This window comes from Kribbella sp. NPDC004138, assembly GCF_053603655.1.
On sequence record NZ_JBSGFZ010000007.1, the window covers coordinates 169,989 to 226,078 of the forward strand.

A 56,090-nucleotide genomic window follows, 5' to 3' on the forward strand; every position below is an offset into this window, starting at 1 on the left:
GCGAGGCGCGCAAGGGCGAGCTGTCGCTCGTCGGTCCGCTGACGGTCGCCTCACTCCGCGCGCTCCGGTTCGACGCCGCCGTCCTGAGCCCGTGCGCCTTCAGCCTCGACGCGGGGATGACGGCCTTCGACCTGGGTGACGCCGAGGTCAAACAGGAAGCTCTGAAGGTCGCCAACCGATCCATCGTGCTCGCCGACGGCGCCAAGTGGGACCGGGCCGCGCTCGCCTACGTCTGCGCCGCCGACCGCCCCGACCTGATCATCACCGACGACTCCGCACCCGAGGACCAACGAACCTTGCTGACCCAACGCGGCACCCTCGTAGAGGTGGCCTCTTGAGCGCCACTGACATTCAGCTCCAAACTGCACCGCCCCGAGCCGCCCGTGTCGCCACCTGGCTGTACTTCGGCCTGAACGGCTTCGCGGTCGGGATGTGGGTGGTGCACATCCCGAGCATCGAGCAGGCGACCGGGATCACCCACAGCACGCTCGGGCTGCTCCTGCTCGTCCTCGGCGGCGCCGCGTTCATCGGCATGCAGGTCGCCGGCCCACTCGTCGACAAGCTCGGCCAGCGCCGGCTCGTCCCGGCCGCGGGCATCCTGCTCGGCATCGCGCTCGCCGGGCCCGGCCTGGCCACCAACTGGTGGACGCTGGGGCTCACGCTGATCCTCGTCGGCTTCGGCAACGGCTCGATCGACGTCGGCATGAACGCGCAGGCCGTCGTCGTCGAACGCGGCTACCCGCGACCGATCATGGCCGCCTTCCATGCGATGTGGTCGATCGGCGGCGCGATCGCGGCCGTCATCGGCGCGGCCACGCTGCGCGCCGGCGTACCGACCGAGGTCACGCTCGGCCTGGCCGGCCTGGTCTGCATCGTGCTCTCGCTGGCCGCCAGCCGTTTCTTGCTGGAGGCAACCGTCTCCGACGATGAGGCGGACGACGCGGCACCGCGGGAGAAGCCGCCGGCGAAGCTGGTCTGGGCGCTCGGCGGGCTCGCGTTCGGCCTGATGCTGTCCGAGGGCGTGGCAAACGACTGGGCCGCACTGCACTTCCGCGACATCCTCGACACCTCGGTCAGCACGGCGGCCTACGCGTACGGCGCGTTCGCGGTCGCGATGACCGTCGGGCGGTTCCTCACCGACCGGGTGGCCGCCGTCGTCGGCCCGGCCGCGATCGTGCGCTGGGGAGCCGCGATGGCCGCGGCCGGTCTGACCCTGGTGATCGTCGTGCCGTGGGTGCCCGTCGCGCTCGTCGGCTGGGCGGTCTTCGGCCTCGGCCTCGCGGGCGGCGTACCGCAGCTCTTCACCGCCGCCGGCAACCTCGACCCGCGCTCGTCCGGCGCCCTGATGGCCCGTGTCGTCGGTCTCGGGTACGTCGGCTTGCTCGCCGGGCCGGCGCTGATCGGCGGCCTCGCGCACTGGATGCCGCTGAACATCGCGTTCATCCTGCCCGTGGTGCTGTGCGTGCTGACCTTCTTCGGCGGGCCGGTGCTCAACTCGAAGCGCTGAGGGCCTGCTCCAGGTCGGCCCACAGGTCGTCGGGGTGCTCGATACCCACGGACAGCCGAATCAGGTCCTCGGGGATGGTCGGCACCTCGATCGGCCAGCGGCGGCGGCGTTCGAGCATCGACTCGACGCCGCCGAGGCTGGTCGCGTGCACCCACAGCTGCGTGCACTCGCAGAGCTTCTGGGCGGCGGCCGCGTCGCCGCCGAGCTCGAAGGCGAGGATCGCGCCGAAGCCGGACATCTGCGCGGCGGCGCGGTCGTGTCCCGGGTCGTCCGGCAGGCCCGGGTAGCGGACCCGGCTGACCCGCGGATGCGCGCGCAGCCGCTCGGCCAGGAACAGGGCGTTCGACTCGGCCCGCTCCAGGCGGAGGGCGAGCGTGCGCAGGCCGCGGAGCGCCAGCCAGGCCTCCATCGGTCCCGGGATCGCGCCGAGACTGCGGCGGCGGAGCTCGATCGCCGACCACAGATCCTCGTCCGCGGTGACGACGGCGCCCAGGACGACGTCGGAATGCCCGGCGATGAACTTGGTGGCCGAGTGCATAACGACGTCCGCGCCGAGCCGCAGCGGCTGCTGGAGCAGGGGAGTGGCGAACGTGTTGTCGACGACCACGGTCGCGCCCGCGGCACGACCGGCCGCCGCGAGCGCCGGGATGTCGGCGACCTCCATCGCGGGGTTGGTCGGCGACTCGATCCACAGCAGGTCGGCGCCGTCGACCGCCCGGACGGCCGCGTCCGTGTCGGCGATGCCGGCCCGGTCGACCGTCAGCCGGCCGGTGGCCGCCTGCTGATCGAGCAGCGCGAGGACACCGGAGTACGCGTGCTGCGGCGCGACCACCCGGCCGCCGACCGGGACCAGGTCGATGACGGCCGCGGCGGCCGCCATCCCGGACGCGAACGTCAGCCCGCGACCGCCCTCGAGTTGCCCGAGGGTCTCCTCGAGCGCGGTCCACGCGTCGTTCCCGAACCGCCCGTAGCCGCGATCCCCACCGGCCACGTACGTCGAGCTGAACACCGGGGACTCGCCGAGCGGCGCGTTCGGCACCCGCTCGGGCCGGCCCGCGTGGACGACGACGGTGGACGGATCGAGGTCAGGAGTCATGCCCGAATTGTCCCTGGCCGCTTGGCGGGGTCAGAGCGCGGGGGAGTCCGGTACGCCGGGCAGCGGGACGCCGCCGGCGCGCAACAGCCGCATCGCCCGCCGGGCGAGTGTCTTCGCGTCGACCGTGCCGGGGCTGTCGACCCAGACGCGGACCACGTTCTCGATGATGTTCATCGTGATGCCGGCGGACAACGCGGCCACGAACTCGATGCTGCGCAGGTCGTCGCCGGGCAACCGGCGTACCAGCACGTCGGCGAGGTCGTTGCGGAAGCGCCAGATCAGCTCGTTGAGGTGCGCGCTCACGGACGCGGTCTGTTCGGCCAGGTCGAACACCGCGCGGATCCGGTCCGGGTTGCGCTCCAACTGCTCGAGAACCCGCTCGATCACCGCGCACAGGCCGTCCGGCAGGTTCATCGCGGGCTGGTCGTGGAACCAGCTGACGGCGTCCGCGAGGCACTCGTCGACGAACTCCAGGACCAGCCCTTCCTTGGTCGGGAAGTACCGGTACAGGGTGCTCGGCCCGACCTCGGCGGCCGCGGCGATCTGCTCGACCGTGGTGCGGCCGAACCCGTTGTCGCTGAACAGCTCGAACGCCTTGTCCGCGATCAGCCGGCGGGTCCGCTCCCGCTTCACCTCGCGCAGTCCCATGGCGGGCAGGGTACCGCCTGCGACGCGCCGCAGGGTGTTCCTTATCGGGAGCGTCAGCCATATGGTAGTCACTACCAAATTCCCGTTGGGGGTGGCGATGACCGAGAGCTTTCCCGTCGGCAGACCGTCCGGCTGCCCGTTCGACCCGGCCCGCGAGTACGCCGCGTACCGCCGGACCGAGGAACTCGCGAAGGTGGCGACGCCGGCCGGTGTCGACGCCTACGTGATCAGCCGGTACGACGACGTCCGCACGTTGCTCCGGGACAGCCGGCTGAGCTCGCGACCGGCGCCGTCCGATCACGTTGTCCCGGACGCGGATCTGGAGCGGGAGGTGGAGTCGGGCTCGATCCTGCAGGTCGACGGCGCGGCGCACAAACGCCTCCGCAGGCTGCTGGCGACCGAGTTCGCGGCGCGGCGGATGGAGGCGATGCGGCCGCGGATCGCCGCGATGATCGACGAGCGGATCGACGCGATGCTCGCCGCCGGAGGACCCGTCGACCTGGTGAAGGAGTTCGCGCTGCCGATCCCGTCGCTGGTGATCTGCGAACTCCTCGGCGTCCCGTACGCGGACCGCGACGAGTTCCAGGAGCGGAGTGCGTTGCTCGTCCGCGTCGACGGCTGGACCGACGAGATCGGCCGGGCCAGTGACGAGCTGAACCAGTACATCGTCGGGCTGGTGCTGGCCAAGCAGGCCAGGCGCGAGGACGACCTGCTGTCCCGGCTGATCACCCGCGGCGAGGAGTCCGGTACGCCGCTGAGCCTGGAGGAGCTCGTCACGGTCGGGGTCACACTGCTGATCGCCGGACACGAGACGACCGCGAACATGATCGCGCTGAGCACGCTGGCGCTGCTGCGCAACCCTGACGAGCTCGCCAAGCTGCAGTCCGATCCGACGCTGGCGCCGGCGGCGGTCGAGGAGCTGCTGCGCTACCTGTCGGTGGTGCACTTCGGGCTGTTCCGGCAGGTGACCGATGAGCTACCGGTCGGATCCTCGACGATCGAGGCCGGCGGGTTCCTGATCGCGGCGCTCTCCTCGGCGAACCGCGACGAGACGGTGTTCCCGGACCCCGACCGGCTCGACGTGGAGCGCGACGCCGCGGCGCATGTCGCCTTCGGGTTCGGACCGCACCAGTGCCTCGGTCAGCAGCTGGCGCGGGTCGAGTTGCAGGAGGTCTTCACCAGGCTCTTCACGCGCATCCCGACGCTGCGGCTCGCCGTACCGTTCGAGGAGATCGACTACAGAAACAACACGCTCGTGTACGGAGTGGCAGCGTTGCCAGTCGCCTGGGACGCCCCGATCTGAACATGTCTTAACCGAACCCCGGTCGGAACCAGATCTCCGGGCCGCTACAGTCGAGCCGGTGAGTGAGTACTCAGAAGGTCAGCGCAAGCCCCGGGTCGCCGTCGTCTTCGGCGGCCGGTCGAGCGAGCACGCCATCTCGTGCGTGACCGCCGCGAACGTCCTGCAGGTCATCGACCGGGACAAGTACGACGTGGTCCCGGTCGGCATCAGTACCAGCGGGCACTGGGTGCTGGAGAGCGGCGACCCGGAGCGGCTGTCGATCACCGACGGCAAGCTCCCCGAGGTCGACGTGACCGCGATGCCGGTGCTGTTCGGCGCGAACCGCGAACTCGTGGTCAGCGAGCCGGGCCAGGTGCCGAGCACGCTCGGCGCGGTCGACGTGGTCTTCCCGCTGCTGCACGGCCCGTGGGGCGAGGACGGCACCATCCAGGGCCTGCTCGAGATGTCGGACATCCGGTACGTCGGTTCCGGCGTCCTGGCCAGCGCCGTCGGCATGGACAAGCACTACATGAAGGTCGTCTTCGAGGGCGCCGGGCTCGAGGTCACGCCGTACGTCGTGATCCGCGACCGGGACTGGATCCGGGACCCGGAGGCGTGCCGCGCGTCGGTCGACGCGCTCGGCTACCCGGTGTTCGTCAAGCCGTGCCGGGGCGGGTCGAGCCTCGGGATCAGCAAGGTGACCAGCCGCGACGAGCTCGACGAGGCGGTCGCGGTGGCGCGGGCGCACGATCCGAAGGTGATCGTCGAGGCGTCGGCGAAGAGCCCGCGGGAGATCGAGGTCGGGGTGCTCGGCGGGCCGGTCGGCTGCGCCCCGGAGGCCAGCGTCTGCGGCGAGATCGCGGTGTCCGGCGGCGGGCACGACTTCTACGACTTCGAGACCAAGTACCTGCCGGAGGGCGAGGAGTACACGGCGCTCTCGGTGCCTGCCGACCTGCCGTCGGAGATCGCGGACGAGATCCGCGCGAAGGCGCTGATCGCCTTCGACGCGATCGAGGCCGAGGGGCTGGCGCGCGTCGACTTCTTCCTGGACGCCGACAACCGGGTCGTGATCAACGAGATCAACACGATGCCCGGCTTCACGCCGACCAGCATGTTCCCGCGGCTGTGGGCGGCGTCCGGCAAGGACTACGCGACGCTTGTAGAACACCTCCTCACCCTGGCGATGACCCGCCCGACCGGCCTGCGCTGAGAGTCGCGCGGTGGTCCTGGTCGACACGCAGCACGGGCCTGTTGCCGGGACCGACGCGCTCGCGTTCAAAGGCATCCCGTACGCCGCGCCGCCGGTCGGGCCGAACCGCTTCCGGCCGCCGGTCGCGCCGAAGCCGTGGACCGCGCCACGGGACTGCCGCGGCTACGGGCCGACCGCGCCGCAGACCAGGCCCGAGGGCGTGATCGGCGCGCTCGTTCCGCGGGTGATCGTCCCTGGCGACGACTACCTCAACCTCAACGTGTGGACGCCGGCGCTCGACGGGCAGGCACCGGTGATGGTGTTCGTCCACGGCGGCTCGTTCACGAGCGGGTCCGGAGCGTTGTCGGTGTACGACGGCTCGCGGTTCGCGCGTGACGGCGTCGTCCTGGTGACGATCAACTACCGGCTGGGCGCCGACGGTTTCCTGTGGTTCGGCGACGGGACGCCGAACCTCGGGCTGCTCGACCAGATCGCCGCGCTGACCTGGGTCCGCGACAACATCGCCGCGTTCGGCGGCGACCCGGGCAACGTGACGGTCTTCGGCGAATCCGCCGGGGCGATGAGCGTGTGCACACTGCTCGCGATGCCGGCCGCCGACGGGCTGTTCCGGCGGGCGATCGCGCAGTCGGGCGCCGGGCACAACACGATCAGCGCGGCGAGCGCTCGGACGGTCGGCAACCGGCTGGCGGCGATGCTCGGTACGGTGCCGACGCGCGAGGCGATCGCGGCCGTGCCGGTGCCGAAGCTGCTCGCCGCACAGGACAGCCTCAGTCGGCAGGTGATGGCCAGGCCGCGTGCCAAGGTGTGGGGCGATGTTGCCCGGACACTGCTGCCGTTCAGCCCGGTGGTCGACGGTGAGCTCCTGCCTGCCGCCCCCAGCGGCGGAATCCGGCCGGACGTCGACCTGATGATCGGCACGAACAGCGAGGAAGCCCGGCTCTTCCTGGTCCCCACCGGCCTCGCCTCGCGTCTCAGCACGCCCGCGCTGTACGCCGCGGCCGCGCTTCGCTTCGGGCTGCCGGCCCGCGGTGTCCGTCGCTACCGGGCGAATCGTCCCGGCTCCACGCCAGGCGACGTCCTGGCCGCGATCATGACGGACTCGTACTACCGCATCCCCACGATCCGGCTGGCCGAGGCCCGGCCCGGCGCTTATGTGTACGAGTTCGGCTGGAGGTCGCCGGCCTGCAACGGGACGCTCGGCGCCTGCCATGGCCTCGAGCTCGGGTTCGTCTTCGACAACCTGGACGACCCTGCGGCGACGCCGATGCTCGGCGCCGCACCGCCGCAGCACCTCGCGGACCTCATGCACCGGACCTGGATCGACTTCGCCCGCACCGGCGACCCCGGCTGGCCGCCGTACACCCGCGAGCAGCGCGTCAGCCGTCACTTCAACACCGCTTCCGGCACCACCACGAACGACCGCGTCGACGAACGCCTCGCCTGGCCTCGCCGCTGAGCAGTCACAGCCTGTCGGCCCGGGCACGCAGGTAGCGCTGTTGCGGGACACTCGTCGTCCGCGCAGCCGCCTCCTCGTACGCCGCTCGCGCGCCGGGCACGTCACCGGACATCTCCAGCAGATGCGCCCGGACCGCCGGCAGCCGGTGGTCGGCGGCGATCCGCTGGTCGTGCTCGATCGAACCGAGCAGCGCCAGCCCGTCGTCAGGTCCGCGCGCCATCGCGACCGCGACCACGTGGTTGAGCGCGACCATCGGATTGTCGGTGAGCTGCAGCAGCACCTCGTACAACGCGACGATCTGCGGCCAGTCCGTCTCCTCGGCCGTCGGCGACTCGTCGTGCACGGCCGCGATCGCCGCCTGCAGCTGGTACGGCCCGACCGGTCCCCGGGGCAGCGTTGCCGTGATCAGCTCGACGCCCTCGCGAATCAGCTCCGGGATCCACAACGACCGGTCCTGCTCCGCCATCGGCACCAGCTCGCCGAGCGGCCCCGTCCGCGCCGGCCGACGGGCGTCGGTGAGCAACAGCAACGCCAGCAACCCGGCGACCTCGGCGTCGTCCGGCAGCAGCCGGTGCAGCATCCGCGCCAGCCGGATCCCTTCGGCGGCCAGCTCGACCCGCTGCAGGCTCGGCCCCGTCGTGCTCGTGTAGCCCTCGTTGAAGATCAGGTACACGACCTTCAGCACCGCGCCCAGCCGCTCATCGCGGTCGGCCGGCAGCGTGAACCGCGCGCCGCTGTCCTGCACCGTCGTCTTCGCCCGGGTGATCCGCCGCGTCATGGTTGCCTCCGGCACCAGGAACGCCCGCGCGATCTCCGCGGTCGTCAGACCACCGACCGCCCGCAACGTCAACGCGATCTGCGACGCCGGCGACAGCGACGGATGACAGCACAGGAACAACAGCACCAGCGTGTCGTCCGTGTCCCCGACGGACTCGCCCTGCGGCGCCCAGGCAGCGACCCGGTCCTCCCGCCGCTGACGAGCCTGCTCCCGCCGGAGCAGATCCGTCAGGCGGCGCGAGGCGACCGTGATCAACCAGCCCCGCGGACTGTCCGGCACGCCGTCCACCGGCCACTGCTGCGCCGCCGCGAGCAGCGCCTCCTGCACCGCGTCCTCAGCCGTGTCGAAATGCCCGAACCGCCGGACGAGCGCCCCGAGAACCTGCGGCGCCAGCTCCCGCAGCAGTTCGTCGAGAGCGCCACTCATGTCCGGTCACTCCACCAGCTCGTCGCGCCCCTCGACGATCGGCCGGATGTCCGCATACGCGGTCGCGCGGGCGAACTCGGGCGCCGGCGTGTCCCCGAGCCGCGCCGCGATCTCGGTGGCCCGGTCGAACGACTCGCACTCGACGATCCAGTACCCCGCGAGCACCTCCTGCGTCTCGGCGTACGGCCCGTCGGTCACCACGGACTGGCCGTCCTTCGACCCCAGCCGCCGGGTGAGCACCGGCGCCGCCAGCGCACGCGTCTCGACCAGCTCCCCGGACTCGACCAGGTCGTTGTTGAACTTCTCCATGAACGCCCCCATCGCCGCGAAGTCCTCCGGCTTCCAGGCCGGCTTCCCGGTGTCCTTGCCCGCCATGCCGTCGTAGTCCTGCTGCGACGCATACGTCAGGATCATGTACTTCATCAGCTTCTCCCGTCGTCCGAGCACCCACCACCGGGCACTTCCACCCGAGACGTCGCCCCCGCGCACCGCAACCGGACACGAACCAGCAGACGATTTTCGATCTCGCCAGGGAGTATGCCGTTGTCAGGTGCAGGGCGTGACGAGTTTGTCGAACTTGTGGACAGCGTCCGAGACGTCGGTGAGGGCGTTGGCTTCGGGGGAGTACTTGGAGGGGACGGCGACCTCGAAGTAGAGGGTGCGGCCGATCGTGGTGAAGATGAAGCCGTTCTGGACCTGTTTGGCGAACCAGCCGACGCCGTTGACCTCGAAGCACTGGGACTGGGCCTCGGCCATGCCGGCGGGGGCGGCGACGCCGCAGGTCATCTCGATGGGCGGGTCGCCGTACGCCGTGGTGAGCGTGCTCTTCGGCGAGGTTTCCCGGCGCTCGGCGTCGAGGACCTTGTCGGGGAGGGCCTTGATCAGGTCCGCGCACGCGGCGGCGACCTCAGGGCCGGGGGACGGGACGGGGACGGGCGTCGGGCCGGGGCTGCACCCGGCGACCAGCAGCAGCGCGAACGCCGCGGCCACGCCCCGGAACACGCCGGACGGCGACAACGGGACCGGTCCAGCCGCAGCGGCGCGGGCGCGTGCCGATCCGGCGAGCGTTTGCTTGGCCATCTGAGAACGTGGCGGGTCCGGCGTGGCGGGGTTCAGATGTGGACGACGGGGCAGGTCAGCGTGCGGGTGATGCCGGGAACGTTCTGGACCCGGGCAACCACCAGTTTGCCCAGCTCGTCGACGTTGCGGGCTTCCGCGCGGACGATCACGTCGTACGGACCGGTGACGTCCTCGGCCAGGGTGACTCCCTGGACCTCGGCGATCTGTGCGGCGACGTCGGCCGCCCGGCCGACCTCGGTCTGGATCAGGATGTAGGCCTGGACCACCACGTCGTTCTCCACTCAGTCGTCCTCAGCTGGGCTCCAGCCACAGTACTGCCAGGTGGCTGGGCGTACTCGTTGCCCGGTCACGGTACCGCCTAGACTCCGGTCAGCGATATGGGAGGTCTGCTGACGTGACAGAGACGTTGGGGAGCACGGGTGAGTTCGGCCTGATCGCGGCCGTCACCAAGGGGCTGTCCAAGAGTGAGGACGTCCTGGTCGGTCCTGGCGACGACGCTGCCGTGATGGCGGTGCCGGACGGCCGCATGGTGATCACGACGGATCTGCTGGTCGAGGGCCGGCATTTCCGCCAGGACTGGTCGTCGGCGTACGACGTGGGCCGCAAGGCCGCCGCGCAGAACCTGGCCGACGTGGCGGCGATGGGCGCCCGCCCGACCGCGCTGGTGGTCGGTTTCGGCGGCCCCGCCGACCTGCCGACCGCCTGGGCTCTGGAGCTGAACCAGGGCCTGGTCGACGAGTGCGATCTGGTCCGGGCCAGCATCATCGGCGGCGACACGGTCCAGTCCGACAAGATCGTCGTCTCGGTGACCGCGTTCGGCTCGCTGGACGGCCGTGCGCCGCTCCTGCGGTCCGGTGCCCGCCCGGGCGACGAGGTCGCGTACGTCGGGCGGCTGGGCTGGGCGGAGGCGGGCTGGACGGTGCTGGCGCGCGGGTTCCGCTCACCGCGGGCCGTGGTCGAGGCGCACCGGCGCCCGCAACCGCCGTACGCCGAGGGTCCGCGGGCCGCGCTCGCCGGAGCCTCTTCGCTGTGTGACGTGAGCGACGGGCTGCTGGCCGACCTCGGCCACATCGCGACGGCGAGCGAGGTGATCATCGACGTCCACACGAAGGCGCTCACGGTGCCCGAGCCGCTGCAGGCGGTGGCCGCCGCGACCGGTGTGGACGCGCTGCGGTTCGTGCTGACCGGCGGCGAGGACCACGCCCTGGTCGGTACCTTCGAGCCGGCCGACGTGCCCGAGGGCTGGACCGTGATCGGATCGGTTGCTGAGGGCAACGAGGAACGCCCGCCCGGGACCGTGACCGTCGACGGCTCGCCGTATGCTGCGGAGACCGGCCACGCCCACTTCAGGAGTTGAGATGCCGCCCCCCAGAGTGCTGACGATCGCCGGCTCCGACTCAGGTGGCGGAGCCGGCATCCAGGCGGACCTGAAGGCGATGCTCGCCAACGGTGTGCACGGCATGAGTGTGCTGACCGCGATCACCGCGCAGAACAGCCTCGGCGTCCAGGGCGCCTGGGAGCTGCCGGCGGAGCAGGTGCGTGCGCAGTTCCGCAGTGTGGTGGACGACATCGGCGTCGACGCCGTGAAGACCGGCATGCTGGCGTCCGAGTCGATGGTCCGCGTGGTCGCCTCACTGCTGCGGACGCTGCCGCCGGAGGTGCCGGTCGTCGTCGATCCGGTGTCGGTGTCCAAGCACGGCGACGCGCTGCTCGCGGCCGACGCGATGGAGGCCGTGCGCACGGAGATCGTCCCGCTCGCCACGGTCCTCACACCGAACCTGACCGAGCTCGGACCGGTCTCCGGTATCGACCTGGAGACGGTCGAGGACCGGGAGCTCGCCGCGAAGGCGCTGCTGGACGCAGGAGCGGACTGGGTGCTGGTGAAGGGCGGTCACGACGTCGGCACGGCGTCGGTCGACGTGCTGCACGGTCCCGGCGTACGGCGTGCGTACAGCGCGGTCCGGGCCGACAACAGGCACACGCACGGCACGGGCTGCACACTGGCGAGCACCATCGCGTCGTACCTTGCTCGTGGGTACGACGTACCGAGTGCTGTGGGCGCGGCGAAGGAGTACGTGACCGGTGCGATCGGGGCCGGGTTCGCGCTCGGCGACGGTATCGGTCCGGTCGATCACGCGTGGAGATTCCGAGGGAGTGCCACTTGAGCAAGCAGCAGCCCCCTGTCGACGGGTACTGCGAGCAGTGCGGTTTCAACTACGACACCGGTGACCTGCAGGGCACGGTGACCGTGCTCATCCGGCAGTCGGCGGACTGCAGCATGGCGCTGACGAAGGCAGCGGCCGGTCCGGACCCGAATGTGGTGCGGCTGCGGCCTGAGCCGGAGGTGTGGTCCGCGATCGAGTATGCGTGCCATGTCCGCGACGTCCTCGAGGTGCAGCGGCACCGGATCGCGCAGTGCCTGGCCGAGGACCGGCCGGTGTACGCGCCGATGGACCGCACCGGCCGGGTGAAGCAGCAGAAGTACGAGGACCAGGACCCGATGGAGGTCGCCGCCGAGCTGGTCCGCTTCGCCAAGGAGTTCGGCGCCGCCGCGCGGGTCCTCCGGCCGCAGGAGCTGGGCAAGCTCGGCCTCTACAACTACCCGGTTCGCGCACCCCGCACCCTCGGCTGGATCATCCGCCACACCGCCCACGAGATCCAGCACCATCGCCACGACATCATCGAGATCCTGGCCCAGGTGGAGCCTCCGATCGTCCCCAAGCCGACCGTGGACGAGGACGCCGAGGAGATCCGGACGCCGGATCTCGAGCCGTCTCAGGAGGCGTGAGCCGCGAGCTCCCGCACGATCGGGTCGCGGGCGGCCTCGAGCCGGCGCATCACCTGCGGAACGGGCGTCCGGTTGAGCTGTCCGGTCACGCCGAGGATGAGCTGGTCGTGCGGCGGCCCGAGCCGGATGGCGCCGCACCACCAGCCGAGCCGCGCCTCCTCGTACTCCGTCGCCCGGCCGGTCTCCGCCGCCTGGCGGACGCGCGCCTCGTACCTGCCCGGGAGCGTGATGGTGCGGGCAGTGTGCCGCGGTAGCCCGCGGCGCAGGACCCGTTCCATCGCCTCGGGATGGTCGACGGCGACGAGTTGGGCGCCGGCCATCCCCGGAAAGGTGTCGTACTCGAACCGCGTTGGCCACTCGCGGGCCATGAACCGGCCCTGCGGACGATCGTGGGCGGAGTCGGCGATCGCGAGGTAGCCGGTCGCGTCGGTGTGCGCGACCCAGGCGATGGCGCCGGTGCGTTGATGCAGCTCGTGCAGGAACGGCCGGATCAGGTCGGACTTGCAGGCGAGCCGCTCCGCGGTCCTGGCGAAGGCGCGCATCCGCGATCCGAGTTGGTAGCCGGCCAGGTCACGCTCCAGCAACCGCCGGCGGACGAGGTCGTCGGCGATCCGCCGGACGCTCGGCTTCGGGATGCCGGTCAGCTCGGTCAGCTTGGCCAGTCCCGTCGGCGCTCCGGTCTCGGCGAGCACGTCCAGGATCGCGAGCACCCGCCCCGTCACGGTGTGGTCGTCCATCTCCGCCCCCTGTCCCCTGTGCTCCTTCCAGGGTGGCAGCTCAGCGTGTCGGTGTGCAGCCGATTTTGTGATCCTGCCGTGTCACTGAGTGATCCGCGACGCGTGCCCGGCGCCGATCGCGGTGGCGATAGTTGTCGCAACCAACGGGAGGGGACGGCGATGGCCGAGCAGAACGAATGGCGTTTCTGCACCAAATGCAACAGCTTGTTCTACAACGGGTACGACGCGAAGGGCGCCTGTGCTGCGGGCGGATCGCACACCGCGATGGGCTACGACTTCATGCTGCCGTACGACGTGGCGCCGACGGCGTCCGCGCAGGACGGCTGGCGCTTCTGCACGGGGTGCCAGGCGATGTTCTACGACGGGTCGCCGGACCAGGCGCCCTGCCCCGCGGGCGGGAACCACGCCGCCGCGGGCTTCAACTTCGTGCTGCCGCACGACGTGCCGGGAACGCCGACGGCGCAGACGGAGTGGCGCTTCTGCGGCGGCTGCCACGCCATGTTCTACGACGGGTACGACGACAAGGGGCGGTGCCCGCGCGGCGGCGCGCATGCCGCGCTCGGGTACGGGTTCGTCCTACCGCACAGGCCGGACGGTGAGGTGCCCGCACCGGTCGTGGCGCTGCGCTACACCGGGATGATCTGCTTCGGCGAGGTGGACGTCGAACTCGACGGCGAGGACGAGATCTACATCCTGACCACCGCGATCACTTCGGAGAACGGCAACCCGGTCGTGCGGACCGAGCGGCACCCGATCGGTGTCGGGACCTACGAGCACGTCAACCAGGGCGGATCGTGGGACGGCCCGGTCGCGGCCTGCTACCAGGGCCCGGCGCAGGACGTGTCGATCGTGGTCACGGTGATGGAGCACGACGAGGGCGATCCGGACAAGTACCGCGAGACGGTCGAGTCGGTGGCGCGGGCCGGCTCCATCGCGCTGCTCGGCGCCGGGATCCCGGTTCCCGACTGGGCGGAGAAGCTCGCCGTGGACCTGGTGAACGGCCTGCTGGATCTCGGCGACGACAACCTCGGCGTGGTCTCGAAGTCCTTCCGGCGCAGCGAGTTGCTGGCGGAGGCGGACAAGCCGCGGCTGGAGGAGCAGGGCGTGAAATACACCTGGTTCACGATGCACAACGGCGAAGGTTCGACGTACAAGGCGTACTTCGACGTCGTGCCGGCCTGAGCCCCGCTGTCAGAACCGGTGGGCGACCCAGGACGCGATCGCCGGCTCGCTGGTGAGGTGGTCCAGCGCGAGTGCGGCCGCGCCGCGGAGCGGACCGTCCGGCTGGTGAGTGGCCGGGAGTACTGGCGGGGGTGCGCCGCGGTGGAACGTCATGAGACCGCTCAGGTAGGCCTCGGTGAACGTGTCCTCGGCTGCGGCGCGGAGGGGTATCGCCAGACCTCCGATGGTCACTACGTCCGGGTCGTGCGCGTTCACCAGACCTGCGATGCCGTAGCCGAGCGCCGTGACCACCTTGGTCACGGCTGCTCGGGCAGCGCGGTCCGTGCGCCGGAGTACCTCTTCCGTGTACGCAACGGGGTCGTCCGGCGTCGGCTGCTTCAGGTGGCGTGCCAGGGCGCGTCCGTCGATCTCCAGGTCCCAACAGCCGCGTGCACCGCACGGACAGGGGCGAGAGCGGTCACCGAAGGGCATGTGGCCGTACTCACCGCCGGCTCCCGACGCGCCCTGTGCGGGTACGCCGTCGATCAGCAGCGTCCCGCCGATACCGACCTCGATGATGAGGTGCACCGCCGTACCAGCTCCGGCGGCTGCGCCTGTACGAGCTTCGGCCACGCCACTCAGCGTCGCGTCGTTGCCGGCGAGCAGCGGCACGCCCGTGCCTTCAGTGACCCGCGTGAGGTCCAGCTCCACCCACTCGAGAGTGGGAGCCTGCATCAGGTGGTTGTCGCGGACAGTGCCCGGTACGGCGAGGCTGACCATCTGGAGCCGAGCGCCGTACCGCTGCTTGGCCTGCTCCACCTCGCGCCGCAGGTTCTTCAGCACGACCTGTGCGCGCCGACTGCGGTGCCGCTTGTACTGCGGGTCCTGCAGCGAACCGTCGAGCGCTACGACCGCACTGCGCCAACTGCTCTGCCGCAGGTCCAATGCCAGCACCACAGGGCCTTGCGGATGCGGCTGCAGCACTGTTGTCGGCCGGCCGCGTCCCTGACTGGCGGCAGGTACTTCTGTCAGCAGATGTACGTCGCGTAGCCGGGCGGTCACCTCTGTCGCCGACCCGGTACTCAGGCGCAACGCCCGCGCGACCGCGGCCCGGGTGATGCCGGGTTGACGGGTGAGCTGGGTCAGGACGTCCGCAGCCGTCTGCCATTGCCCCCGGCGCACTGGAGTCATCGGTGTCCTTCCCCTTATGCTCGGAGGACGAGTTTAATGGGAGGGGTCATGGAGATCCGGGACATCCGCGCCGTGCTGTTCGACATGGACGGCACTCTGGTCGATTCGGACGCGGTCGTCGACCGGAGCTGGAGCCGTTGGGCGACCGAGTTCGGCCTGGTGCCGGCCGAGGTGCTCGCGGTCGCGCACGGCAACCCGGCGATGGCGACCGTGGCGCACTTCCTGCCCGACGCATCGACAGTCGATCGGACCGCGGCGTGGGCCCGGGTGTTCGATCTCGAGGTCAACGACGTCGACGGTGTGGTGGACAAGCCGGGTGCGCTCGAGCTGCTCGGCACGCTGGAGCGGCTCGGCCTGCCGTGGGCGGTCTACACCAGTGCGCCGGCCCAGCTCGCGAAGGTGCGGCTGACCGCGGCCGGGATCGCGCCGTCGGTCCTCGTCACGGTCGACGACGTCAGTCGCGGCAAACCGGACCCCGAGGGGTACCTGCGGGCGGCCGAGCTGCTCGGCGTACCGGTGACGCGCTGCCTGGTGGTCGAGGACACGGTGGTCGGACTGTCGGCCGGGCAGGCGTCGGGTGCGCTGACGGCCGGGCTGAAGGGCATCCCGGCGGACATCGAGCTGCCTGACCTGCACCGCCTCGACGCGCTGTTCAAAGGTCTGGAATGACCGCGCAGGCTCAGGTACAGGCTGGGGCCCGCGCCGACGAGGTGCGGATCGGTGTCGCGCTGTCGGCGATGGGGTTCGTGCTGGCCGGGCTCGGGGCGTGCGTGGCGATCCTCGCGCGGGATCTCGACGAGCCGACCAGCCGGCTGGCGCTGCTGTCGTCCGGGTTCGCGGTCGGGCTGCTGCTGGTGGCGGTGGTCGGCCCGCGGATGCTCCGGCGGTGGCAGATGCCGACCGTTCTCGGGCTCGGCTCGGTCGTCTGCGCGCTGGGTGCGGTCCTGATCGCGGTCGCCCCGTCGTACGGCGTCGCGATCGCCGGCGGCCTCCTGGTCGGTCTAGGTGGCGCCCTGCTCGTCCTGGTCGCCCCGCTGATGCTCAACGGCCCGGCGGCCGCCGCCCGGCTGAGCCGCGTCAACGCGGTCGCCAGCGGGACCGGAATCCTGGCGCCGCTGGCGATCGGCACGCTGGACGGTCTGGGCCCCAGCGGACGACTGGCCATGCTCGCCGCAGCCCCGCCGCTCCTCGCGCTCGCTCTTCTGACCCGCCGCTCCAAGGCAGGGAAGCGGCCGCAAGACGTCGAGCCGCCCGTGCCCGTCCTGATCGACTCTGCCCCGGCCGTCGGGTTGGGCCGGAAGTGGCGCCGAGTGGGCCGGCGGGTCGTTGTCGACGTGGGGGTCGGTTGGCTACGCGTCGTGCTCGCCGTGGCCGTGGAGTTCTGCTTCGTGGTGTGGGCGGTGGCTCGGCTGGTGGCTGCCGGCCTGCCGACGGCGACCGCCGCGCTGCTTGGCAGTGCGTTTCCGATCGGTATGGCGGTCGGCCGGGCGATCGGCCCGATCCGGTGGCGCGGCTGGTCGCCGGTGTTCCCGTCCGGCCTGCTCGCCGCGTGCGGGACCTTGCTGGTGAGCATGGTCGACGTACCGGCCGTGGTCGCCCTCGGACTGGTCGTCGCGGGTCTCGGCGTCGCCCCGCTGTATCCGGTGACGCTCGCAGCCCTCGTCGCGATCCCCGGCATCAGTTCGGCCCGGCTCGCGGCGGTCGGCGCGATGGCCTCCGGTACGGCGATCCTGGTCGCGCCGGCGCTGCTTGCCGTCCTCGCCCGGGTCGTCGACCTGCGGACGGCGTACCTGGTCACGCTGCCGCTCATCGGCGTACTTTTTCTGCTGAGCCGTCGATCTGACCGGGCCGCGTTCGTGTAGGGGGTGAACGAGCCCGAAACGACGAACGAGGTGGCGTGATGTCCGAACTGAAGCTCCTGCTGGACGGCCTGGCCTTTCCCGAGTCCGCGCGCTGGCACGACGGCCGGCTGTGGTTCTGCAACTGGATCGAGCAGCAGATCGTCGCGGTCGACGCGGCCGGGAAGACCGAGACCTTCGAGGTGCCGGTCGAGCGCCTGATGGGCTGGTCGATCGACTGGTCGCCGGACGGCCGGCTGCTCGTCACCGGCGACAAGCTGCGCCGCTACGAGCCGGACGGATCGATCACCGTGCTCGCCGACCAGGGCGCGAACGAGCTCGTCGTGGATGCCCGGGGCAACATCTACCTGAACGGCGCGGACTTCGACTTCGTCGGCGGCGAGGAGCCGGTGCCGGGCTGGATCCGGCTGGTCACACCGGACGGTCAGGTGCGGGAGGTTGCCGACGACATCCAGTTCCCGAACGGCATGGTGCTGACCCCGGACGGGCGGACGCTGGTGATCGCGGAGTCGTTCGCCGGCCGGCTCACCGCGTTCGACGTCGCGCCGGACGGCGGGTTGTCGAACCGCCGCGTGTACGCCGAGAACCTCGGCCCGGACGGCATCGTGCTCGACGCCGAGGGCGCGATCTGGTCGCAGACCTGGGGTGAAGGCGTAGTCCGGGTGGCTGCGGGCGGCGAGATCCTGGAGCGCGTCGAGATTCCCGAGAACCGGGCGCCGTTCTCGCTCACGCTGGTGGACTTCGACGGACCGGCGCTGTGCGTGCTGACCGCGGAGTGGCGGATGGACGACAGCATCGCCGACAACTTCGCCCGCCTCACCGATGGCCGGCGGACCGGGCAGGTGCACATGATTCCGGTCGCCGTCCCGCCGGTAGCTCGCTAGCATCGCGGGCATGGAGTGCTTCGCCGCCGGGCGTACCCGGCGCTGCCCCCGGCCTGTCGCTGCCTGCGTGCCTGCGACGGGCCGGTCGCGCCTGCCCGTTTCCTGCACTCGTGAGAGGCACACTCCATGCAGATTCGTTCGTACGTCGACGGCGACCTGGCCCGGCTCGTCGACCTCACCATCGACACGTTCGGGCCGTTCTACGAGGAATCGTTCCGGCCGTTGGTCGGTGACCTGATCTTCACCCGCCAGCACGGCGACTGGCGCGGCGACTACCGCAGGCAGCTGCCCGGGTTGCACGATCCGGCGGCGCACAAGTACGTCGCCGTCGCGGAGGTCAACGGCGTACCGATCGGGTACGTCGCCTGGCACCTCGACACCGAGCGCCGGCAGGCCACGGTCGAACTGCTCGCGGTCGCACGCGAGCACCGGCGCTCGACCATCGCGACCGCGCTCTGCAGGCACGCGTTCGCGGCGATGCGCACCGAGGGAGCGCAGTACGTCGAGATCGGCACCGGCGGCGACGCCTTCCACGCCCCGGCCCGAGCCTTCTACGAAAGCCTCGGCTGCGTCAAAGTCCCAGTAGCCGTGTACTTTCGCGAACTGACCGCCTCATGACGGCCCGCCTGCGTTAATCTGCGGCAATGGCGCAGGGGGATGTCGACAGGATTGCTCAGGAAACCGGGTTCTCCGGTGTGGTCCGGATCGACCGGGCGGGCGAGATCGAGTTCGCGAGGGCCTACGGGCTGGCCAACCGCGCCTACAAGGTTCCCAACTCCCTGGACACCAGATTCGGCATCGCCAGTGGCAGCAAGGGGTTCACCGCTCTGGCGGTGGTCTCGCTGGTGCGCGACGGTGTGCTGGAGCTGAGCACCACCGCCAGAAGCCTGCTCGGCAAGGATCTGCCGCTGATCGCGGACGACGTGACGGTCGAACATCTCCTCACGCACACGTCCGGCATCGGCGACTACCTGGACGAGGAGGCCGACACCGAGATCACCGACTATGTCATCGGCGCGGCGCACGAGCTGACCACCACCGAGGCATTCCTGCCCCTGCTGGACGGGCATCCCACCAAGTTCCGGGCTGGTGAGCGGTTCGCCTACTGCAACGGTGGCTTCGTGGTTCTCGCCCTGCTGGCGGAGCGGGCCGGCGGAGTGGGCTACCACGACCTGGTCCGGGAGCGCGTGCTCCGCCCGGCCGGCATGACCAGAACCGACTTCCTGCGCTCCGACGAGCTACCCGCCGACGCGGCCGTGGGATACCTGCCTCTGGACGGGGTGGACCGCTCCAATGTGTTCCACCTGCCGGTACTGGCCACCGGCGACGGCGGCATCTACAGCACCGCCGCGGACATCTCCACCTTCTGGCGCGCGCTGTACGCGGGCGAGATCGTGTCGTCGGTCGAAGACGTGCTACGACCACGCTGCGACGTACCCGAGGAGGCCAGGCGCTACGGTCTCGGCTTCTGGCTGCACGAGAGCACCGACATGGCGATCCTGGTCGGGTACGACGCCGGCGCGTCCTTCAAGTCCACGCACGACCCACACACCAGTACCACCCGCACCGTCCTGTCGAACACCTCACCCGGCGCCTGGCCCGTCGCCCGTGCCCTCACCCCTTGAGCCGGTGAGGCCTACGGCTTGGCGTGCTTACCGACCATGCGGACGAGGGTGTCCGGTGGGATGACCTTGACGTGCGGTGCGAGGCCGTCGACGACCGTGAGGACGTCGTCGACGGACTTGCTCCAGGCATGCCAGACGACGATCGAGTAGCCGGCGGTCGAGAACGGGTTGCGGGTCGCGGTGTTCAGTTCGGTGGTGACCGACGCCTCGTCGGCGCCGTCGAGCCCCTCCCAGAGCATGGTGCGCGCGGAGATCACCGGCTTCCCCTCGGACCACACCACCTTGCCCTTGAGGCCGTCGTACCGCGAGTACTCGAGGTAGATCAGGCCGTCGATCTCAGGACGCTTCAGGTACGACGACCAGAGCCGGGTGTTCTCGAACGCGTCGAAATCGATGATCTGCGCCACCGAGAGATCGGACCGGCCCATCGCCTGCGCGAGCGACGCGGTGTGCTTGTCCAGCGCGGCGGCGGGGTAGCGGCTCGGGTACAGGTACCCGCCGCCCGACGGGCCGACGACCCAGCGATCTTTCCGCGACTGGTCGTAGAACCACCGCATCACCGACGGCGCCAGGTCGATCAACGACGGCGAGATGCCCCAGCCGAGATCGACCTCACCCCGGCGCGGACTGCCGAACCAGCGCGGATCGGTCGGGAAGTCGCCGAGCGCCCACTGGATGTTGTCCCCGTCGGTGATCAGGAAACTCACGTAGTGCGCGTCCGGATCCGGCTCCGGGAGCTTGGCGGAGACCTGTTGCGTCACGCGGTCCTCGCGAATGCCCGACAGGACCGACAAGTTGCGGGCGTGGTCGGCGGGCAGGGCTTTCACGCCGGTGGCGGAGTTGACGCCGATGAAAGCGTCCTCGCCGGCTGAGGCGTCGCCCCAGCCGATGACCGTGCCGTCGTCGTCCAGTGCTCCGACCACGCCGGCGCGGAACTCCGAGTTGCCGTCGAAGAAGGCGAGCGCCCCCGCCATCGTGACGTAGTCCCGGAGCCGCTCCGGGATGTCCGCGCGCTGCTCGACCACGACGTCGTGCCGCAGCCGGGGCCAGTACGTCTCGAACACCCAGCGGTCGTCCTTGTCCCGCACGTCCAGGACCTTGCGCAATCCGTTGCGGATCGCGAGTGCCTCCAGGCTTTCCTCGACCGCCACGGCACCAGTCACGCCGGCGAGCGTGGTCGCGACGTTGACCGACGGGGTCCCAGCACGAAACAGCACATATCCGCGGACGCCGGACCGGCTGACGGTCTTCCACAGGTCACCGGTGCGCGCCCGGACGCCGTACCGTGCCACGAGGTCGTCGAGCCAGTGCTGGTACCCGAGCCCGGGCAGGTTGAGGTAGAGCGATTCGCCGCCGCGCCGGGCCAGCAGGCCCTGCAGCGTTGTCGCCAGGGTCCGCTCGGGCAGGCTCAGCGAGGACTCGTCGAAGACGTTCAGCAAGTGCGGCCGTTGCCCCTTGGGGTACGCCGACGGAGCGGGTGCGGCGCCGAAGGCGAGGGACGGCGAGACGGTGGCGGCGAGCCCGAGCCCGGCGGTGAGACCGAGGGCGTGGCGGCGCGAGAGTCGGCGATCGGACATGAGGTGCCTCCAGGGAGCGGCTGGTGGACTGTCCTACGTTGTCAACAGGGGGCGACGATGCCACAGCCCCCGCGCCGTCACAAGACCTCAGACCGGAATCGGCAGGCCATGCCGCCGAAGAAGGTCCGCCAGAGCCGGTACGCCGGCGGACAGGTCGTAGTACTCCGCACGCAGCCCGACGCTCAGCGCACCGGCCACGTTGTCTTCGTTGTCGTCGATGAACAGCACGGCCGGCGCGGGCACCCGCAGGGCGCCGAGGATTGCCCGGAAGTACGCCGGATCCGGCTTGGCCAGCCCGAGGTCGCACGAGTAGAACGTCTGGTCGAACCACGCGCCGTACCCGCGTTCGTCCTGCATGATCGCCCGCCGGTACGCCTGCTGGTTGGTCGCGAGGTGGCACCCGATGCCGGCCGTGCGCAGCGACTGGATCAGCGCGATCACCGCGGGCTCGGCGTCGAACCAGCTCCACGGCTCGAGGGCGTCGGCGAGCGATGCCGGCGAGTCCCAGCGCCGCAGGACGTCGGCCACCGCGTCGCGGAAATCGCCCTTGCCGACGAGCGCCGGCTTCTCGGCCTGCATCAGGTCCGCGACGAACGCCTCGCCGTCGGCGGGCACGAGCGTGGTCAGGCGCGACCACCAGTCCCGGGACGGGCGCTGGACGACCCCATCGGCATCGAAGAGGACGGCGGAGACGGCGGGTGAGCTCATGCCGTCATCTTGTCACCGGACCTTGACCGGTTCAGTCGGTATGCGCTTACCTACTGGCTACGTAAACATATGTGGACACCTTCCGGCGAAAACCAACAGAAAGCGCCAGGTGAGGCTATGACCCTGAGCAGAAGGCACTTCCTCGCGGTCGGCACATCAGCAGCAGCCGCAGCCGCCGCGAGTCTCACCGGCTGCGGATCCCGCAGCTCACTGGGCGGATCGCACGAGCTCAGCATGTGGACGTGGGTCGGATCCGTCAACGACGACCTGATCGGCCAGGCGGAGCAGGCGATCCCCGGGTTCGACGCCATGAAGCTGGCGATGACCCGGATCGGCTCCAACTACAAGACCAAGGTGCTGACCGCGCTGGCCGGCAAGTCCCTCGTCCCGGACATCGTCGCGATCAACGACGACGTCGCGACCTACTTCCCGAACGCCGACCAGTTCCACGACCTGTTCGAACTCGGCGCGAAGGACCTCGAGAAGGACTTCCTGCCCTGGAAGTGGAAGCTCGGGATCACGCCGGAGAACAAGATGATGGCGTACCCGATGGACACCGGACCGACCGCGCTGTTCTACCGCAGCGACATCCTCACCAAGGCCGGTGTCGACATCGATCCGGCCGCGGTCGCGGAGCTCGCACCCGACTGGGACGCCTACATCGAGCTCGGCAAGAAGCTCAAGCAGGCCGTGCCGGGCTCGGCCATCACCGACAACATCAGCGGGATCTTCGACTACCGGATGGCGCAGCAGCCCAAGCGCTACATGACCGAGGACGGGCAGTACATCGGCGACCAGGACCACGTCCGGCAGGCGTTCGACCTGGCCGTCCGGGTCGTCAAGGAAGGCCTCTCGGCGAACGCGCAGAACTCGACCGACAAGAACGCGGTCGTCACCAACGGCAAGCTCGTCGCCTACAACGCGGCCGTCTGGTGGGCCCAGCTCGGGCCGAAGAACGCGGCGCCGAAGACCAAGGGACTCTGGCGGGTGACGGCGGCTCCTGGTGGCGCCGGCAACCGCGGCGGGTCCTTCCTGGCGATCACGAAGTACTGCAAGAACCCCGAGGCCGCGTTCGCGTTCATCAGCTGGCTGGAGTCGGCGAAGAACCAGGCCCAGGCGTTCCTCGACCCGGTGCTCTTCCCGTCGACGCCGGCCAGCTACACCGACCCCAAGCTCGCGGCGCCCGACCCGTTCTTCGGCGGCCAGAAGATCGTCGACGTGTTCGCCGAGTCCGCGAAGAAGTACCCGGGCGCCTTCTTCTCGCCGTACGACAGCATCGTCGGTACGCCGATCGGCAAGGAACTGGTGAACGTCGAGGCCTCCGGCAAGGACCCGGATCTCGCCTGGGCGGACGCCCAGCACCAGGTCGAGCGGGAACTCACCCGGGCGGGGGCGATCTGACATGGCCGTGACCAGCAAGACGATCCCCGCCGCGGTCACCCCGGCCGCGACCGCTACCGAGAAGCCGCCGAACAAGTTCAGGCAGGCGTTCCCGCAGTACGCCGCGGTGTCGCCGTTCTTCATCCTGTTCGCGATCTTCGGCGCGTTCCCGGTGCTGTTCTCGATCTGGATCTCGTTCCACTCCTGGGACGGCATCGGGCAGATGACCTGGGTCGGCCTCGAGCAGTACCGCTACCTGCTCAGCGACGCCACGTTCTGGCAGACGATCGGGAACACCCTGATCATCTGGGTGCTGTCCACCGTGCCGATGCTGCTGCTCGCGCTGGTGATCGCCAACGCGCTGCACAACGCGACCCGGCTGCGCACCTTCTATCGGATCGCGTACTTCATCCCCAACGTCACCTCGGTGGTCGCGATCACCCTGGTGTTCGGCTCGATCTTCAGCAACAACTTCGGCCTGCTGAACGCGTTCCTGCAGTCGATCGGAGTCGGCCAGGTCGAATGGCTGACCTCGCCGTGGGGCATCAAGATCGCGATCGCGACGATCGTCACCTGGCGCTGGGTCGGCTACAACGCGATCATCTATCTGGCCGGCCTGCAGGCGATCTCGGCCGATGTGTACGAGGCCGCCAAGGTCGACGGCGCCAGTCCGCGGCAGACGTTCTGGCGGATCACCGTGCCGATGATGCGGCCGGTCATCCTGTTCACCGCGGTCACCTCGACGATCGGCGGCCTGCAGATCTTCACCGAGTCCCGGGTGCTGTTCGGCGACACCAACAACATCGGCGGACCCGGCGACGCCGGTCTCACCATCGTGTCGTACCTGTACCAGAGCGCGTTCATCAAGAACCAGTTCGGGTACGGCGCCGCGATCGGCTGGGCGCTGTTCATCCTGATCGTGCTGTTCAGCATCATCAACTGGCGGCTGATCGGCGGCACCGACGACGAACGCCTGACCCGACGCGCCGCTCGGCGAGTGGAACGCAGGATCGCAGCCCAGAATGCCAAGAGGGAGGCCGCAGATGTCCGTTGAACGCGTGCGCACTGCCGTCGGTCACGTCGTGCTGATGCTCGGCGTGCTCGTCTCTCTTTTCCCGTTCTACTGGATGGTGGTGATGGCCTCCAACACCACCCCGGACATCTTCAGCTACCCGCCGAAACTCGTGATCGGCTCGCACCTGTTCGAGAACATGGGCAAGGTGCTCGACAACATCGACTTCTTCGGCTCGATGCTGCTCACGCTGGTCGCGTCGCTCGGCGTCACCGTCCTGGTGCTGTTCTTCGACTCGCTCGCCGCGTTCGCGTTCGCGAAGTACCAGTTCCCCGGCCGGAACCTGCTGTTCGGGATCCTGCTCGCGACCTTCATGATCCCGTCCCAGTTGGCGCTGGTGCCGCAGTTCGTGACGCTCGCCGAGTTCGGCTGGATCGGGTCGCTGAAGGCCCTCATCGTTCCGGGCGCGGCGAACGCGTTCGGGATCTTCTGGATGCGCCAGTACGCCAAGGGCGCCATCCCCGACGAGCTCATCTCGGCCGCCAAGGTCGACGGCGCCGGGTTCTTCCGGCAGTACCTGACCGTCGGCCTGCCGGTGCTCCGGCCCGGTCTGGCCTTCCTCGGGATCTTCACCTTCATCAACGTCTGGAACGATTACCTGTGGCCGCTGATCGTGATGACGGACCCGAACCGCCTCACCCTCCAGGTCGCCCTCGACCAGCTCAACGGCATCTACGGCACCGACTACTCGATGGTGATGGCCGGTGCGCTGATGAGCGTCATCCCCCTGATCGGCGTCTTCCTGATCGGTGCCCGCTCGTTCATCGCGGACCTCGCAGCAGGCGCCATGAAGTTCTGACCCGAAACCACAACCAACAACGGGATCTCCTTTGACTGACCACAAGCTCCGCTGGGGCATCATCGGCACCGGCAACATCGCGTCCCGGTTCGCCAGTCAGGTGCCGACGTCGGCGACCAACGAGGTCGTCGCCGTCGGCAGCCGGTCGCTGGAGTCGGCGAACTCGTTCGCCGACAAGTGGGACATCGCCAACCGGCACGGCTCGTACGACGACCTGCTCGCCGACGAGGCCGTCGAGGCGGTGTACATCGCCACCCCGCACCCGATGCACGTCGAGTGGGCGATCAAGGCGGCCGAGGCCGGCAAGCACGTGCTGTGCGAGAAGCCGCTCGCCATCAACCGGGCGTGGGCCGAGGCGATGATCGAGGCCGCCGTACGCAACGACGTCTTCCTGATGGAGGCGTACATGTACCGGTGCCTGCCGCAGACCAAGCTGATCACCCAACTGGTCCGCGACGGCGAGATCGGCGCCGTCCACCAGATCCAGGCCACGTTCGCGTTCGCCGCCGGGTTCCGGCCGGAGAGCCGGATCTTCGCCGACGACCTGGCCGGCGGCGGCATCCTCGACGTCGGCGGGTACCCGGTGTCGATAGCCCGGCTGATCGCCGGCGCCGCGATCGGACAGCCGTACGCCGAACCGGCCGCCGTGAACGCGGTGGGCCATGTCGGCGAGACCGGCGCCGACGAATGGACCGTGGCGACGCTGTTCTTCGACGGCGGCGTCACCGCTCAGGTCAGCACCGGCGTCCGGCTCGCCGACCGGAACCAGGTCCGGATCTACGGCAGCAAGGGCTACCTCCAGGTCGACGACCCGTGGTTCGGCGGCGACGGCAAGCCGAACAAGGTCGTCCTGCACAAGGTGGGGGAGGAGCCGCGGGAGCTGTCCGCGGAGCCGGCCCTGATCTACACGGCCGAGGCCGAGGCGGTGCAGGCGGCGATCGCCTCCGGCGCGCAGGAGGCGCCGGAGATGAGCTGGGCGGACACGCTCGGCAACCTCACCGTCCAGGACCAGTGGCGGGCCGCGATCGGGCAGCAGTACGCGAGCGAGCGGGACGACGCGATCATCCCGACCGCGACCGGCCGGCCGCTCAGCCGGCGCGCCGACGCCCCGATGACGTACGGCACGGTGCCGGGCGTCGACAAGCAGGTCTCCCGGCTCGTCATGGGCGTCGACAACCAGCAGACGCTGCCGCACGCCGCGGTGATCTTCGACGACTTCGTCGAGCGCGGCGGGACCACCTTCGACACGGCGTACATCTACGGCGGCGGGCGCGGTGAGAAGCTGCTCGGGCAGTGGATGACGTCGCGCGGCAACCGCGACGACGTCGTGGTGATCGGCAAGGGCGCGCACACGCCGTACTGCGACCCCGAGTCGATCACCCGGCAGCTGCACGAGAGCCTCGAGCGGCTGCAGACCGACCACGTCGACCTGTACTTCATGCACCGCGACAACGAGGACATCGCGGTCTCGGAGTTCGTCGACGTCCTCGACGAGCACTTCAAGGCCGGCCGGATCAAGGCGTTCGGCGGCTCCAACTGGTCCACCGAGCGCTTCGACGAGGCCAACGCGTACGCCGAGGCGAACGGCAAGCAGCCGTTCACACTGCTGAGCAACCACCTCAGCCTCGCGCGGGCGTACGACGTACCGTGGGCGGGCTGCCGGCACGTCAGCGACGACGCGTCGCAGAAGTGGCTGCGGGAGCGGCAGGTCGCGCTGTTCCCGTGGTCGAGCCAGGCGCGCGGGTTCTTCACCGGGCGGGCCAAGCCGGAGGACACCTCGGACGCCGAACTGGTGCGCTGTTTCTACTCCGACGAGAACTTCCGTAGGCTGGACCGGGCGCGGGAGCTCGCGGCGGCCAAGGGCGTCGAGCCCACAGCGATCGCGCTGGCCTGGCTGTTGCACCAGCCGTACCCGGTGTTCCCGCTGATCGGGCCGCGGCACGTGAGCGAGACCCGGACCTCCACGCCGGGGCTGTTGGTCACGCTCACCGAGGACGAAGTGGCCTACCTCACGGCCTGACGGCCGAATTGGTGGGTGGCTGACACCCATGTAACATGATCTGTCGGAGTAACGACCCTGAACACGGAGAATCATGTCTAAGAAGTGCGATGTCTGCGGCAAGCAGCCGACGTTCGGCAACAGCGTTGCCCGCCTGGGTAAGGGCGCGATGATCCGCCGGGTCAAGGCTCGCACGCCGCGGCGGTTCAACCCCAACATTCAGCCGGTCAAGGCGCTCATCAAGGGCACCCCGACCCGGATGAAGGTTTGCACGTCCTGCATCAAGGCCGGCAAGGTCCAGCGCGTCGTCGGCTGATCTCAGCTTTCACTCCGTGTAGGGCCTTTCGGACAGGCGCCCGGGCAACAGCCCGGGCGCCTATTCGCGTTTGGCCGCCACCACAGTGATCTCGTTGCGGTTGTGGTGGAGCTGGCGGGCGTCGCGTACGTCGTACTGCTCGCGGAGCACGTCGAGGCCGCGGCGGGCGCCGTCGAGCGGGTTCCGGCCGCCGCCCTTCAGCGTGACGATCGCCAGACCGTTGCGGCGCAGGTGCCCGGCCGCGTCCAGCATCATCCGGGCGCTCGTCACCTGATCCATCCGCATGTCGTTGACGACCACGTCGAAACGCACCCGGTTCGCGGCGAAGAACCGGCCCGCCGTCGTCGCCTCGTGGTGGATCCGGCGGTCGCCGCGCAGCCGCGGATCGAGCGCCCCCGGGTCGACCGACCACACCTCCTGCCCGTGCTGCCGCAGGATCCGCGTCCAGCCGCCCGGTGCGGCGCCGAGGTCGACGGCCTTCCCGTGCGCGGGCAGCTCCAGCCCGAAGGTCGCGATCGCTTCCTCCAGCTTGAACTCCGACCGCGACACCCGCTCGTCGCCACGGGCCAGCCGCATCCGCCCACCCGGCCAGTCCGACAGGCTGTCCGCGCGCCGGTTCAGCCCGAGCAGGATCGCCTTCCGGCCGACGAAGCACGAGACGACGTACTCCTGCCCGGAGCGCGTGACGGCCACGCCGCGGCCGGTCAGGGCCTCCTCGATGCGGTGGTAGTACGACCCGCCGGTCCCGGCGTCGTCGGTCCAGGCCTGGACGGCGAGCGCCTCGGGGTACTGCGGAAGCTCACCCAGGATCACCTCGGCGAGCTCGTACGACGGCGGCAGCTCCTCGAAGCTCGCGATCTCCTCGGTCAGATGCCGGACGAACATGATCCGCCCCGCGTCGCAGGCCGCGGCCAGGTCGCGCACCGACGGCCCGTCGACCCGCCCGAGCTCCGCGCCGACCCGCTGGATCCGCACGTCGCGCCCGAACTCGCCCCGGATCTCGCGCACGGCCAACTCGTAACTGTCGGCCGCCGCCGAGAACAACACACTCCTGCCACCGCTCACCCGGGAACCCTACGCGTTAGCCTTCCGGGCGTGGAGGAACTGACCGTTGAGGTGCTGCGAGCCTGGGCCCGGACCGCGCTGGCCGATCTGGCGACGGCGCGGACCGGGATCGACGAGCTGAACGTGTACCCGGTGCCGGACGGCGACACCGGCACCAACCTCTACCTGACCTGGGAAGCCGCCTGCGACGCGCTGCCCAAGGGTGAGCTCAGCTTCACCGAGGCGATCCAGGCCTTCGGCCGCGGCGCGCTCCTCGGCGCCCGCGGCAACTCCGGCGTGATCACCTCCCAGCTGATCCGCGCCTGCGGCCTCCGCCTCGACGAGAACCTGCCGCATGACCGCGAGAGCGGCGTCCTGGCCGACCCCCGGATGAGCGAGGCCGCCGCGTTCGCCGACGCGCTCACGTACGCCGCCGACGCCGCGTACGGGGCCGTCGCGCAGCCCGTCGAAGGAACCATGCTCACCGTCGCCCGCGCCGCCGCCACCGGCGCGATGACCGCCGCCAACGACGGCAAGACCCTCGCCGACGTCTGCCTCGCCGCGGTCGCCTCCGCCCGCCAGGCGCTGAGCAGGACGACCGAGCAGCTCGACGTACTGCGGCGCGCGGGCGTCGTCGACGCCGGGGGAGCAGGTCTGGTGGTGATCCTGGGCGCGATGGAATCGGTGCTCACCGGCCGGCACGTGCGGGTCGACGTCCCCGCCCGGGTCGAGCCGCAGGGTGACAGCGCCGAGAGCCAGGACGGGCCGGCGTACGAGGTGATGTACCTGCTCGACGCGTCCGACGACAAGATCGGCGACTTCCGGCAGAGCCTGGCCGCGCTCGGCGACTCGGTCGTCGTGGTCGGCGGCGACGGGCTCTGGAACGTCCACGTGCACACCGACGACGTCGGTGCCGCGATCGAGCACGGCATCGACATCGGCCGCCCGCACCGGATTCGCGTCACCCACTTCGAGGACCAGGCCCACCACCACGAGCCGGCTCCCGGCCGGGCGGTGATCGCGGTCGTCGCCGGCGACGGACTGGCCGGCCTGTTCGCCGAGGCCGGCGCCCGGATCATCCGCGGCGGCCCCGGCCGGCGCTGCTCCACCGGCGAGCTGCTGCAGGCGATCGAGCAGTCGCAGGCGCCCGAGATCGTGATCCTGCCCAACGACCAGGACTCGATCGCGGTCGCCGAAGCCGCCGCCACCGCCGCCCGCCAGGACGGCCTCCGGGTCGCCGTGATCCCGACCCGCGCGCAGGTCCAGGGCCTCGCCGCGATCGCCGTCCACGACCCCGAGCGCAGCTTCGACGACGACGTCGTACACCTGTCGGCCGCCGCCGGGCAGACCCGGCACGGCGCCGTCACGATCGCGGTCAAGGACGCCTGGACGATGGCCGGCCGGTGCCGGATCGGCGACGCGCTCGGCGTCGTCGACGGCGACTTCGCGCTGATCACCGACGACCTCGAGGCGGCCGCGCTCGGCGTCGTCGACCGGCTGCTCGGCGGCGGCGGCGAACTGCTCACCGTCGTCACCGGCCGGGACGCCGACCCGGCACTGGCCGACGCCGTGGAGCGCCACGTCCGCCGGCACCGCAAAGATGTCGACGTCATGGTGTACGACGGAGGACAGGACAGGTATCCGCTCCTGATCGGGGTCGAATGAGTGGTGTTGGAATGAGTGGCGATATGGACCGCAAGCTCCGGGACTTCCTCGGGGCGAAGACGGCGAAGACGTTCGCGGACGTGCTCGAGATCGAGACCGTCGGCGAACTGCTGCGGCATTACCCGAGGCGGTACCTGAAGAAGGGCGAGCTGACCCCGTTCGACGAGCTGGAGGTCGGCGACCAGGCCACCGTCAACGGCCGGGTCAAGAAGGTCACCGCCCGGACGCTGGACACCAAGCTCGAGATCAAGGCCGAGGATGCCTACAAGTTCCGCAAGAAGCGGACGATCACCAAGGTCGTGGTCACCGACGGCCGCAACGACATCGAGCTGGCGTTCTTCAACCAGCCCTGGCTGCTGGAGAAGCTGAAGCCGGGCACCGCCGCCCTGTTCTGGGGCGAGGTGACGATGTTCCGCACCACCATGCAGCTGAAGAACCCGGGCACCGAAGTGCTCGACGAGGAAGACCTCACCGAGGCCGAGATCGAGCGCCGGGCCCGCCCGTTCCGCCCGCTCTATCCGGCCACCGCGAAGTTGCCGACCGCAACGATCGAGCGGTCGGTCAAGATCGTCCTGGACAGCCTCGACGACCGCGTCGAGGACCCGATCCCGGACCTGATCCTGCGCACCGAGAAGCTGATGGGGCTCCGCGAGGCCCTGCGGAAGGTGCATCTGCCGGACGCCGAGAAGGACATCGACGACGCGCAGCGGCGGTTCCGGTTCGAGGAAGCGCTGGTGATGCAGACGATCCTCGCCCAGCGCCGCGCGGTGACCGACGCGTTGAACGCCGTACCGCGGCCGCGCGTGACGGGCCGCTTGCTGGACGAGTTCGACCAGCGGCTGCCGTTCGCGCTGACCGAGGGTCAGGCCGAGGTGGGGGAGGAGATCTTCGCCGACCTCGCCCGGCCGCATCCGATGCACCGCCTGCTGCAGGGCGAGGTCGGCTCCGGCAAGACCGTCGTCGCGCTGCGGGCCATGCTGTCCGTGGTCGACAACGGCGGCCAGGCCGTCCTGCTCGCGCCGACCGAGGTGCTCGCCGTCCAGCACCACAAAACGCTCACCAAGATGCTCGGCGACCTGGCCGAGCAGGGCATGCTCGGCGGTGCGGAGAACGCCACCAAGGTCGGCCTCCTGACCGGCTCGCTGAACGCCGCGGGCCGCCGTACGGCGATGCTCGACGCGGCCGGCGGCGCGGCCGGGATCGTCGTCGGCACGCACGCGCTGCTGGAGGACAAGGTCCAGTTCGCCGACCTCGGGCTCGTCGTGGTCGACGAGCAGCACCGGTTCGGTGTCGAGCAGCGGGCCGCGCTGAGTGCGAAGTCCGGCGACAACACCCCGCACGTGCTGGTGATGACCGCGACGCCGATCCCGCGGACGGTCGCGATGACCGTGTTCGGCGACCTCGCGGTCTCCACCCTCACCCAGCTCCCGGCCGGCCGGTCTCCGATCCAGTCGTCCGTGGTCCCGGCCAAGGAGCGGCCCGACTGGCTGCAGCGGGCCTGGGCGCGGGTCCGCGAGGAGGTCGCGAAGGGCCACCAGGCGTACGTCGTGTGCCCGCGGATCGGGGACGACGTGAAGAACGCGACCGACGAGGAAGGCGAGCTGGTCGCCGACGACGAAGAAGGCAAGAAGCAGGCCCGGCCGCCGATCTCGGTACTGCAAGTGTCCGAGGCGCTCGCCGAGATCCTGCACGACCTGCGCGTCGAGATCCTGCACGGGCGGCTCCCGGCCGAGGAGAAGGACGCCGTCATGTCCCGGTTCGCGGCCGGTGAGATCGACGTCCTGATCGCGACCACGGTGATCGAGGTCGGGGTCGACGTACCGAACGCCTCGACGATGGTGATCATGGACGCCGACCGGTTCGGCATCTCGCAGCTGCACCAGCTGCGCGGCCGGGTCGGCCGCGGCAAGGTGCCCGGGCTGTGCCTGCTGGTCACCGACCTGTGGGCAGGCTCCACGTCGTACGGGCGGCTGGACGCGGTCGCGTCGACGACCGACGGGTTCGAGCTGTCGAGAATCGACCTGGAGACCCGCCGCGAGGGCGACGTCCTCGGGGTCGCGCAGTCCGGCCGCCGGTCGAGCCTGAAGCTGCTCAGCGTGCTCCGCGACGAGGACATCATCCTCGCGGCCCGGCACGTCGCGAACTCCATCGTCTCGGTCGACGCCGAGCTGGCCGAGTACCCGGCGCTACGGTCCGTCGTCCGCAGCGCGCTCGAGTCCGAGACCACCGAGTATCTGGAGAAAACTTGACGCGCATCGTCGGCGGAGCGGCGGGTGGGCGGCGGATCGGCGTACCGCCCGGGAGCGGGACGCGGCCGACCGCGGACCGGGTCCGGGAGGCGCTGTTCTCGTCGCTGGAGTCGGAGTTCGGCAGCTTCCACGGGCTCGCCGTGCTCGACCTGTACGCCGGATCGGGCGCGATCGGGCTGGAGGCGCTGTCCCGAGGGGCCGCGAAGGCCGTGCTGGTCGAGTCGGACCGGCGGGCCGCCGACGTGATCGCCGCCAACATCAAAGTGGTCGGCCTGCCCGGCGCCATGCTGCTGACCCGGCCCGTGGAGAAGGTGACGGCCGGTGAGCCGCCGGCGGTGTTCGACCTGGTGTTCGCGGACCCGCCGTACAAGCTCGAGACCGTGGAGCTGCAGGACGTCCTGACCGACCTGGCCGCGAACGGCTGGCTCGCCGGCGACGCGGTCGTGGTCGTCGAGCGCGGGAAACGCGAGCCGTGGGACTGGCCGGAGGGATTCGCCGCGCTGCGCGACCGCAAGTACGGCGAGGCCCGGCTTTGGTACGGTCACCGCCATGAGTAAGGCGGTCTTTCCAGGGACCTTCGACCCGCCCACGGTCGGGCACCTCGACATTGTCACCCGGGCGGCGGCCGCCTTCGACGAGCTGATCGTCGCGACCGGCGTGAACCAGTCGAAGAACCGGTTGTTCGGCCCGCAGGAGCGGATCGAGATGCTCACCGAACTCGTCGCCCCGTTCCCGAACGTCCGCGTCGGCGGTTTCGAGGGGCTCCTGGTCGACTACTGCCGCGCCGAGGGCGCCGGCGTGATCGTGAAGGGCCTGCGCTCGGCCGCCGACTACGACTACGAGCTGCAGATGGCGCAGCTGAACCGGCGGATGACCGGGGTCGACACGTTCTTCCTGCCGACCGCGCCGGAGAACGCTTTCATCTCCTCGAGCTGGGTGAAGGAGATCGCCCGCCTCGGCGGCGACGTCAGCACGTTCGTGACACCGGCCGTTCACGCTCGGTTACTGGACACGCTCTAGCATCCCCCGGATTGGGCGCGAAGCCGCGGAGTTGGTAGTCTTGACAACCGGTCTCGACGAGACCGAGTTCATGCCTGCCCACGCCTGAAAGGTTTGCTCTGAGCGTCTTGGACCCGCGGTCCCCTCTCGTGATCGACACGCACGAGCTGACACGCCGCGCCGGGTCCCAACGCGAAGTCACCTTCACGGCGCCGGCGCCGGCCGATCTCGGAATCGACGTGATCGGCGTCCCCGAAGGCGATCCGATCCAGTTCGATCTACGGCTGGAATCGGTGGTCGAAGGGGTGCTCGTCACCGGAACGGCCCGCGGCCGCCTGGTCGGGGAGTGCGCGCGGTGCCTGGTCGATATCGAGGACGAGTTCCTCGCTGACGTCCAGGAGCTGTACGTCTATCCGGAGAGCGACGCCGAGCCGGACGAGGCCAGCCGGTTGGAGGGCGATCTGATCGACCTCGAGCCGGTGCTGAGGGACCAGGTGGTGCTCGCACTGCCGTTCCAGCCGTTGTGTACGGACGACTGTCCGGGTCTGTGCCCCGACTGCGGGGTTCGCCTGGCGGACGAGCCCGGCCACAAACACGAGGAACGGAGCGACCCGCGCTGGGCCGCCCTCGGCGGACTGCTCGACGACAAAGAGCAGGACAACTGAAGACAGCTCCACCAGCAGTACCGAAAACGTCAGACTGAGCCGGCCGGGTCCACCAAGGCCTCCGGCCGAACCGAGGAGTCATAACCGTGGCCGTTCCGAAGCGGAAGATGTCGCGCAGCAACACTCGCAGCCGCCGGGCCCAGTGGAAGACCACTGCCCCGTCGCTGGTCACCTGCGTGAACCCCGCCTGCCGCGCGAAGCACCTGCAGCACACCGTTTGCCCGAACTGCGGCCAGTACGGCGCCAAGGGCGAGCGTCGCCAGGTCGTCGAGAGCTAAACGGCACCAACCCAGTGAACTCTGCCAACGAAACGGGGCTCTACGCCGAGCTGAACCAGCGGCTCGGCGTATCGCTGGCTGACGAACTACTGGAGCACGCCTTCACCCACCGCTCGTACGCGTACGAGAACGGTGGGCTGCCGACGAACGAGCGGCTGGAGTTCCTCGGGGACTCCGTGCTCGGCGTCATCGTCACGGAGTCGCTGTTCCGGAACCACCCGGACCTGAGCGAAGGCCGCCTGGCCAAGCTCAGGGCCGCGGTGGTCAACATGCGTGCGCTCGCGGGTGTCGCCCGCGAGCTCAAGCTGGGCAAGTACCTGCGGCTCGGCCGCGGGGAAGAGGCCACCGGCGGCCGGGACAAGTCGTCGATCCTCGCCGACTGCGTCGAGGCGCTGATCGGCGCCGTCTACCTGGACCGCGGCTTCGAGGTCGCGGGCGGGGTGGTGCACCGGCTGTTCGACGACCTGATGGAGTCGTCGGCCCGGCTCGGCGCCGGCCTGGACTGGAAGACCTCGCTGCAGGAGCTGGTCGCCCAGCTCGGCGTCGGCGTGCCGGAGTACGTGATCTCGGAGTCCGGACCGGACCACGCGAAGACGTTCGAGGCCCGGGTCCGGATCGGCTCCGACACGTACGGTCACGGCATCGGCCGAAGCAAGAAGGAAGCCGAGCAGCAGGCCGCCGAGACTGCCTGGAAGGCTCTGCGCGCCGCGCATCCCGACAGCGTGGATCCGTCACAGCCCTGAGGTGCCCGAGCTCCCGGAAGTAGAAGTCGTACGGCGGGGTCTGGCCGAGTTCACCACCGGCCGGACCATCGAGTCCGTCGAGGTGCTGCACCCGCGCCCGGTACGGCGGCACGCCGCCGGGCCGGAGCATTTCGTGTCCCGGCTCAAGGGCCAGGTGTTCGCCGAGCCCGCTCGCCGCGGCAAGTACCTGTGGCTGCCGTTGACGTCCGGTGATGCGGTACTCACCCATCTCGGAATGAGCGGGCAGTTCCGGGTCCAGCCGGTCGGCGCGCCCGACGAACCCCATCTGCGGGTCCGGTTCCGGTTCGCCGACGGCGGCGGAGAGGTCCGTTTTGTGGACCAGCGGATGTTCGGTGGTCTGTCCTACTCCGAGGGCGGCGCCGAGCTGCCCGCCGAGATCGCCCATATCGCCCGCGACCCGTTCGATCCTCTGTTCGATCCGGACGCGGCGGCCGCCAAGATCCGCCGGCGGCGTACCGGGCTGAAGCGAGCGCTGCTCGACCAGACCGCGGTCAGCGGGATCGGCAACATCTACGCCGACGAGGCGTTGTGGCGCGCCAAGCTGCACTACGCGCGGGCCACCGAAACGCTCAAACCCTCGCAGGCAAAGGGGATTCTCGACCAGGCGCAGGCGGTGATGGCCGAGGCACTGACCGTTGGTGGCACCAGCTTCGACGCGCTGTACGTCAACGTGAATGGGGAGTCCGGATACTTCGAGCGCGGCCTCAACGTTTACGGGCAGGAGGGATCGCCGTGCCCGCGGGACGGCCGGCCGATCCGTCGCGAACCGTTCATGAACCGTTCGTCGTACCGGTGCCCGAAATGTCAGCCCGTCCCGCGCCATGTTCGCTGGTGAGCGAGGTATCGTTAATAAACGTGGCCCAGGTTGACCGGTCGGCGTCGGCGGTGTCACCCTGAAAGACGGCACAACTTTTCAGCGCTCCGTCTTGGACCTCGACCTGGAGCGCATCGGCCAGAACCCTTCCGGAGGACAGCACAATGGCCAAGGCTCTTCTAGGGCATCTTGGAGGCACTGACCCGCGCATGCTCGAGCAGGTTCGTCTGCTCAACCGGCGTGTCGCAGATCTGGAGGCGCACGTCATGCGTCTGCAGGCAGAGAACGACCACCTGGTGGCCCAGATCCACGAGGGTCGGCTGCTCACCGTCGACGAGGCGCTGCGCACTCCCGCCTCGGTCTGACGCGGCAGAGGTACATTCTTTACCGTCACTACACTCTGTACGGCGGTGGCCCCCGTCCGGGCCTCCGCCGGTTGTGTGTTCACCGAATGTTGTGCTCCCAGATCTTCCGCCGGCCGTCTCCCACCGGCCTGGCCTCCGCCGGATTCCGCAGATCTCTTTGTAGACTGCGAAGCGGAACAACTTCCCCCGGGTAGCGGCAGCGTGACGAACAGCTACGGCGGTTCCTTCGGTACCGTCTGTCCTTTCACGGGTTGGAGACCTTCGCCTTGTACCTGAAGAGCATGACGCTCCGGGGCTTCAAGTCGTTCGCGTCCGCGACGACGATGAACTTCGAACCAGGCATCACCTGCATCGTCGGACCGAACGGTTCCGGAAAGTCCAACGTCGTCGACGCACTGGCCTGGGTGATGGGGGAGCAGGGCGCCAAGTCGCTGCGCGGCGGCAAGATGGAGGACGTCATCTTCGCCGGCACCTCCGGCCGCGCCCCGCTCGGCCGCGCCGAGGTGGTGCTCACCATCGACAACACCGACGGCGCGCTGCCGATCGAGTACGCCGAGGTGACGATCAGCCGGACGATGTTCCGCAACGGCGGGTCCGACTACCAGATCAACGGCCAGAACTGCCGCCTGCTCGACGTCCAGGAGTTGCTCAGCGACTCCGGTATCGGCCGCGAGATGCACGTCATCGTCGGCCAGGGCCAGCTGGACTCGATCCTGCGCGCCACGCCGGAAGGCCGCCGCGGGTTCGTCGAGGAGGCCGCCGGTGTCCTGAAGCACCGCAAGCGCAAGGAAAAGGCGATCCGGAAGCTGGAGGCCACCGAGGGCAACCTGCACCGGCTCGGGGACCTGATCACCGAGATCCGCCGGCAGCTCAAGCCGCTCGGGCGCCAGGCGGAGGTGGCGCGCCGCGCGGTGACGATCCAGGCCGAGGTCCGCGACGGCCGCGCCCGGCTGCTCGCCGACGACATCGTCCAGGCCCAGTCCGCACTCGAGGCCGAGCTGCGGGACGAGGCCCGCCTGACGGAGCGCCGTACCGAGACCGAGGCGAAGCTGCGCGAGGCCCGGGAGCTGGAGGCGGAGCTCGAGGACGCGCTCCGCGAGGACGCGCCGGCGCTGCAGGCCGCCCAGGACACCTGGTACCAGCTGTCCGGCTTCAGCGAGAAGATCAAGGGCACGGCGCGGATCGCGGCGGACCGGATCCGCTCGCTGAACGACGAGGCCGAGGACGGGCCGCGCTCGGGACGTGACCCCGAAGAGCTCGAACTGGAAGCCGCCCGGGTCCGTGAGACCGAGGCCCAGATCGAGGCCGAGGTCGAGGCGCACTCCGAGCTGCTCGCCGAGTCCGTCGAGCGTCGCCAGCAACTGGAGGCCCAGGAGGCCGAGGAGGAGCGCCGGATCTCGGCGCTGATCCGGGCCGCCGCCGACCGCCGCGAGGGCCTGGCCCGGCTGACCGGTCAGGTGAACGCGCTGAAGAGCCGCGCGGCCGCCGCCGAGTCCGAGATCGGCCGGCTGGCCACCAACAGGCGTGAGGCCGAGGCCCGGGCCGCGAAGGCCCAGCACGACTTCACCGCGCTGGAGACCCAGGTCGCCGGGCTGGACGCCGGCGAGAAGGGCCTCGACGACCAGTTCGAGGCCGCCCAGGCCGTTCTCGACGAGATGGACGAGCGGCTGGCCAAGGTGCGGGCCGAGGAGCGCGACGCCGAGCGTGAGCGCACCGGTCTGGCGGCGCGGAAGGAAGCCCTCGAGCTCGGCCTGAACCGCAAGGACGGGGCCGGCGCGCTGCTGGCCGCCTCCGAGCAGGTGAACGGCCTGATGGGATCGGTCGCCGCGCTGCTGAGCGTCCGGTCCGGGTACGAGACCGCGATCGCGGCGGCGCTCGGCGAGGCCGCGGACGCGGTCGCCGTCACCCACACCGACGCGGCGCTGCACGCCGTCGGGCACCTCAAGGAGCACGACCTCGGCCGCGCCGGGCTGCTCCTCGGCGACGCCCCGACCGACGACTACGCGCTGTGGCCGGCGCTGCCGTACGGCGCGTCGTACGCCGTGGACGTCGTCGACTGCCCGGAGACGCTGCGGCCCGCGCTGCGGCGGCTGTTGCGCAAGGTCGCGGTCGTCGACGACGTGAGCGCGGCCCGTTCCCTGGTCCGGAATCTGCCCGACGTCACCTGTACGACGCGTGCGGGCGACGTCCTCGGCGCGCACTTCGCGTACGGCGGTTCGGACGCGGCGCCCAGCCTGATCGAGGTGCAGTCCGCGGTCGACGAGGCAGCCGAGAAGCTGACCGAGGCGACGGCGCGCAGCGAGCGGCTGGGGTTCGAGCTGCAGGCCCTGGAAGACGAGCGGGCCCGGCAGAAGGAGTCCGTCGAGATCACGCTGGCCCGGCTGCACGAGTCGGACGCGGCGATGGCCGCGGTGGCCGAGCAGCTGGCGCACTTCGGGTCGCTGGCCAAGGCGTCCCGCGGCGAGGCACAGCGGATGGCCGAGGCGATCGCCGCGGCTGAGGAGGAGCGCGACAAGAACCTGTCCGGCCTGGCCGAGCTCGAAGAGCGGCTGATGGACGCCGAGGCGTTCGACGAGGAGGGCGACGAGCCCGACACGTCGCAGCGCGACCGGCTGGCCGAAGAGGCCAAGGCGGGGCGCGCGGCCGAGATGGAGGCGCGGCTGGCGCTGCGGACCACCGAGGAGCGGGCCCGGGCGCTGTCCGGGCGTGCGGACTCGCTGGAGCGCGCGGCCCGGCAGGAGCGGGAGGCACGCGCCCGGGCGATCGCCCGCGCGGCGCGGCGGGCCCGGCAGGCGGAGGCGGCGCAGGCCGTACACCTGGCGGCCGGTCACGTGCTGGCGCGGCTGGAGCAGTCACTGCAGCTGGCCGCGTCCGAGCGGGCCACGATCCAGGCGCAGCGCTCCGACCGGGAGCAGGCTCTCGCGCAGGCGCGGTCCGCGACCCGGAACCTGAGCTCCGAGCTGGAGCAGCTGACCAACACCGTGCACCGCGACGCGCTCGCGCGGGCCGAGCAGAAGATGCGGCTCGAGGCGCTGTACGAGAAGGCGCTCGGCGAGCTCGGCATCGAGGTGGACGCGCTGGTCGCGGAGTACGGGCCGGACCAGCTGGTGCCGCCGCTGCCCAAGGCCGGCGAAGAGGAGACGCTCGAGCTGGAGGGGGAGCCGTTCGACCGGACCAAGGTCGAGAAGCGGCTCAAGCAGGCCGAGCGGGCACTGAACCAGCTCGGCAAGATCAACCCGCTCGCGCTCGAGGAGTTCGAGGCGATGGAAGAGCGGCACCGGTTCCTCTCCGAGCAGCTCGAGGACCTGAAGAAATCCCGGCGGGACCTGATGGACATCGTCAAGGAGGTCGACGAGCGGGTCGAGCAGGTCTTCACCGAGGCCTACCGGGACGTCGAGGCGGCGTTCGAGCACGTCTTCAGCCGGCTGTTCCCGGGCGGTGAGGGCCGCCTCGTGCTGACCGACCCCGACGACATGCTCGCCACCGGCATCGACGTCGAGGCCCGCCCGCCGGGCAAGAAGGTCAAGCGGCTGTCGCTGCTGTCCGGCGGCGAGCGGTCGCTGGTCGCGGTCGCGTTCCTGGTCGCCCTGTTCAAGGCCCGCCCGTCGCCGTTCTACATCCTCGACGAGGTCGAGGCCGCCCTGGACGACACCAACCTCGGCCGCCTCCTGGAGATCTACGAGGAACTCCGCGAGAACAGCCAGCTCCTGGTCATCACCCACCAGAAGCGCACCATGGAGGTCGCCGACGCCCTGTACGGCGTCACCATGCGCGGCGACGGCGTCTCCGCGGTCATCTCCCAGCGAATCCGCGAACCCGAACCCGTCTAGGCACAACGGACGAGCCCCGCGTGCTACGCGGGCGCTCACTTCGTCGCTGCGCTCCTCAGCGCACCCACTCCGCGCGCTCCCCCCACCCCCCGCTCAGCGCGGTGCATCTGTTTCCGGCTGGCGCCGGCGTGCTGCCGGCTGCCGCCGGCGGTCTGCGAGCTGCCGCTCGCGTGCGACTGCCTCGGCCGGCGCTGTCGAGGCGGGCGAGACCTACCACATCACGCGGAACGGCACCGAGGTCGCGGAGCTGCGGCCGCTGACCCGGCGACGTCAGCCCACGACCGAGGAACTTCTCGCCGAGGCTCGGCTGCTGCCACGGATCGACGCCGCCGCGATGCGGAGAGAGGCTGACGAGTTCTTCGGCTCCGAGGACCGGATCGGCGACGACGATCCGTTCGAGCGCCCGTGAGCGAGCGGCCACCGGTGGGTGTCCTTGACACCTGCACTTACATCGACCTACTGGCTCTGGAGACGAAAGACCTCCCGGAACGCTGGGAGATGACGGCCATCTCGCTGGCCGAGCTTCACCAGGGTGTCGGGATGGCCAAGGATCCGTTCACTCGCGCAACTCGGGCGGAGGTGCTGAGCTCGGCGACCAAGATGTTCGACCCGCTGCCTTTCGACGGCAACGCAGCGACCCGGTACGGGACGTTGGTGGCGCTGACGGTCGCGATCGGACGTGACCCACGACCGCGGTGGATGGACTTGATGATCGCGGCGATCGCATCGAGCCGGAACCTGCCGCTGTACACGCGGAATCCTGCCGACTTCAACGGGTTGGACGACCTGCTGACCGTCCGGGCGGTCTGAGGATCTCAGGCCGTGATCGTCATTGACGCGAGCAGGTCGCCTTGGAGCTGGAAGGTGAAGTGGGACGGGCCGTTGAAGCCGTCGCCGCCTACCTGGGTGAGGATGGTGAGGGGGTTGCCGGGGGTGGTGACCCGGCTGTCGGTGAAGGTGGCGCGTTTGCCGATCAGTTCGTTGTCGCTCCAAGAGCGGATGCGGTCGTGGCCGCGGAACTCGCGGCCCCAGTCGTCGACGTAGCCGTCCTCGGCGAACGCCGCCACGAACGCGTCGTTGTCCAGGGCGTCGATCGCGGCGAGCGCACGCCGGACGGCTGCGGGGATCTCTGCGGGCTTGTCTGGGCTCATGCCGGTGACGATAACCCTCGCGGTTGAACCGGTTGCGGGATCCGCACGTATGGCGGGTGACGGATCGGGCGACCGAGGAGGATTCCGATGAAGCGACTGGGCAGTGTGATCGCTGCGTCCGTGCTCGGACTGGCCGGGCTGACGGCCTGTGGAGGTAACGACTCGGGGTACGGCTCGGGTTCGGGCTCGGCGCCCGCCGCGTCCGCGGCGCCGGCCGCGGCGAAGCTGACCGTCGCGGAGGTCGGCGACTACGGCAAGATCGTTGTCGACGGCAAGGGGCGGACGGTGTACGTGTTCGACAAGGACACCTCCGGTACGTCGAACTGCTCCGGGGACTGCCTCGCGAAGTGGCCGGCGGTCGCGGCCGGTGCGGGGACGCCGCAGCTCGACGGCATCGACGCGTCGCTGGTCAGCACGGTGAACCGCTCCGACGGCACCAAGCAGCTGGCCATCAAGGGCATGCCGCTCTACCTGTTCGCCAGCGACAGCCAGCCCGGTGAGGCCAAAGGGCAAGCTGTCGGCGGTGTCTGGTGGGTGGTCGGCGCGGACGGCCAGAAGGTCACCACCAAGCCGGGCGCTTCCGGCAATGGCTACGGTTACTGATCCGACTGGTGCCGTTGTGGTGTGGGCGCCGACCGATCCCGGTATCGTGCGGTCGGTGGGTGACAACCCAGCGCCGAACGACGCCGAGACGCTGATCCGGACGCTGTACGCCGAGCACGGCCGCAGCCTGCTCGCGTACGCGACCCGCCTCACCGGAGACCGCGCCGCGGCCGAGGACGTCGTGCAGGAGACGCTGCTGCGGGCGTGGAAGCACGCGGACGACCTGACCGGCGGCAGAGGGTCGGTGCGGGGCTGGCTGCTGACTGTCGCGCGCAACCTGGTCACCGACCGGGCCCGGGCGCGTGCGGTGCGGCCGGCCGAGGTGGCGGACGTCCTGGACCGGCCGCCGGTCGAAGGGGACCATTCCGAGTCCGTCGTGAACACCATGGTGGTGATGGACGCGCTGGACACCCTGTCGCCCGAGCACCGCGACGTACTCGTCCAGCTGTACTACCGCGGCCGGTCCGTCGCCGAGGCCGCCAAGGAACTGGGGATTCCGCCGGGTACGGTGAAATCGCGTTCGTACTACGCCCTCCGAGCTCTGCGCGCGGTGATGGCAGGGAAAGCAGCGGAGGTGTCCCATGAGTGAGCACGACCGTACGCAACTGGGCGCCTACGCCCTCGGCGCGCTGGATGCGGCCGAGGCCGAGGCCGTCGACGAGCACCTGGCCACCTGTGCGGAGTGCCGCGCGGAGCTGGCCGAGCTGACCGAGGTGAAGGACTTCCTCGGCGAGGTGCCGCCGGAGGCGTTCCTGGACGGACCGCCCGAGGACGGCGACCTGCTGCTGCAGCGCACGCTGCGGGAGGTCCGGGAGCCTCAGGTGCAGGCATCGCCGAAGCGTCGTTCCCGCTGGTTGCTGATCGCGGCGGCCGCGGTCGTGGTGGCCGGTGCGCTCGGCGGAGGCGTCGTCCTCGGCCGGTCGACCGCACCGGCCGGCGATCAGCCTGTTGCGGGATCCAGGCAGGTCACGACCTCGGACACGAACACCGGCGCGACCATGGCCGCCACGGTGGAGCCCCGCGCGGGCTGGAGCTGGGTGCGGGTGGAGGTGACTGGCCTGCAAGCCGGTGACGAGTGCGAGATGGTCGTCACCGACAAGGACGGCGAGGCCTGGATCGCAGGCAGCTGGCTCGTTTCGGAGAAGGCCGCGAAGAGCGGGAGCACGTTCGGCGGCGGTGTGCTGGTTCCACCGGATCAGGTGCGCTCGGTCGAGATCAGGACGGTGCAAGGAAGACATCTGATCACAGCCACCATCTAACCCGGTTGCGGGACACGAGAGGATGGAGCTGTGGCTACTACCTCCGAGGACCTGCGAGAGCGCCGGAAGAACGCAGCGGACAGCTGTGAGCGCTGGCTGTCGCATCGGCGTGTGCCGGCACCGGACCGGTTGCGGCAGCTCGCTGAGGTCGCCACAGACGACGAGGTCGATGGCTACGGCAACGGCGGTGAGGTCGCCGCGCTGGAGCGAGAGGTTGCGGACCTGCTGGGCAAGCCGGCCGCCGTGTTCATGCCGACCGGAATCATGGCCCAGCAGAGCGTCCTGCGCGTGTACGCCGACCGTGCGGGCACCAGCCGGGTCGCGGTGCACGGACTCGCCCACCTGCTTGTCCATGAACTGAACGCGCTGGAAGAGGTGCACCACCTGCGCATCGAGCGGCTGACGTCGGAGCCACGCCAGCCGCGGCCGGACGAGCTGGCCGCGATTCCGGGCAAGCTGGCCGCGGTCACGCTGGAGCTGCCGCTACGGGACGCCGGGTTCGTGCTGCCGACCTGGGACGAGCTGGTCGTGTTCTCCGAGTCCTGTGCGGAGCGCGGCGTACCGTTGCACCTGGACGGGGCACGGTTGTGGGAGAGCACGCCGTACCTCGAGCACAGCCTCGCTGACATCGCCGCGCTGGCGTCGACGGTGTACGTGTCGTTCTACAAGGTGCTGGGCGGTATCAGCGGGGCAGCGCTCGCCGGCCCCGAGGACGTGATCGCCGAGGTACGGCGGTGGCAGCGCCGGCTGGGCGGCAACCTGTACTCGCTGTTCCCGTACGCCGTCTCCGCGCGCCACGGTCTGCGGACGGTGCTGCCGCTGATGGACGACCTGTACCAGCGTGCCGTCGAGGTCGCAATGGCCTTGCAGAGCGAGGGTTTCCGCGTCTTTCCCGAGCCGCCGCACACGAATTCGTTCCGCGTCTACGCGCCGCGCCCGGCCGGGTCGATCGAGCAGGCGGCCGTCGAGCGGATGGAGCGCACCCGCGAGGCGTTGTGCGGTGCGTGGCAGCCGGCCGACGTCCCCGGGTGGTCGTGGGTCGAGCTGGTGATGACGCCGGCCACACTGGACTGGCAGGTCGGCGAGATCGCCAAGGCGTTCCGGGAACTTCTGGTGCGCTGAGCGCGTCAGGCAAGGTGTTGGTAGTGGGGATTCGGGGAGAGAAGTGCTGACATTCGTCGTCACCATGGTCGTTCTGCTGGTTCTGGCGGGCCTCGTGCTGCTCGCCGTGGCACGCGGTGAGGGGAAACATTTCGGGTAGCCTCCGGTCATGAGGCGGCTGATCTTCCAGGAGTACGTGACGCTCGACGGGTACGCTGCCGGGCCGGACGGCGGGCTGGAGTTCTTCGACGCGATCGGCGCGGCTCCCGACACCGACAACCTCGAGCTGCTCGACAGCGTCGACACGATGCTGCTGGGCGCCGAGACGTACCGGCTGTTCGCGGGGTTCTGGCCGACCGAGGCGTCGGCCGGTGAGCCGATCGCCGAGAAACTCAACGCGCTCCGGCTGGTGGTGGTCTCGACGACCCTGGCGAGTGCGCCGTGGGGCGATTACGAGCCCGGTCTGGTGGTCCGGGACCTGGACGCGGTGCGTGCGCTCAAGGCGGAGCAGACCGGCAAGGACATCATCCTCTGGGGCAGCATCGCGCTGTTCCAGTCGTTGCTTCGGGCCGGGCTCGTCGACGAGGTGCAGCTGCGGATCTGTCCGGTGCTGCTGGGCGCCGGGAAGAGCGCGTTCCCGAGCGGCGGCTCGCCGGTGGCGCTGGAGCTGATCGAGGCGCGTCCGTGGGGCGTGGGCGGCGTGCTCGTGCGGTACCAGCCCGGCAACTGACCCGGCTAGCTGACCGCGTCGACGATCGCCTTCACGATCGGTGCGGCGACGGTGATCGTCGGCACCACCAGCAGCGCGGCTGCGGCGGCGTACGTGATGGCGGACAGCGTGGGCTCGTTGGCCGGCGGTCCGGCGAGTCGTTGCACTCTGAGGACAGTGGCGGACTTGGCTGCGGCCAGGGCCGCCTCCGGAGCTGGTGCACCGGCAAGTGCGACCAGGGCACGCGCCAGCGGGCGGGGGCCGTTGCGGCGGCGTGCGTCGTCGTCGGCGAGCAGCTCCACCAGCGTGCGCGCCTGCTCCAGCGCGACGTCACTACGCACCCAGCGTGGGAAGGCGTGGTGCAGCGCGGTGAATTCCTCCAGCACCAAGTCATGACGCGCTCGCAGATGAGCCTGCTCGTGCGCGAGCACAGCCTTCAGCTCACTGTCGTCGAGTCGATCGAGCGCACCGACCGAGACAACGACTCGGGCGCCCCGTAGCGCCGGCAGGCAGTACGCCAGTGGTGTCTCCTCGGCCAGCACCCGGAGTCCGGGGATCAGGCCGTCAGGCGTTGCCAGTACGTCGACCAGATCGCGGTGCCGCCTGCGTCGGGCCCGCGTACCGACAGCCACGCGGCCGATCGTCCACAGCAGTCGCACGACGACGAGTGCGACCATCGCGAGGATCACCGCGGCCAGCAGGTCCCGTGGCGACGACGGGTCGAACCGCGGCTCACCAGGCCGGCCGGCGATCGAGTAGGACAGCGCGATACCGGAACCGAGCGCAGCCAGTACGGCGGCGAGCGCGATCGCCTGCCACAGGATCACCGCGGCGCGCGGGACCCGGTACGGCCAGTCGGAACGAGCCAGCAGGGCCGGTGCCGGGCCGGTGAGCACCAGCGCCAGGACGGCCAGCAGGACCGCGGCGGTCACCCGGCCGGCTCCTTGCCGTCCAGCTGGGCCAGGGCCTCGCGGAGCAGCGCCGCTTCCTCGTCGGAGACCTGACCGACGAAACGGACCAGAGCCTCCCGGCGGTCGCCCGCACGGTCGAGCGCGTCCCGCATCAGGCCGGCGGCCATCTCCTCGCGGGGTGCGGCGGCGCGGTAGCGCCAAGCCTTGCCGTCGCGCTCGCGCTCGGTCAGCTTCTTCTTCGCCAGCCGGTCCAGGACGGTCATCACGGTCGTGTAGGCGAGCTCACGGGTCCGCGCCAGCTGCTCGTGCACCTCGCGCACGGTCAGTGCCTCCGGCGCCGCCCACAGCCGTTCCATGACCAGCCGTTCCAGGTCGCCCAGCGGCCGCGGTGCTCTCTCCTCACTCGCCACGTGACCAGTATAACTACGCGTCGTAGTAGATCCGCGCTAGCATCTACTACGACACGTCGTAGATGCCCCGGGGAGGGCTTTGTGGACACCCTGGATCTGGCCCGCTGGCAGTTCGCGATCACCACCGTGTACCACTTCTTCTTCGTACCGGTGACGATCTCGCTGGTCGCGATCACCGCCGGACTGCAGACCGCCTGGTACCGGACCGGGAAGGAGAAGTACCTCCGGCTGACGAAGTTCTACGGGAAGCTGTTCCTGATCAACATCGCGATGGGAGTCGTCACCGGGCTCGTGCAGGAGTTCCAGTTCGGGATGAACTGGAGCGACTACTCGCGGTTCGTCGGGGACGTGTTCGGCGCCCCGCTGGCGCTGGAGGGGCTGCTCGCGTTCTTCCTCGAGTCGACGTTCATCGGGTTGTGGATGTTCGGCTGGGACCGGTTGCCGAAGCTCGTGCACCTGGGCTGCATCTGGATGGTGGTGCTCGGCACGCAACTGTCGGCGTACTTCATCCTCGCGGCGAACTCCTGGATGCAGAACCCGGTCGGCTTCCGCGTGAATCCCGAGCGTGGCAGGGCCGAACTCACGGATCTGTGGGCGGTGCTGACGAACAAGGTGGTGCTGGTCACTTACCCGCACACGATCTTCGCCGCCTTCATGGTCGGCGGCGCGTTCGTCGCCGGGGTCGCGTTGTGGCACCTGCTCCGCCGGCCGGACACGGATCGGGCGGTGTTCCGCTCGGCGCTGAAGATCGGCGCGTCGATCGTCCTGGTCGCCAGTGCGGGTGTCGCGATCAGCGGTGACCTGCAGGGCAAGGTGATGACCGAGGTGCAGCCGATGAAGATGGCCGCGGCCGAGGCGCTGTACGAAACCGAGAAGCCGGCGTCGTTCTCGGCGTTCACGATCGGCACGCTGGATGGGTCGAAGGAGATCTTCTCGATCAAGGTGCCGTACCTGCTGTCGTTCCTGGCCACCGGGCACTTCGACGGCGAGGTGAAGGGGATCAACTCGCTGCAGGACGCGTACGAGCAGTTGTACGGGCCGGGGTCGTACAAGCCGAACATCCCGCTGACGTACTGGACCTTCCGGCTGATGATCGGGGTCGGGATGGCGTCGGCCGCGGTCGCGCTGTGGCTGCTGTGGACCACGCGCCGCGGCCGGGCTCCGGCTCCGTGGCTGATCTGGCTCGCGGCCCCGCTGCCACTGCTGCCCCTGGTCGCGAACACCTTCGGCTGGATCTTCACCGAGACCGGACGGCAACCCTGGCTGGTGTTCGGTCTGTTGCCGACGGCATCGGGCGTGTCGCCAGGGACGACCAGCGGCGAGGTGATCACGTCACTGGTCGGGTTCACCGCGCTGTACGGCGTACTCGCGGTGGTCGAGACCAAGCTGCTGCTGCGGACGATCCGGGCCGGCCTGGCCGGGACGGACGCGCCACCGCCGGACACGGAGCCGGAACAGCCCGACAAGCCGCTGTCGTTCGCGTACTGAGGGGTTCGAGATGGAACTGACGACTGTGTGGTTCGTCGCGATCGCGACACTGTGGACCGGCTACTTCGTCCTCGAGGGCTTCGACTTCGGCGTCGGGATGCTGTACCGCGTGCTCGGCCGCAACGAGCCCGAGCGCCGGGCCGCGATCAGCACCATCGGGCCGGTCTGGGACGGCAACGAGGTGTGGCTGATCATGGCCGGCGCGGCCACCTTCGCGGCCTTCCCGGAGTGGTACGCGACGCTGTTCAGCGGGTTCTACCTGCCGTTGTTCGCGATCCTGGTCGGGCTGATCCTGCGCGGTGTCGCCCTGGAGTACCGCGGCAAGCGCGACGAGCCGGTCTGGCGGTCGCGGATGGACGCGATGATCGTCGTCGGCTCGCTGCTGCCGGCCCTGCTCTGGGGTGTTGCCTTCGGCAACATCGTGCGCGGGGTGCCGTTGGACGCCGATCACGAGTACGTCGGGAGCTTCGGGACGCTGCTCAACCCGTTCGCCCTGCTCGGCGGGCTGACGTTCGTCGCGGTCTTCGTCACCCACGGCGCGATCTTCCTCGCGCTGCGCACCACCGACGACCTGCGGGTCCGCGCCAACCGGCTCGCCACCCGGACCGGTGCGCTCGCCGCCGTCCTCGCGATCGCCTTCCTCGCCTGGGCGCAGGCGTTGCGCGGCGACACCGTCTCGGTGGGGATCGCGATCGCCGCCGTGCTCGCCTTCGCCGGCGGCCTGGTCGCGAACGTGCTGCGCCGCGAGGGCTGGGCCTTCGCCGGTACGACGTTCGCGATCGGGCTGGCCGTCGTGTCGCTGTTCGTCGCGCTGTTCCCGGACGTGATGCCGTCGACACTCGATCCGGGGTCGACGCTGACCGCGGTCGAGGCGGCGTCGTCGGCGTACACGTTGAAGGTGATGACGATCATCACGGCGATCTTCATGCCGCTGGTGCTGCTGTACCAGGGCTGGACCTACTGGGTGTTCCGTCAGCGGGTCGTGGTCGCGTGAAGCCGCTGGACCCGCGGCTGCTGAGGAGGGCTCGCGGCGCCCGGGTCTTCCTGGCGGCGTCAGTTGTGATCGGTGTTCTCAGCGGCGTGCTGATCATCGTGCAGGCGGTGCTGCTGGCGCATGGCATCGCGGGCGTCGTACTGCGGGGCGGTGGAGTGGTCGCAGTCGCCTGGGGCCTTGCTGCTGTCATCGCCGGGCGGGCGTTGCTGGTGTGGGCGCAGGAAGTGGTCGCGCAACGCGCTGCGGCCGCTGTGAAGTCCACGCTGCGACGCCAGGTGCTCGAGCACTCGCTGAAGCTCGGACCGGTGTGGCTGAGCGGTGAACGCAGCAGTGCGCTGACAACCCTGCTGACAAAGGGCCTGGACGACCTGGACCCGTACTTCGCTCGCTACCTGCCGCAGCTGGTTCTGGCGTCCACGGTGCCGGCCGGCGTGATCGGTTGGATGGCGACCGGGGACCTGATCGCGGCCGGGACCGTGCTGATCACGTTGCCGTTGATCCCGATCTTCATGGCGCTGATCGGCTGGGTGACTCAGGCGCGCAGTCGGCAGCGTCAGCACGCCCTGGCCGTCTTGGCGCATCACTTCGCGGACGTGGTCGGCGGGCTGACCACGCTGAAGCTGTTCGGTCGCGCGAAGGCTCAGGAGCAGGCCGTGCGACGGGTGACCGACCGGCATCGCGCCGCGTCGATGGGCAGCCTGCGGATCGCGTTCTTGTCGTCGTTCGCCTTGGAACTGCTCGCGAGCCTGTCAGTGGCATTGGTTGCCGTCGGCGTCGGTCTCCGGCTGGTCGACGGCAAGCTGGGACTCGAGACGGCCCTGATGGTGCTGATCCTGGCGCCGGAGGCCTACCTGCCGTTGCGACAGGTCGGCATGCAGTTCCACGCCAGTGCGGACGGGGTGGCGGCGAGCGAAGAGGTGTTCCGCGTGCTGGAGACGCCGCTGCCGGCGCGTGGCGACCGCACCGACGTACCGGACCTGAGGGTGAGCTCGCTGCACCTGTACGACGTGACCGTGCGCTATCCGGCGCGGAACGAGCCGGTGCTGGACGGGTTCGACCTGGAGGTGCGCCCGGGCGAGGTGGTGGCTCTGACCGGCCCGAGTGGTGCCGGCAAGTCGACAGTGCTCGCCGTACTGCTCGGGTTCGTTCAGCCGGAGCATGGCGTGGTTGTCGCCGGTGGCAGTGCGGCTGACGAGTTCGACCCAGCGGAGTGGAGACGGCAGTTCGCATGGGTGCCGCAGCGCCCCGGACTGCGGCTGGGGACTGTTGCCGACAACGTACGGCTCGGCCGGCCGGATGCGTCGGACGACGAGGTGCGCCTCGCGCTCCTCACGGCGGGCGCCGCCGACCTCCTCCTCGACAAGGCAGTAGGCGAGCAAGGCCAGCAACTGTCAGGCGGCCAGCAGCGCCGTGTAGCCCTGGCCCGGGCCCTGGTCACCGACGCCCCAGTCCTCCTCCTGGACGAGCCCACAGCCGGCCTGGACAGCAGCACAGAAGCTGAAGTGATCGCCGGCCTGCGCGCCAGCGGCCGAACAGTCCTGATGGTCGCTCACCGTCCCGCGTTGATCGCGTCAGCCGACCGCACGGTCGCCGTTTCCGCCCGAGAGTTGGTGAACGCGTGAAGCGGGTAACCGCCCTTGATCCCCTCGCCCGCCCGCAGGGCGCCGTTTGGTGGCGGCTGGCGTTGGCGCTGGTGCTTGGTGTCGCGGCGGCCGGGTCGGCTGTTGCTCTGCTCGCTACCTCGGCCTGGCTGATCACAGCAGCGTCCGCGCAGCCTCCGGTGTTGCTGCTGATGGTCCCGATCGTGGCGGTACGTGCGTTCGGTGTCGGGCGCGGGGTGTTCCGGTACGTCGAGCGCCTCGTCGGCCACGACGCGGCGTACCGGGTGCTGGGGGAGACCCGCGCACGGATCACCGGACGGCTGGAGAAGCTCGCACCGCTCACCTCACAGCGAAAGGGCGACCTGCTCGCTCGGCTGGTGCTGGACGTGGACGCGGTCCTCGACCTCTGGCTGCGAGTCCTCCTTCCCGCCACGGTCGCCGCCGTGACAGCAGCTGCCACAGTGGCGCTCCTCGCGATCCTCCTGCCAACAGCCGGTGCAGCGGTCGCGGTGGCAGTCCTGATCGCGTGCACCGTCGTACCGTGGCTGACCGCCCGCACGGCTCAGCGGGCCGAGCGCAATCTGGCCGGTGCCCGTGGTGATGTCGCAGCCACGACGACCGAGGCCCTGCTCACGGCAGCCGACGTGGTCGCCTTCAACGCGCTCGACACGGTGCTGGACGACTTCAGCCGCCGCGACGCGTGTCTGGCCGCGGCCGAACGCCGGTCTGCCTGGAGCGCCGGCCTTGGCAGCGCACTCCTGGTCCTGTGCGTCGGCGGAGCAAGCATCGCCGCCCTGGTCCTCGGGAGTACGGCGAACATCACCGGCGCCGTCTTCGCCGTACTGGTCCTGACCCCGCTCGCCCTGGCCGACGTACTGGGCGGACTCCCTGCGGCAGCGCAGCTGGCCATCCGCGTACGGGCGTCCCTCGACAGAGTCCAGGAACTGGTCGACACGCCCTCGTCGGTGACCGAGCCTGTCGAGCCACTGCCGCTCCCGGCCGGACGCGACCTCCAGGTGCGGCTGCTCCGAGCCGGGTACGACGGCAGCGACGTGCTCGACGGACTGAATCTCGACCTGCCCGCCGGGAGCCGTGTGGTGATCACCGGGCCGAGCGGCTCCGGCAAGAGCACGCTGGCGTCGGTGCTGCTGCGGTTCCTCGAGCCGCGCGGGGGAGAGGTGCTGCTGAACGGTGTCGACGTGGCCAGGCTCCAAGGCGATCAGGTGCGCTCCGTCGTCGGGCTGCTCACCCAGGAGAGTCACGTGTTCGACACGAGCATCCGGGAGAACCTGCTGCTCGCGAAGCCGGGGGCCAGCGATCTCCGGCTGTGGGAGGCGCTCTACCGGGCACGGCTCGGGCTGCTCGTCGAGAGTCTCCCGGACGGCCTGGACACCATGGTCGGGGAGCACGGCGCGCGGCTGTCGGGCGGTGAGCGCCAGCGCCTCGCGTTCGCGCGGCTGCTGCTCGCGGACCGCGACGTACTGGTCCTGGACGAGCCCACGGAGCACCTGGACGAGGAGACCGGCCGTGCGTTGCTGGCCGACCTGTTCGGGGCCGCGGGCGACCGGACTGTGGTTCTGCTCACCCACCGGCCGGAGCTGGTGCCTCCTCACGTAACGCGACAACAGGTTTGCCTGACGTGACAAATGCGGGCGGCGGGCCGGGTGTCTGTCAAGATGGGGAATCGTGTTGACCCCACTGCTCGTCTCGCTGCTCCTCCCGCTGCTGACCGACCAGGCTCTGATCACGATCGTCGTCGCGATCGCTGTCGTGCTGGTCGTCGGCACCACCGGTCTGGTCGTCGCACGGCGGCGCCGCGCCGAGCTGCCGCCGGCTGCCCCGAAGCCCTCGGTCGAGGCCCCCGAGCCGAAGGTCGGTGAGGACGCGGAGGAACCGCGGGACACCCCGACCCGCACGCTGGAGGACACTGAGCTCCCGGAGGCCGAGGCCGCCACGGCGACGATCGAGAAGCCGGAGTCTGCGCAGGGCCGCCTGGTCCGGCTGCGGGCCCGTCTGGCCCGCTCGCAGGGCTCGCTCGGCAAGGGCCTGCTCGCGCTGCTGTCCCGCGACAAGCTGGACGAGGAGGCGTGGGAGGACATCGAGACCACGCTGATCACCGCCGACGTCGGTGTGGCGCCCACGCAGGAGCTGGTCGACAAACTGCGCACCAGGATGCGCGTGGAGGGCGTCGGCGCCGCCGAGGCCCGCGAGATCCTCCGCGAGGAGCTCATCGACCTGGTCAACCCGTCGCTGGACCGGTCGCTGAACGTGACCCGCAAGGAGACGCAGCCGGCCGTCGTACTGGTCGTCGGCGTGAACGGGACCGGCAAGACCACCACGGTCGGCAAGCTGGCCCGGGTGCTGGTCGCGGAGGACAAGCACGTCGTCCTGGGCGCCGCGGACACGTTCCGTGCCGCCGCGGCCGACCAGCTGCAGACCTGGGGTGAGCGCGTCGGCGTCCGGACCGTGCGCGGGCCGGAGGGCGGCGACCCGGCCAGCATCGCGTTCGACTCGGTCAAGCAGGGCATCGAGGAGGAGGCGGACGTCGTCCTGGTCGACACCGCCGGCCGCCTGCACACCAAGACCGGCCTGATGGACGAGCTCGGCAAGGTGAAGCGGGTGATCGAGAAGACCGCCGAGGTGGACGAGGTCCTGCTGGTCATCGACGCCACCACCGGCCAGAACGGCCTCACCCAGGCGCGGGTGTTCGCCGAGGTCATCGACGTCACCGGCCTGGTGCTGACCAAGCTGGACGGTACGGCGAAGGGCGGCATCGTGATCGCCGTGCAGCGCGAGCTCGGCGTCCCGGTGAAGCTGGTCGGCCTGGGGGAAGGAGCCGACGACATGGCACCCTTCGACGCGGAGCAGTTCGTCGACGCCCTGCTGGACTGATGTAGAGAACCCGCTCGCGGCTTCGTCTCCCGGGTAAAGGCTCCACGAGGAGGAGAAGAACATGACCAAGTTCATGCTGCTGATGAACATGGACGGCGGTAACTGCGACACCCCGATGCTGGAGTGGGACAAGGCCGACATGGACGCCCACATGAAGTACCTGGGCGACCATGTGGAGCGGCTGCGGCAGAGCGGTGAGCTGGTCGAGGTGAACGCCCTGAGCTGGCCCAAGCACGCCAAGGTGGTTCGCTCGACCGGTGTCAGCGCGCCGGTGCTGACCGACGGCCCGTACGCCGAGTCCAAGGAGATCCTGGCCGGGTACACGATGGTCGACGTCGAGTCGGAGGAGCGCGCGCTGGAGATCGCGGCCGAGCAGTCCGCCGCGCCGGGGCCCGGCGGCGTACCGCTGGAGCAGCCGATCGAGGTACGCCGCCTCATGGAATCGGATGGCGATCTCCACGACTTCTGACCACGCTGACGGCCCGGGCCACGAGCTGGAGGACCTGCTGCGCGAGCTGACGCCGCAGGTCCTCGGCGCCGTCGTGCGCTGGTCCGGTGACTTCGCAGCGGCCGAGGACGCCGTGCAGGAGGCACTGCTCGCCGCGGCGACCACCTGGCCGCGCGACGGCCGGCCGGACAGCCCGAAGAGCTGGCTGATCCAGACGGCGTCGCGGCGGCTGATCGACGAGGTCCGCCAGCAGCAGGCGCGCCGGCGCCGTGAGGAGCGGGCGGCCCTGCGCGAAGTGCCGCTGGGAGAGGTCGAGGAACACGACGACACGCTGCGGCTGCTGTTCCTGTGCTGCCACCCCGCCCTCACACCTGCTTCGGCGATCGCGCTGACGCTGCGGGCGGTGGGCGGTCTCACCACCGCCGAGATCGCCACCGCCTACCTCGTGCCCGAGGCGACGATGGCCCAGCGGATCAGCCGGGCGAAGTCGAAGCTGAAGGGCACCAGCTTCGAGCTGGACGCCGACCCGGACCGGCTGCGCAACGTGCTGCACGTGCTGTACCTGATCTTCAACGAGGGGTACACCAGCACGAGCGGACCCGAGCTGCACCGCAGCGATCTGTCCAGCGAGGCGATCCGTCTGACGCGCGCCGTACGGGCCCAGCTGCCGGAAGACGGTCAGGTCACCGGACTGCTCGCGCTGATGCTGCTGACCGACGCACGGCGTGCCGCACGCACTGGCAAGACCGGAGAGCTCATCCCGCTGGCAGAGCAGGACAGGTCGCTGTGGGACCGCGACCAGATCACCGAGGGCGTCGCGCTCGCGGTCGATGCGTTCGAGACGCCGCCGCTCGGCGAGTACCAGCTCCAGGCTGCGATCGCCGCACTGCACGACGAGGTGGACCGCGCCGAGGACACCGACTGGCCGCAGATCCTCGCGCTCTACGGCCTGCTGGAAGACCTGTCCGGCAACCCGATGGTGAAGCTCAACCGGGCGATCGCGGCCGCCATGGTGGACGGCCCCGACGCCGGCCTGAAGCTGCTCGAACCACTCGACGAGGAGCTGGCCGGCCACTACCGCCTCGACGCCACCCGCGGTCATCTCTACGAGATGCGCGGCGACAACGAGGCCGCCGCCGAACACTTCCGGGCGGCGGCCCGCGGTACGACGAGTCTGCCGGAGCGCGACTACCTGATGACCAAGGCCGCGTCGCTCAGCTGATCAGCTGTATTGCCCGAAGACGGTCAGGTCGTCGTCCGTTGCCAGCAGCAACCGCAGCAGCACGCGCGCCTTGTACGGGTCCAGGAAGCCGCCGTCGATCAGCCCGCGCTGCAACAGGTCCGTCTCCGAGCCGGGGGAGTTGTACGTGTTGCGGACGATCGAGCCGGCGCCGGTGCGCGACGTGAGGACGACCGGGATCCGCGATGCCAGCTCACCGAGCACCGGTGCGAGCTTGGCGGGCACGTGCCCGACGCCGTACCCCGCGACGACCAGACCCTGGTGCGTGTCGGCCAGGCCCTCCAGCAGTACGCCGTCGTCGTCCAGGGTGACCGTGTAGAGCGCGACACGGATGTTGTCGAGCTCAGCAGGCTCAGCACTGCCGTGCACGCCGTCCAGTCGCAGCGGACGCGTGAGGACGCGGACCTGGTCCTCGACCACGTGGCCGATCGGGCCGGTGTTGGGTGACACGAAGGTCGCCGTACTGGTGCTGTGGGTCTTGCGTACCCAGCGGGCCGCGTGGATCTCTTCCTTGAAGACGACCAGTGCGCCCAGGTCGCGGGCCGCGGGGGAGCAGGCGACGCGGAGTGCGGCCAGCAGGTTCGCCGGTCCGTCCGGGCCGGCCAGTGTCGGGTTGCGCATCGCCCCGGTGAACACGAGCGGCTGCGGGTGCGGCCACACCAGGTCGGCGAGGAAGGCACTCTCCTCGAGCGTGTCGGTGCCCTGGGTGACGACGACGCCGACGGCTCCGGCAGCGACGGCCTTGGAGGCGGCGTCGACGACTTCGAGGATCTTGGCGGCGGTCAGGTTCGCGCTCGGGACCTTCTCGATGTCCTGGATCTCGACCGAATGGCCCAGGTCGGGCAGCCCGGGCATGGCGGCGGTGAGGTCGTCACCGGTCAGCCGATGGGCGCCTGCCATCGAGATGGTCCCGCCCAACGTGAACAACGCGACGCTCACTGCTTGTCTCCTATCGGGTCCGCGCTCTGACGTGCATCCGCTCCCCTTGCGGGCCGTATAGACATAGCAGTTCTGCCGGTCCAGGGCCCGGG

Annotated in this window: 57 protein-coding genes (2 of these 57 cut by a window edge); 41 read left to right on the forward strand and 16 right to left on the reverse strand. The window is 70.1% G+C overall.

Going from position 1 to position 56,090, the window contains the following annotated elements; genetic code table 11:
- Positions 1 to 338: the 3' portion of a DeoR/GlpR family DNA-binding transcription regulator gene (locus ACWEOO_RS12015; RefSeq protein WP_452142952.1), read on the forward strand. 400 nt of this gene lie to the left of the window's left edge; 338 of the gene's 738 nt are visible here — the last part of the coding sequence; the start codon falls outside the window, past its left edge; its stop codon occupies positions 336 to 338.
- Positions 335 to 1,507: an MFS transporter gene (locus ACWEOO_RS12020; protein WP_452142953.1), complete on the forward strand. Its 1,173-nt coding sequence runs from the start codon at positions 335 to 337 to the stop codon at positions 1,505 to 1,507. Before ACWEOO_RS12015 ends, ACWEOO_RS12020 begins: the two co-directional genes overlap by 4 nt.
- Here ACWEOO_RS12020 and ACWEOO_RS12025 read toward each other — a convergent pair.
- Positions 1,491 to 2,603 carry a trans-sulfuration enzyme family protein gene (locus ACWEOO_RS12025; RefSeq protein WP_452142954.1) on the reverse strand — a complete coding sequence of 371 codons (1,113 nt, stop codon included), beginning with the start codon at positions 2,601 to 2,603 and terminating at the stop codon, positions 1,491 to 1,493. The genes ACWEOO_RS12020 and ACWEOO_RS12025 overlap by 17 nt on opposite strands.
- A gap of 30 nt (positions 2,604 to 2,633) precedes the next feature.
- Positions 2,634 to 3,251: a TetR/AcrR family transcriptional regulator gene (locus ACWEOO_RS12030; RefSeq protein ID WP_363714847.1), complete on the reverse strand. Its 618-nt coding sequence runs from the start codon at positions 3,249 to 3,251 to the stop codon at positions 2,634 to 2,636.
- A 97-nt stretch (positions 3,252 to 3,348) separates the two neighbouring features.
- Here ACWEOO_RS12030 and ACWEOO_RS12035 point away from each other — a divergent pair, with 97 nt between their 5' ends.
- From ACWEOO_RS12035 to ACWEOO_RS12045, 3 genes are read left to right on the forward strand one after another with little or no spacing between them, the layout of a single operon-like run.
- Positions 3,349 to 4,554, forward strand: coding sequence for a cytochrome P450 (locus tag ACWEOO_RS12035; RefSeq protein ID WP_452142955.1), 1,206 nt, complete (start codon positions 3,349 to 3,351; stop codon positions 4,552 to 4,554).
- Between the two features lie 58 nt (positions 4,555 to 4,612).
- Positions 4,613 to 5,743: a D-alanine--D-alanine ligase family protein gene (locus tag ACWEOO_RS12040; protein WP_452142956.1), complete on the forward strand. Its 1,131-nt coding sequence runs from the start codon at positions 4,613 to 4,615 to the stop codon at positions 5,741 to 5,743.
- A 10-nt stretch (positions 5,744 to 5,753) separates the two neighbouring features.
- Positions 5,754 to 7,199 (forward strand): carboxylesterase/lipase family protein, encoded by a 1,446-nt coding sequence (locus ACWEOO_RS12045; RefSeq protein ID WP_452142957.1) that lies wholly within the window; start codon positions 5,754 to 5,756, stop codon positions 7,197 to 7,199.
- Between the two features lie 4 nt (positions 7,200 to 7,203).
- Here ACWEOO_RS12045 and ACWEOO_RS12050 read toward each other — a convergent pair whose 3' ends face one another.
- The 4 genes from ACWEOO_RS12050 to ACWEOO_RS12065 form a co-directional block, all read right to left on the reverse strand.
- Positions 7,204 to 8,403 (reverse strand): RNA polymerase sigma factor, encoded by a 1,200-nt coding sequence (locus tag ACWEOO_RS12050; protein ID WP_452142958.1) that lies wholly within the window; start codon positions 8,401 to 8,403, stop codon positions 7,204 to 7,206.
- 6 nt (positions 8,404 to 8,409) lie between these two features.
- Positions 8,410 to 8,826 (reverse strand): YciI family protein, encoded by a 417-nt coding sequence (locus tag ACWEOO_RS12055; protein WP_452142959.1) that lies wholly within the window; start codon positions 8,824 to 8,826, stop codon positions 8,410 to 8,412.
- A gap of 123 nt (positions 8,827 to 8,949) precedes the next feature.
- Complete coding sequence (locus ACWEOO_RS12060; protein WP_452142960.1) at positions 8,950 to 9,483, reverse strand: DUF3515 domain-containing protein; 534 nt, start codon at positions 9,481 to 9,483, stop codon at positions 8,950 to 8,952.
- Between the two features lie 32 nt (positions 9,484 to 9,515).
- The gene (locus tag ACWEOO_RS12065) at positions 9,516 to 9,752 is read right to left on the reverse strand and encodes an Lrp/AsnC family transcriptional regulator (protein WP_170990044.1); all 237 of its coding nucleotides are present in this window, start codon (positions 9,750 to 9,752) and stop codon (positions 9,516 to 9,518) included.
- A 125-nt stretch (positions 9,753 to 9,877) separates the two neighbouring features.
- Here ACWEOO_RS12065 and ACWEOO_RS12070 point away from each other — a divergent pair, with 125 nt between their 5' ends.
- From ACWEOO_RS12070 to ACWEOO_RS12080, 3 genes are read left to right on the forward strand one after another with little or no spacing between them, the layout of a single operon-like run.
- Positions 9,878 to 10,840 carry a thiamine-phosphate kinase gene (locus ACWEOO_RS12070; protein WP_359930591.1) on the forward strand — a complete coding sequence of 321 codons (963 nt, stop codon included), beginning with the start codon at positions 9,878 to 9,880 and terminating at the stop codon, positions 10,838 to 10,840.
- A 1-nt stretch (position 10,841) separates the two neighbouring features.
- Positions 10,842 to 11,648, forward strand: a complete 807-nt coding sequence (gene thiD, locus ACWEOO_RS12075; protein WP_452142961.1) for a bifunctional hydroxymethylpyrimidine kinase/phosphomethylpyrimidine kinase — start codon at positions 10,842 to 10,844, stop codon at positions 11,646 to 11,648.
- Positions 11,645 to 12,271 (forward strand): DinB family protein, encoded by a 627-nt coding sequence (locus ACWEOO_RS12080; protein WP_452142962.1) that lies wholly within the window; start codon positions 11,645 to 11,647, stop codon positions 12,269 to 12,271. Before thiD ends, ACWEOO_RS12080 begins: the two co-directional genes overlap by 4 nt.
- Here ACWEOO_RS12080 and ACWEOO_RS12085 read toward each other — a convergent pair.
- Entirely contained in the window at positions 12,259 to 13,008 is a 750-nt protein-coding gene (locus tag ACWEOO_RS12085) for a helix-turn-helix domain-containing protein (protein WP_452142963.1), read from the reverse strand. The genes ACWEOO_RS12080 and ACWEOO_RS12085 overlap by 13 nt on opposite strands.
- 159 nt (positions 13,009 to 13,167) lie before the next feature.
- Here ACWEOO_RS12085 and ACWEOO_RS12090 point away from each other — a divergent pair, with 159 nt between their 5' ends.
- On the forward strand, positions 13,168 to 14,190 hold the full coding sequence (locus ACWEOO_RS12090) for a hypothetical protein (protein ID WP_452142964.1): 1,023 nt from the start codon (positions 13,168 to 13,170) through the stop codon (positions 14,188 to 14,190).
- A gap of 9 nt (positions 14,191 to 14,199) precedes the next feature.
- Here the strand turns inward: ACWEOO_RS12090 and ACWEOO_RS12095 are convergent, their stop codons facing one another.
- Complete coding sequence (locus ACWEOO_RS12095) at positions 14,200 to 15,360, reverse strand: ROK family protein (protein ID WP_452142965.1); 1,161 nt, start codon at positions 15,358 to 15,360, stop codon at positions 14,200 to 14,202.
- 48 nt (positions 15,361 to 15,408) lie between these two features.
- Between ACWEOO_RS12095 and ACWEOO_RS12100 the strand changes: the two genes are divergently transcribed.
- The 5 genes from ACWEOO_RS12100 (at position 15,409) to ACWEOO_RS12120 (ending at position 19,728) form a co-directional block, all read left to right on the forward strand.
- Positions 15,409 to 16,029, forward strand: a complete 621-nt coding sequence (locus tag ACWEOO_RS12100; protein WP_452142966.1) for an HAD-IA family hydrolase — start codon at positions 15,409 to 15,411, stop codon at positions 16,027 to 16,029.
- Entirely contained in the window at positions 16,026 to 17,222 is a 1,197-nt protein-coding gene (locus tag ACWEOO_RS12105; protein ID WP_452142967.1) for an MFS transporter, read from the forward strand. The genes ACWEOO_RS12100 and ACWEOO_RS12105 overlap by 4 nt, the downstream gene beginning before the upstream one ends.
- 38 nt (positions 17,223 to 17,260) lie before the next feature.
- Complete coding sequence (locus ACWEOO_RS12110; RefSeq protein ID WP_452142968.1) at positions 17,261 to 18,103, forward strand: SMP-30/gluconolactonase/LRE family protein; 843 nt, start codon at positions 17,261 to 17,263, stop codon at positions 18,101 to 18,103.
- A 126-nt stretch (positions 18,104 to 18,229) separates the two neighbouring features.
- On the forward strand, positions 18,230 to 18,721 hold the full coding sequence (locus ACWEOO_RS12115; RefSeq protein ID WP_452142969.1) for a GNAT family N-acetyltransferase: 492 nt from the start codon (positions 18,230 to 18,232) through the stop codon (positions 18,719 to 18,721).
- Positions 18,722 to 18,747: 26 nt separating this feature from the next.
- Positions 18,748 to 19,728, forward strand: a complete 981-nt coding sequence (locus ACWEOO_RS12120) for a serine hydrolase domain-containing protein (protein ID WP_452142970.1) — start codon at positions 18,748 to 18,750, stop codon at positions 19,726 to 19,728.
- A gap of 11 nt (positions 19,729 to 19,739) precedes the next feature.
- Here ACWEOO_RS12120 and ACWEOO_RS12125 read toward each other — a convergent pair whose 3' ends face one another.
- Positions 19,740 to 21,305, reverse strand: a complete 1,566-nt coding sequence (locus tag ACWEOO_RS12125; RefSeq protein WP_452142971.1) for a GxGYxYP domain-containing protein — start codon at positions 21,303 to 21,305, stop codon at positions 19,740 to 19,742.
- Between the two features lie 87 nt (positions 21,306 to 21,392).
- A complete protein-coding gene (locus tag ACWEOO_RS12130) occupies positions 21,393 to 22,013 on the reverse strand; it encodes an HAD family hydrolase (protein WP_452142972.1) in 621 nt (206 codons plus the stop codon).
- Positions 22,014 to 22,130: 117 nt separating this feature from the next.
- Between ACWEOO_RS12130 and ACWEOO_RS12135 the strand changes: the two genes are divergently transcribed.
- The 5 genes from ACWEOO_RS12135 to rpmB all read left to right on the forward strand — a co-directional run bounded on the left by ACWEOO_RS12135 (position 22,131) and on the right by rpmB (position 27,579).
- The gene (locus ACWEOO_RS12135) at positions 22,131 to 23,414 is read left to right on the forward strand and encodes an extracellular solute-binding protein (protein WP_452142973.1); all 1,284 of its coding nucleotides are present in this window, start codon (positions 22,131 to 22,133) and stop codon (positions 23,412 to 23,414) included.
- Position 23,415: 1 nt separating this feature from the next.
- Positions 23,416 to 24,447, forward strand: coding sequence for a carbohydrate ABC transporter permease (locus tag ACWEOO_RS12140; protein WP_452142974.1), 1,032 nt, complete (start codon positions 23,416 to 23,418; stop codon positions 24,445 to 24,447).
- Entirely contained in the window at positions 24,437 to 25,264 is an 828-nt protein-coding gene (locus tag ACWEOO_RS12145; RefSeq protein WP_359930633.1) for a carbohydrate ABC transporter permease, read from the forward strand. The genes ACWEOO_RS12140 and ACWEOO_RS12145 overlap by 11 nt, the downstream gene beginning before the upstream one ends.
- A gap of 31 nt (positions 25,265 to 25,295) precedes the next feature.
- Positions 25,296 to 27,284 (forward strand): aldo/keto reductase, encoded by a 1,989-nt coding sequence (locus ACWEOO_RS12150; RefSeq protein ID WP_452142975.1) that lies wholly within the window; start codon positions 25,296 to 25,298, stop codon positions 27,282 to 27,284.
- A gap of 73 nt (positions 27,285 to 27,357) precedes the next feature.
- Positions 27,358 to 27,579 (forward strand): 50S ribosomal protein L28, encoded by a 222-nt coding sequence (gene rpmB, locus ACWEOO_RS12155; protein ID WP_131463921.1) that lies wholly within the window; start codon positions 27,358 to 27,360, stop codon positions 27,577 to 27,579.
- Positions 27,580 to 27,639: 60 nt separating this feature from the next.
- Here the strand turns inward: rpmB and ACWEOO_RS12160 are convergent, their stop codons facing one another.
- Positions 27,640 to 28,644 carry an SAM-dependent methyltransferase gene (locus ACWEOO_RS12160; RefSeq protein ID WP_452142976.1) on the reverse strand — a complete coding sequence of 335 codons (1,005 nt, stop codon included), beginning with the start codon at positions 28,642 to 28,644 and terminating at the stop codon, positions 27,640 to 27,642.
- A gap of 30 nt (positions 28,645 to 28,674) precedes the next feature.
- On the opposite strand from ACWEOO_RS12160, the gene ACWEOO_RS12165 reads away from it, so the two are divergent.
- From ACWEOO_RS12165 to ACWEOO_RS12210, 10 genes are all read left to right on the forward strand, one after another.
- Positions 28,675 to 30,288 (forward strand): DAK2 domain-containing protein, encoded by a 1,614-nt coding sequence (locus tag ACWEOO_RS12165; RefSeq protein ID WP_452142977.1) that lies wholly within the window; start codon positions 28,675 to 28,677, stop codon positions 30,286 to 30,288.
- An 11-nt stretch (positions 30,289 to 30,299) separates the two neighbouring features.
- Positions 30,300 to 32,537, forward strand: coding sequence for an ATP-dependent DNA helicase RecG (gene recG, locus ACWEOO_RS12170; RefSeq protein WP_452142978.1), 2,238 nt, complete (start codon positions 30,300 to 30,302; stop codon positions 32,535 to 32,537).
- On the forward strand, positions 32,534 to 33,094 hold the full coding sequence (gene rsmD / locus ACWEOO_RS12175) for a 16S rRNA (guanine(966)-N(2))-methyltransferase RsmD (protein WP_452142979.1): 561 nt from the start codon (positions 32,534 to 32,536) through the stop codon (positions 33,092 to 33,094). Before recG ends, rsmD begins: the two co-directional genes overlap by 4 nt.
- Positions 33,087 to 33,557: a pantetheine-phosphate adenylyltransferase gene (gene coaD / locus ACWEOO_RS12180; RefSeq protein WP_363714794.1), complete on the forward strand. Its 471-nt coding sequence runs from the start codon at positions 33,087 to 33,089 to the stop codon at positions 33,555 to 33,557. The genes rsmD and coaD overlap by 8 nt, the downstream gene beginning before the upstream one ends.
- Before the next feature lie 128 nt (positions 33,558 to 33,685).
- Positions 33,686 to 34,201, forward strand: a complete 516-nt coding sequence (locus ACWEOO_RS12185) for a YceD family protein (RefSeq protein WP_452142980.1) — start codon at positions 33,686 to 33,688, stop codon at positions 34,199 to 34,201.
- Between the two features lie 86 nt (positions 34,202 to 34,287).
- Positions 34,288 to 34,479, forward strand: a complete 192-nt coding sequence (gene rpmF, locus ACWEOO_RS12190) for a 50S ribosomal protein L32 (RefSeq protein WP_130387616.1) — start codon at positions 34,288 to 34,290, stop codon at positions 34,477 to 34,479.
- A 14-nt stretch (positions 34,480 to 34,493) separates the two neighbouring features.
- Complete coding sequence (gene rnc, locus ACWEOO_RS12195; RefSeq protein ID WP_452142981.1) at positions 34,494 to 35,222, forward strand: ribonuclease III; 729 nt, start codon at positions 34,494 to 34,496, stop codon at positions 35,220 to 35,222.
- A 1-nt stretch (position 35,223) separates the two neighbouring features.
- On the forward strand, positions 35,224 to 36,078 hold the full coding sequence (gene mutM, locus ACWEOO_RS12200) for a bifunctional DNA-formamidopyrimidine glycosylase/DNA-(apurinic or apyrimidinic site) lyase (RefSeq protein ID WP_452142982.1): 855 nt from the start codon (positions 35,224 to 35,226) through the stop codon (positions 36,076 to 36,078).
- 625 nt (positions 36,079 to 36,703) lie between these two features.
- Positions 36,704 to 40,252 carry a chromosome segregation protein SMC gene (gene smc / locus ACWEOO_RS12205; RefSeq protein ID WP_452142983.1) on the forward strand — a complete coding sequence of 1,183 codons (3,549 nt, stop codon included), beginning with the start codon at positions 36,704 to 36,706 and terminating at the stop codon, positions 40,250 to 40,252.
- Positions 40,253 to 40,675: 423 nt separating this feature from the next.
- Entirely contained in the window at positions 40,676 to 41,062 is a 387-nt protein-coding gene (locus tag ACWEOO_RS12210; protein ID WP_452142984.1) for a VapC toxin family PIN domain ribonuclease, read from the forward strand.
- Between the two features lie 5 nt (positions 41,063 to 41,067).
- On the opposite strand, the gene ACWEOO_RS12215 is transcribed toward ACWEOO_RS12210, so the two are convergent.
- Positions 41,068 to 41,403, reverse strand: a complete 336-nt coding sequence (locus ACWEOO_RS12215) for a nuclear transport factor 2 family protein (RefSeq protein WP_452142985.1) — start codon at positions 41,401 to 41,403, stop codon at positions 41,068 to 41,070.
- An 87-nt stretch (positions 41,404 to 41,490) separates the two neighbouring features.
- Between ACWEOO_RS12215 and ACWEOO_RS12220 the strand changes: the two genes are divergently transcribed.
- The 5 genes from ACWEOO_RS12220 to ACWEOO_RS12240 all read left to right on the forward strand — a co-directional run bounded on the left by ACWEOO_RS12220 (position 41,491) and on the right by ACWEOO_RS12240 (position 45,096).
- The gene (locus ACWEOO_RS12220; RefSeq protein ID WP_452142986.1) at positions 41,491 to 42,006 is read left to right on the forward strand and encodes a COG4315 family predicted lipoprotein; all 516 of its coding nucleotides are present in this window, start codon (positions 41,491 to 41,493) and stop codon (positions 42,004 to 42,006) included.
- A 55-nt stretch (positions 42,007 to 42,061) separates the two neighbouring features.
- Positions 42,062 to 42,595 (forward strand): sigma-70 family RNA polymerase sigma factor, encoded by a 534-nt coding sequence (locus tag ACWEOO_RS12225; RefSeq protein WP_452142987.1) that lies wholly within the window; start codon positions 42,062 to 42,064, stop codon positions 42,593 to 42,595.
- Positions 42,588 to 43,265: an anti-sigma factor family protein gene (locus ACWEOO_RS12230; RefSeq protein WP_452142988.1), complete on the forward strand. Its 678-nt coding sequence runs from the start codon at positions 42,588 to 42,590 to the stop codon at positions 43,263 to 43,265. Before ACWEOO_RS12225 ends, ACWEOO_RS12230 begins: the two co-directional genes overlap by 8 nt.
- A gap of 30 nt (positions 43,266 to 43,295) precedes the next feature.
- Positions 43,296 to 44,387 (forward strand): threonine aldolase family protein, encoded by a 1,092-nt coding sequence (locus ACWEOO_RS12235; RefSeq protein ID WP_452142989.1) that lies wholly within the window; start codon positions 43,296 to 43,298, stop codon positions 44,385 to 44,387.
- 148 nt (positions 44,388 to 44,535) lie between these two features.
- Positions 44,536 to 45,096: a dihydrofolate reductase family protein gene (locus ACWEOO_RS12240; protein ID WP_452142990.1), complete on the forward strand. Its 561-nt coding sequence runs from the start codon at positions 44,536 to 44,538 to the stop codon at positions 45,094 to 45,096.
- Positions 45,097 to 45,101: 5 nt separating this feature from the next.
- On the opposite strand, the gene ACWEOO_RS12245 is transcribed toward ACWEOO_RS12240, so the two are convergent.
- Both ACWEOO_RS12245 and ACWEOO_RS12250 read right to left on the reverse strand, forming a co-directional pair.
- On the reverse strand, positions 45,102 to 46,007 hold the full coding sequence (locus ACWEOO_RS12245) for a M56 family metallopeptidase (protein ID WP_452142991.1): 906 nt from the start codon (positions 46,005 to 46,007) through the stop codon (positions 45,102 to 45,104).
- Positions 46,004 to 46,396: a BlaI/MecI/CopY family transcriptional regulator gene (locus ACWEOO_RS12250; RefSeq protein ID WP_359930680.1), complete on the reverse strand. Its 393-nt coding sequence runs from the start codon at positions 46,394 to 46,396 to the stop codon at positions 46,004 to 46,006. The genes ACWEOO_RS12245 and ACWEOO_RS12250 overlap by 4 nt, the downstream gene beginning before the upstream one ends.
- Positions 46,397 to 46,477: 81 nt before the next feature.
- Here ACWEOO_RS12250 and ACWEOO_RS12255 point away from each other — a divergent pair, with 81 nt between their 5' ends.
- The 7 genes from ACWEOO_RS12255 (at position 46,478) to ACWEOO_RS12285 (ending at position 55,041) form a co-directional block, all read left to right on the forward strand.
- Positions 46,478 to 47,884, forward strand: a complete 1,407-nt coding sequence (locus ACWEOO_RS12255) for a cytochrome ubiquinol oxidase subunit I (RefSeq protein WP_452142992.1) — start codon at positions 46,478 to 46,480, stop codon at positions 47,882 to 47,884.
- 10 nt (positions 47,885 to 47,894) lie between these two features.
- On the forward strand, positions 47,895 to 48,878 hold the full coding sequence (cydB, locus tag ACWEOO_RS12260; RefSeq protein WP_452142993.1) for a cytochrome d ubiquinol oxidase subunit II: 984 nt from the start codon (positions 47,895 to 47,897) through the stop codon (positions 48,876 to 48,878).
- The gene (cydD, locus tag ACWEOO_RS12265) at positions 48,875 to 50,500 is read left to right on the forward strand and encodes a thiol reductant ABC exporter subunit CydD (protein ID WP_452142994.1); all 1,626 of its coding nucleotides are present in this window, start codon (positions 48,875 to 48,877) and stop codon (positions 50,498 to 50,500) included. Before cydB ends, cydD begins: the two co-directional genes overlap by 4 nt.
- Positions 50,497 to 52,122 (forward strand): thiol reductant ABC exporter subunit CydC, encoded by a 1,626-nt coding sequence (cydC, locus tag ACWEOO_RS12270; protein WP_452142995.1) that lies wholly within the window; start codon positions 50,497 to 50,499, stop codon positions 52,120 to 52,122. The genes cydD and cydC overlap by 4 nt, the downstream gene beginning before the upstream one ends.
- A 40-nt stretch (positions 52,123 to 52,162) precedes the next feature.
- On the forward strand, positions 52,163 to 53,371 hold the full coding sequence (gene ftsY / locus ACWEOO_RS12275) for a signal recognition particle-docking protein FtsY (RefSeq protein WP_452143085.1): 1,209 nt from the start codon (positions 52,163 to 52,165) through the stop codon (positions 53,369 to 53,371).
- A gap of 61 nt (positions 53,372 to 53,432) precedes the next feature.
- A complete protein-coding gene (locus ACWEOO_RS12280) occupies positions 53,433 to 53,840 on the forward strand; it encodes a YciI family protein (RefSeq protein WP_359930694.1) in 408 nt (135 codons plus the stop codon).
- Positions 53,818 to 55,041 (forward strand): RNA polymerase sigma factor, encoded by a 1,224-nt coding sequence (locus ACWEOO_RS12285; RefSeq protein WP_452142996.1) that lies wholly within the window; start codon positions 53,818 to 53,820, stop codon positions 55,039 to 55,041. The genes ACWEOO_RS12280 and ACWEOO_RS12285 overlap by 23 nt, the downstream gene beginning before the upstream one ends.
- Here the strand turns inward: ACWEOO_RS12285 and ACWEOO_RS12290 are convergent, their stop codons facing one another.
- Entirely contained in the window at positions 55,042 to 55,998 is a 957-nt protein-coding gene (locus ACWEOO_RS12290) for an asparaginase (RefSeq protein ID WP_452142997.1), read from the reverse strand.
- 10 nt (positions 55,999 to 56,008) lie between these two features.
- A protein-coding gene (locus ACWEOO_RS12295) for a helix-turn-helix transcriptional regulator (protein WP_359930702.1) crosses the window boundary here: on the reverse strand, positions 56,009 to 56,090 show its 3' end. It continues 494 nt past the right edge of the window; only the last 82 of its 576 coding nucleotides appear in the window; the start codon falls outside the window, past its right edge; its stop codon occupies positions 56,009 to 56,011.

Bases quoted from the DNA above. Each gene is read 5' to 3' on its own strand.
- ACWEOO_RS12025 (WP_452142954.1), bottom strand. From the start codon at position 2,603: ATGACTCCTGACCTCGATCCGTCCACCGTCGTCGTCCACGCGGGCCGG.
- ACWEOO_RS12030 (WP_363714847.1), bottom strand. From the start codon at position 3,251: ATGGGACTGCGCGAGGTGAAGCGGGAGCGGACCCGCCGGCTGATCGCG.
- ACWEOO_RS12035 (WP_452142955.1), top strand. From the start codon at position 3,349: ATGACCGAGAGCTTTCCCGTCGGCAGACCGTCCGGCTGCCCGTTCGAC.
- ACWEOO_RS12050 (WP_452142958.1), bottom strand. From the start codon at position 8,403: ATGAGTGGCGCTCTCGACGAACTGCTGCGGGAGCTGGCGCCGCAGGTT.
- ACWEOO_RS12055 (WP_452142959.1), bottom strand. From the start codon at position 8,826: ATGAAGTACATGATCCTGACGTATGCGTCGCAGCAGGACTACGACGGC.
- ACWEOO_RS12060 (WP_452142960.1), bottom strand. From the start codon at position 9,483: ATGGCCAAGCAAACGCTCGCCGGATCGGCACGCGCCCGCGCCGCTGCG.
- thiD (WP_452142961.1), top strand. From the start codon at position 10,842: ATGCCGCCCCCCAGAGTGCTGACGATCGCCGGCTCCGACTCAGGTGGC.
- ACWEOO_RS12085 (WP_452142963.1), bottom strand. From the start codon at position 13,008: ATGGACGACCACACCGTGACGGGGCGGGTGCTCGCGATCCTGGACGTG.
- ACWEOO_RS12090 (WP_452142964.1), top strand. From the start codon at position 13,168: ATGGCCGAGCAGAACGAATGGCGTTTCTGCACCAAATGCAACAGCTTG.
- ACWEOO_RS12095 (WP_452142965.1), bottom strand. From the start codon at position 15,360: ATGACTCCAGTGCGCCGGGGGCAATGGCAGACGGCTGCGGACGTCCTG.
- ACWEOO_RS12100 (WP_452142966.1), top strand. From the start codon at position 15,409: ATGGAGATCCGGGACATCCGCGCCGTGCTGTTCGACATGGACGGCACT.
- ACWEOO_RS12105 (WP_452142967.1), top strand. From the start codon at position 16,026: ATGACCGCGCAGGCTCAGGTACAGGCTGGGGCCCGCGCCGACGAGGTG.
- ACWEOO_RS12110 (WP_452142968.1), top strand. From the start codon at position 17,261: ATGTCCGAACTGAAGCTCCTGCTGGACGGCCTGGCCTTTCCCGAGTCC.
- ACWEOO_RS12115 (WP_452142969.1), top strand. From the start codon at position 18,230: ATGCAGATTCGTTCGTACGTCGACGGCGACCTGGCCCGGCTCGTCGAC.
- ACWEOO_RS12120 (WP_452142970.1), top strand. From the start codon at position 18,748: ATGGCGCAGGGGGATGTCGACAGGATTGCTCAGGAAACCGGGTTCTCC.
- ACWEOO_RS12125 (WP_452142971.1), bottom strand. From the start codon at position 21,305: ATGTCCGATCGCCGACTCTCGCGCCGCCACGCCCTCGGTCTCACCGCC.
- ACWEOO_RS12130 (WP_452142972.1), bottom strand. From the start codon at position 22,013: ATGAGCTCACCCGCCGTCTCCGCCGTCCTCTTCGATGCCGATGGGGTC.
- ACWEOO_RS12135 (WP_452142973.1), top strand. From the start codon at position 22,131: ATGACCCTGAGCAGAAGGCACTTCCTCGCGGTCGGCACATCAGCAGCA.
- ACWEOO_RS12140 (WP_452142974.1), top strand. From the start codon at position 23,416: ATGGCCGTGACCAGCAAGACGATCCCCGCCGCGGTCACCCCGGCCGCG.
- ACWEOO_RS12145 (WP_359930633.1), top strand. From the start codon at position 24,437: ATGTCCGTTGAACGCGTGCGCACTGCCGTCGGTCACGTCGTGCTGATG.
- rpmB (WP_131463921.1), top strand. From the start codon at position 27,358: ATGTCTAAGAAGTGCGATGTCTGCGGCAAGCAGCCGACGTTCGGCAAC.
- recG (WP_452142978.1), top strand. From the start codon at position 30,300: ATGAGTGGCGATATGGACCGCAAGCTCCGGGACTTCCTCGGGGCGAAG.
- coaD (WP_363714794.1), top strand. From the start codon at position 33,087: ATGAGTAAGGCGGTCTTTCCAGGGACCTTCGACCCGCCCACGGTCGGG.
- smc (WP_452142983.1), top strand. From the start codon at position 36,704: ATGACGCTCCGGGGCTTCAAGTCGTTCGCGTCCGCGACGACGATGAAC.
- ACWEOO_RS12215 (WP_452142985.1), bottom strand. From the start codon at position 41,403: ATGAGCCCAGACAAGCCCGCAGAGATCCCCGCAGCCGTCCGGCGTGCG.
- ACWEOO_RS12220 (WP_452142986.1), top strand. From the start codon at position 41,491: ATGAAGCGACTGGGCAGTGTGATCGCTGCGTCCGTGCTCGGACTGGCC.
- ACWEOO_RS12230 (WP_452142988.1), top strand. From the start codon at position 42,588: ATGAGTGAGCACGACCGTACGCAACTGGGCGCCTACGCCCTCGGCGCG.
- ACWEOO_RS12240 (WP_452142990.1), top strand. From the start codon at position 44,536: ATGAGGCGGCTGATCTTCCAGGAGTACGTGACGCTCGACGGGTACGCT.
- cydB (WP_452142993.1), top strand. From the start codon at position 47,895: ATGGAACTGACGACTGTGTGGTTCGTCGCGATCGCGACACTGTGGACC.
- ACWEOO_RS12280 (WP_359930694.1), top strand. From the start codon at position 53,433: ATGACCAAGTTCATGCTGCTGATGAACATGGACGGCGGTAACTGCGAC.
- ACWEOO_RS12285 (WP_452142996.1), top strand. From the start codon at position 53,818: ATGGCGATCTCCACGACTTCTGACCACGCTGACGGCCCGGGCCACGAG.